The organism is Myxococcus sp. RHSTA-1-4 (assembly GCF_020037125.1).
In the GTDB taxonomy this organism is placed as follows: Bacteria; Myxococcota; Myxococcia; order Myxococcales; family Myxococcaceae; genus Myxococcus.
This window is the reverse complement of sequence record NZ_JAIQDG010000016.1, coordinates 169,476-225,213: the sequence shown is the minus strand read 5'-3', so window position 1 is coordinate 225,213 and position 55,738 is coordinate 169,476. Positions and strand designations below refer to the sequence as shown.

The following is a 55,738-nucleotide window of genomic DNA, read 5'->3' as shown; positions in this document are numbered from 1 at the left end:
GATGACCCACGACGACGCCTCCAGGAAAACCGGCCCTGCTCCAGTAACGGGCCGGGCGGGCTTTCTTACGAAACGCCGCCTGGCCGCTTCCTTGATACGGACGAGCCTACGGGTCCGGTCTGACGTGCCCGGAAGGGCAGGTGCGGGGGGAGGGCGGGCCTCGAAGAGGGCCCCCGCGACGGGGCCGCGGATGTTAAAGGAGACGGGCCATGACTCCGGTTCCCACCCCCGTCCGCTTCAAAGGCACCGATTCCTACCTGACCAACGAGGGCCTCCAGGCCGCGGTCAACTGCGCGCTGACGCTCCAGCGGCCCCTGCTCGTGAAGGGCGAGCCCGGCACGGGCAAGACGCTGCTGGCCGAGGCCATTGCCCAGTCGCTGGGCCACCGGCTGCTCACCTGGCACGTGAAGAGCACCACCCGCGCCCAGGACGGCCTGTACGTCTACGACACCGTGCAGCGCCTGTATGACTCGCGCTTCGGCGACGGGGACGTGCGAGACATCCGCCGCTACATCCGCCAGGGCCCCCTGGGCGAGGCGTTCTCCGCCCCCGAGCGCGTGGTGCTCCTCATCGACGAGGTGGACAAGGCGGACCTGGAGTTCCCCAACGATTTGCTCCACGAGCTGGACCGGATGCGCTTCCGCGTCACCGAGACGGGCGACGAGGTGGTGGCGAAGCACCGCCCGGTGGTGGTGATTACGTCCAACAACGAGAAGGAGCTGCCGGACGCCTTCCTGCGCCGCTGCGTCTTCCACTTCATCGACTTCCCCGACGCGGACCTCATGCGCCGCATCGTCGCCGTCCACCACCCCGGGCTGGACGGCACGCTGGCGGAGCAGGCGCTGAAGGTCTTCTACGAGCTGCGCAACTTCACCCGCCTGCGCAAGCGGCCCTCCACCAGCGAGCTCATCGACTGGATTGCCGTGCTCAAGTCCCAGGGCGTCACCGACGTGAAGCTGGACGAGAGCCTGCCGTTCCTCGGGGCCCTGCTGAAGAAGGAGCAGGACCTGGTGTCCGTGGCCGAGGCCTTCGGACGCGGGCGGCGGCCCCGGGCCTAGCGAGGAGAGGGCGCCATGTTCCTGCCATTCTTCTACGAGCTGCGCCGGCGCGGGGTGAAGGTGGGCGCGCAGGAGGCGCTCGCGCTGGCGGGAGCGCTGCGAGCCGGGCTCCACGACAGCGGCCTGGACGGCTTCTACCACGTGGCGCGCGCGCTCCTGGTCCACTCGGAGACGCAGCTCGACACGTTCGACCAGGCGTTCCTCGCGCACTTCAAGGGCGTGGAGACCGCGGGCCTGGAGCTGACACAGGAGCTCTTGTCCTGGCTGGAGGAGGCCCGCGAGCGGCGCGATTTGTCCCCGGAGGAGCTGGCGCTGCTGGAGCAGCTGGACCCGGAGGAAATCCGCCGGATGCTCGAGGAGCGGCTGCGCGAGCAGAAGGAGCGCCACGACGGCGGCAACCGGTGGGTGGGGACGGGGGGCACGTCGCCCTTCGGCAACGGGGGCTTCGCGCGCGAGGGCATCCGCGTGGGCGGCAAGGGCGGCCGGCAGGGCATGGCGCTGATGCAGGCGGGCGCGCGCAGGTACGCGGGCTACCGCGATGACCTGGTGCTGGACACGCGGCAGATGGCGGTGGCGCTGCGCAAGCTGCGGGCCTTCGCCCGGGACGGGTCACCGGACGAGCTGGACGTGGACGAGTCCATCGCCGCCACCGCGAGGAACGCGGGCGAGCTGGAGGTGGTGACGCGCCCGCCGCGCCGGCCCAACACGCGCGTGGTGCTGGCCATGGACGTGGGCGGCTCCATGGACCCGTACGCGGCGGTGATGAGCCGCCTGTTCAGCGCGGCGAGCCACGCGACGCACTTCAAGGAACTGCGCATCTTCTACTTCCACAACTGCGTGTACGGGAAGCTGTACGCCACCCCGCAGCTCACGGGCGGAATGACGGTTCCGGAGCTGACCGCGCAGGTGGGGCGGCACCACAAGCTGGTCATGGTGGGCGACGCCTCCATGGCCCCGTACGAGCTGTCCATCCGCACCGACGCGGAGGGGCACTACAAGGCGGACGGGCTGGAAGGGCTGACGTGGCTGATGCAGCTCGCGCAGCACTTCGAGCGCAACGTCTGGCTCAACCCCGAGCCGATGGGCACGTGGCGCACGGGCACCATCTCCGTCATCGCCCGCGTCTTCCCCATGTTCCCCCTCACCGTGGAGGGCCTGGGCGAGGCGGTGACGCACCTGACGCGCGGACGCACCGTGAAGGGCGTGGCGGCACGGCGGTGAAGCGCCCGTAGGCCCTTCGCGGTCCATTCCCCTGCCCCGCGGGGCAGGAATTCCCCGCGCCCCGTGGACTGCCCGACGGCCGGGTGGGCGGGGCTCGCGTTTGGTGCGGCACTCGGGCGTCAGTTACGGCATGGTGCGCCGCACGCGAGCGGGAGCGCGAGGACACCATGACGACCGACAAGCAGGACGTGCTGTGCATCAACACCATCCGCACCCTGGCCATGGATGCGGTACAGCAGGCCCACTCGGGCCACCCGGGGGCGCCCATGTCCCTGGCCCCCGTGGCGTATCAGCTCTGGCAGCAGGAGCTGCGCTATGACCCGTCCAACCCCATCTGGCCGGACCGGGACAGGTTCATCCTCTCCAACGGCCATGCCTCCATGCTGCTGTACGCGCTGCTCCACCTCGCCGGGGTGAAGCGCGTCACCCGGGACTACCGCGTCGAGGACGTGCCCACCATCTCCCTCGACGACATCAAGAAGTTCCGCCAGCTCGACTCGTCCACCCCCGGCCACCCGGAGTACCGGTGGACCAGCGGCGTGGAGACCACCACCGGCCCCCTGGGCCAGGGTGTCGCCAACAGCGTGGGCATGGCCATGGCCAGCCGCTGGCTCGCCGGCCACTTCAACCGCCCCGGCTTCGAGCTGTTCAGCTACGACGTCTACGCCATCTGCGGTGACGGCGACCTGATGGAGGGCGTCGCCGCCGAGGCCGCCTCCGTCGCCGGCCACCTCCAGCTGCCCAACCTCTGCTGGATTTACGACAGCAACCACATCTCCATCGACGGCAGCACCGACCTGGCCTTCACCGAGGACGTGGGCCGCCGCTTCGAGGGCTACGGCTGGCGCGTGCTCCGCGTGGCCGACGGCAACGACCTCGCCGCCCTGGGCGAGGCCCTGCGCACCTTCAAGACGCTGCGCGGCAAGCCCACGCTCATCATCGTCACCACGCAGATTGCCTGGGGCGCCCCCAAGCTCCAGGGCTCCTCGAAGGCCCACGGCGAGCCGCTCGGCGAGGAGGAAATCAAGGGCGCCAAGCGCAACTACGGCTGGCCCGAGGACGCGAAGTTCCTCGTCCCCGACGGCGTGCGCGAGCGCTTCCAGGAGCGCATGGGCCACCGCGGCAAGCAACTGCGCGAGGCCTGGGAGCAGCGCTTCGCCGAGTACCGCAAGCAGTTCCCCGAGCTGGCCGACGAGCTGGAGCGCATGCAGCGCAGAGACCCGCCGAAGGGCTGGGACTCGGAGCTGCCGACGTTCCCCGCCGACGCCAAGGGCATGGCCACCCGCGAGTCCAGCGGCAAGGTGCTCAACGCGGTGGCGAAGCACTACCCGTGGATGGTGGGCGGCTCGGCGGACCTCAACCCGTCCACGAAGACGTACATCACCGGCTCGGAGCCCATGAAGCCGGGCGAGCACTCCGGCCGCAACGTGCACTTCGGCGTGCGCGAGCATGCGATGGGCTCCATCGTCAACGGCCTGTGCCTCAGCAAGCTGCGCGGCTATGGCGCCACGTTCCTCATCTTCAGTGACTACGAGCGCCCCGCCATCCGCCTGTCCGCGCTGATGGAGCTGCCGGCGCTGCACATCTTCACGCACGACTCCATCGGCCTGGGCGAGGACGGCCCCACGCACCAGCCGGTGGAGCAGCTCGCCTCGCTGCGCGCCATTCCGGGCATCATCGTGCTGCGCCCGGCGGACGCGAACGAGGTGGTGGAGTCGTGGCGTGTGATTGGCGAGCAGCGCAAGCACCCGGTGGTGCTCGTGCTCACCCGCCAGCCGGTGCCCACGCTGGACCGCAGCAAGTACGGCGCGGCCTCGGGCGTGGCGCGCGGCGGCTACGTGCTGGCGGACGCGGAGGGTGGCAAGCCGGAGCTGGTGCTCATCGGCACCGGTAGCGAGGTGCACCTGTGCCTGGAGGCCTACGAGAAGCTCAAGGCCGAGGGCATCAAGGCCCGCGTGGTGAGCCTGCCCTCGTGGGAGCTGTTCGAGCAGCAGCCCCAGGAGTACCAGGACAGCGTGCTGCCTCCGTCCGTCACCGCCCGCGTGTCCGTGGAGAAGGGCGCCGCCTTCGGCTGGGACCGCTGGGTGGGCTCCGGCGGCAACGCCATCGCCATGCGCAGCTTCGGCGCGTCCGCGCCCATCAAGGCGCTCCAGCAGAAGTTCGGCTTCACCGTGGACAACGTGGTGCAGGTGTCCAGGGACACGCTGGCGAAGGCGAAGAAGTAGGCCGCCGCGGAAGAAGGAAAGCGCCCCGGACCGTCCCCCAACGGTCCGAGGCGCCTCACGCTTGTTCCGCCGGGGAGAAGTGTCCCCGGGCCGTCCCCCGACAGCCCGGGCACCTCTGGCCCCCTGCCCCCCCGGCAGAGGCCCCCGGACAACACCCGGCTCGCTCACGCCGCGGGAGGTGCGGCCCCCCGCATCCCGGCCCCCGCCGGGCTCCCGCGACGTGAGTCCGCCAGGAATTCAGCTCACCCCACCAGGTGCGTGGGGCGGTGCACCGGCTCCCCCACCCGGCTCATCTCGCGCAGCATCCGCTGGAAGTCCGCGTTGTTGATGCCCGTCTGGCCCTGGGACATGGCCCGGGTGGCGTACTTCTCGTAGATGTCGAGCACCTTGCGCGCATCCGGCCCCAGCCGGCTGTAGTTGTCGCGCACCCACTTCTGGAGGTCCGCGAACTCCACGCCCGCCGCCTGGCCGTCGTGGTCCCCCGCACCCGCCTTGATGGCCTCCGTCAGGTCCTTCGCCGAGACGCGGCCGTTCTTCACGTCCAGCTTCTCCAGCGCGGTGCGCATGGAGTCGTCACGGAACGTCTTGAACTGGCCCGCCTCCTTCAGCATCTCGTCGAACTTCGCCTGGGACATGCCCGCCGGGCCCGCGGCCTTGGCGAACTTCTCGTAGGTCGCCAGCACCTTGCGCGCCTCGGGCGTCAGGCGGTCCTTGTTCTCGCGCGCCCACTGCTGGAACTCGCGCAGCTCGGAGGTGGTGGAGTGGCCGTCCGTGTCGGCCACGCCCTCGCGGATGGCCTGCAGCAGGTCCTCGCCGGAGACGGGGCCCTGCTCCTTGTCCAGCTTCTCCAGCGCCTTCTTCGCGCTCACGTCACCGACGCCGCGGAACTCCTTGAGCATCGCCTTCCACTCGGCGCGGGACAGGTCCTTGTCGCCGTCCGCCGTGGCCTTGCCCGCGTGCTTCTCGAAGATGCCCAGCACCTCCCTGGCCTCGGGAGACAGCTTGTCGCCGTTCTTCTTCGCCCAGTCCTTGAAGGCGTCGACCTCGGCCTTCGTCTGGCCGTCCGCGTCGCGGGCGCCGCGCTCGATGGCGCGCGCCATGTCGCGGCCGGAGATGGGAGCCGCCAGCTTGTCCAGCCCGGCCAGCGCCTTCTTCGCGCCCTGGTCACCGACCTTGGCCATCTCCGCCAGCATCTTGTCGTGCTCGGCCTGGGGGATGCCCGTCTGGCCGGCGGCCTGCGACTTCGCCGCGTACTTCGCGTAGATGTCCATCACCTGCTTCGCCTCGGGCGTGAGGCGGTCGGCGTTCTTCTGCGCCCACTCGGCGAAGGCGCGGAACTCACCCGCGGCCGCCTGGCCGTCCAGGTCCGCCGTGCCGTTCTTGATGGCATCCGCGAGCTGCTCGGCGCCGATGGGGCCCTTCGTCTGGTCCAGCTTGCCCAGCTCCACCAGCGCACCCAGGTCCAGCGGCGACCAGCCGCCCGGCTTCGTCGGGGGCGGGAAGCAGCCGCCCGGCGTCGTCGGGAACGGCGGGGTGCCGCAGCGGCCAGGAAGCGGCCGGGGGAAGAAGTCATCCCGGGGGAAGCAGCCGCCCGCGGTGATGCCGTGGCGGGTGTCCGCGAGCGGGTTGCGCGCGGGCTCGGTGGCCGACTGGGCGGTCTGGACTTCCACCTTCGTGGTGGTCGTCGTGACGCGGAAGGACGCGGTGGCGAGGTGGGCGGAAAGGCGGGTGGTCATTTGGAGTCTCCGTGTTGGAGCGTGATGACCCTGCCTATTGCGCGCAGCGTGCCACACATCAGCGCCGGTGGCCGCACTTCCACTTCCAAGTCTTTTCAATGGGTTGGGAGAACGGAGCGGGCTCGGGGGGTGGTGACAACAGTCACCACCGGTGACAACCGTCATCACCGGGCCCGGGGAGGTGGTGACGGGAGTCACCAGCTCCCCGTCCCCCGTCACAGCCCGCCGCGCAGCTCCGTCTCGCTCCACAGCGCGCCCTCGCGCTCGCGCAGGAGGAAGGTGAGCCTCCCCAGGTGGAAGCCGCGCACCGGGGCCTCGGGGTCGGGAAACCCCGGCGGCAGCCTCCAGTCCGGGGGCCGCACCCCGCCGGGTGGAATGGAACGTCCATTCCGCAGCTCGCCCACCTCCGCGTCCGTCAGCGGCCTCGACCGGCACCAGGGCAGCAGCTCGCGCCCATGCACCCCCACGCGCTGTCCCGGGCCCGGGTCCTCCCAGGGGCCAATCGCCGTGCGCCGCAGCGCGGACAGGTGCGCGCCACAGCCCAGCACCCGGCCCACGTCCCTCGCCAGCGAGCGCACGTAGTAGCCGCCCCGGCACGTCAGCAGCAGCCGGCTCGAATGCGGCAGCGCGTGTGACAGCCACCGCGCCGAGTGCAGGTACACGCGCGACGGCGGCAGCTCCACCACCTCGCCCCGGTGCGCCTTGCGGTAGGCGGGCTCACCGCCCACCTTCTTCGCGCTCGTCGCGGGCGGCACCTGCTCCGTCCAGCCCACGAAGCGCGCGAGCGCCGCGTCCAGCACCTCGGGCGTCAGCCCCGCCGCGTCCCCCTGGTGCACCGGCCGGCCGTGCAGGTCTCCCGTGTCCGTCTCCGTGCCCCACACCACCTCCGCCTCGTACGTCTTGGGCACGGCGTGCAGCAGCTCGAACAGGCGCGTGGCTCCGCCCACCAGCACCAGCAGCAGCCCCTCGGCGAATGGGTCCAGCGTGCCGCCATGGCACACCGGCACGCGCTTCCCCGGCCGCGCCCGCGTCTCCTCCAGGAAGGCCTGCACCACCGAGAAGCTCGTGGGGCCCACCGGCTTGTGCACTCGATAGATGCCAGGAGTCATGACCCGCCCGCTCCGCCCTCCGCCACCTCCGTGGCGCCACCGTGCTTCACCAGGTGCACCGGCTCGCAGTGTGAGCGCTCCGCCACCGCGCGCGCCAGCGCTTCCGCGTGCGTCGTCACCCAGACCTGGCTGTGCTTCGCCGCGCGGGTGATGAGCCGGCCCAGGGGCTCCAGCAGGTCCGGGTGCAGGCTCGTCTCCGGCTCGTTCAGCGCGAGGAACGGCGGCGGCCGGGGGCTCAGCAGCGCCGCCAGCAGGCACAGGTAGCGCAACGTCCCGTCCGACAGCTCCGCCGCGGCCATGGGCCTCATCAGCCCCGGCATGTGCAGGTACACGCTGAAGCGCCCCTCCGGCGAGCGCACCTCCAGTTGCGAGCCCGGGAAGGCCTCGTCCAGGCACTGCTCCAGCGCGCGCCGGTCGCCAATCTCGTGGATGGTCAACAGCGCCGCGGCCAAATCCCTCCCGTCATGCGCCAGCACCGGCGTGCGCACACCCACCTGCGGGTGCCGCATGGGCGCGTCCGGGTCCGTGCGGAAGTGGTGGTAGAAGCGCCACGCGCGCAGCGTGCGCTGCACCTCCGCCAGACGCGGGAAGCGGTGCGGCTCGGCGAGCTGGTCCATCACCGACTCCGCGCTCCAGAGCTGCGTGGGGAACGACACCCGCGTTCCCTCCGCGTCCCGCAGGAAGGCCGTGCGGTCCTTGCGCTCCATCAGCACCACCTTGCGCCCTCCCGAGAAGGCCCACAGGTGCTCCTCCTTCACCTCCGGGTCCAGCTTGAAGGGGTCCGGCACCGGCGAATGCGGGTCGTGCGGGACGGCGCCACAGCTCAGCTCGTACGCGAGCTCCCCCAGCTCCACGCCCACCGTCAGCCGCACCGGCTTCTTCCCCTCGCGCGAGCCCGCCCACAGCACGCTGGGCGTACCGCCCTCCTCCGCGAGCGTGCGCGCCAGCCGCCCCTCCGCCGCCGCCACCAGCAGGTAGAGCGCGCGGTACAGGTTCGTCTTGCCGCTGCCGTTCGGCCCGACGATGACATTCACCGGCCCCAGCTCCAGCGAGAGCCTTCGCACCGAGCGGTATCCCGCGATTTCCAGACGAGTGATGGGCATCGCCCCCCCACCCTACCCTTCTCCCCCCTGGCCCGCTGCAATGCCAGGACCAACAGGGCTCGAAGCGCCGCGAATCCGCGGTCGCGGCGCGAGTCGCGTATCACGCCGCAACCATCTCGGGCAGCACGAGCGCAACTGGGCGTCCGAAGACGTTGGGATGAAGCCACCACCCTCGTGGATGGCGCCCTGCCCGCCGAGGTCCACATGAGGTCTCCCCCGCGCTCGCACCGGTTGGTGCTGTCCGCCTGTGTGCTGATGCTGTCGGTGCTCTCCGGCTGTGATGACGACTCCACCCCGAACCCCACGCCCGATGCCGGCGCAGAGGACTCGGGGACACCGGACTCCGGCCCGCTCGAGGAGCCCTGGGACGGCGGCTACACCGTGCTCGAGGAGCGCGGAGACTGGCTGGACCGCGGCCGCTTCGCGCCGTGCACCTTCGACTCCGCCGGGGACCCCACCACCATCAACTGCGAGGACCTCTCCCGGTTCGACCTGTCGCGGTGCTCCCCGGACGCGCTCGCGGGCCTGACGCCGCACGGCATCCACCTGTCAGACCTGCGCGGCGAGACGCTCCTGCCCGACGGTGGGACACGCATCAGCCCGAACTTCGCCAGCTTCATGCTCCACTCGGACGGGGGGACGGACACGCTGGACGGCCAGCCGCTCAACATCCGGAACACGGACGGCGGAACCTTCTTCCTCTCCAGCAGCCGCACGATTCGCACCCGGACCACCCTCACCGCCCTCGCGGGCTGCCAGGTGCCGTCCCCCGGAATCATCACCGGATGCTACGCCCGCTGCGTCAACGGCAGGTTCAGCCAGACCGGCACCTTCGAGGCGCACCGCATGCCGGGACGGCCGGGTGAGCCGGAGTCGTCCGGCGGGCTGCGGCTCATCTCCGAGTCGCCCGTGGCGCTGGGCGACGCCGCGGACGTCTACGTCACGAAGGACCACGCCTACGTCGTATCCATCTATTGGCGCGCCGGCGACAACGGCGGGCTGACCGTCTTCGACGTGAGCGACCGGGCCCACCCCGTCTTCAAGACCTCCATCAGCCTGCCCGGTGACTCGTCCTGGAACGGCGTCTGGGCCAGGGGCGACGCGCTCTACATCGCCGGCAACCGCTCGGGCGTCGTCGTCTACGACATCACCGACCCGGGGGCGCCCGCGTACGTCCGACACCTGTCCGCCGGGGAGGGCGGCGCGCACACCGTGCTCGTGGATGGGGACCGGCTGTACGCCATGTCGCCCTTGGGCGTGACGTACGTCTACGATGTCTCCAGTCCGCTGGCCCCCAGCCTGCTCACCATCATCGCCCTGCCGGAGGAATTCACCTTCGGCAGCACCCATGACGCCTTCGCCTACGAGGGCCGCCTCTACATCAGCAACACGTTCGGTGGGTACTCGGTGGTGGACGTCACCGACATCAACAACGTGCGGCACCTGGGCCAGTACGTGCACGGCGCCTATGCGCACCACAGCGCGGTGGGCACCTTCGCCGGCCGCACCATCGCCTTCGAGGGGACGGAGTTCAACGCCGCCCACCTTCGCGTGCTGGACGTCACCGACCCCGCGCACATCGTCAAGATTGGCGAGTTCCGGCTGAGCCCCGTCACCTCCATCCACAACATGATTCTGCGCGGCAACCGCCTCTACATCGCCTGGTACCACGAGGGCCTGCGCGTGCTGGACGTGTCCAACCCGACGAAGCCGCGGCAGGTGGCGCACTACAACACCTTCCGGGAGAGCGACCCCGGCCGCACGGACAACATCTTCGAGGGCACCTACGGCGTCCGCGTCCCCGGGGACGGGTACGTGTACCTCGCGGACTCCGTGCGCGGCCTGCTCATCCTCAACGAGCTCTGAGGCCCGGCACGGGCGGAGGCGGGCACCTGTCCGCCCGCCTCCACTCCCCGGGTGGCGCCACTTCCCGGCACGGGGGACGGCCTCTAAGCTCCGCCGCCGTGCGCCCCGAGGCCGGAGCGGGCGTCCTTCCCGAAGCCGAAGAGGTCCTTCATGTCCTCCCGTGCCACGCGCCTGCTCCTGGCGCTCACCTGCGCCGCGTCGCTGGCCGGTTGCTCCTCCGAGCAGCAGGGCGGCCCCGCACCGCTGGCGGAGCCCCCCTCCGTCCCCTATGACGGGTTCTGGACGCAGCTCCCGGAGAACGGTGAGTGGACCGACCCCGGCCCCCTGTCCGCGTGCTCCGTGCAGGCTTCCTCCACCGCTTGTGGCGACCCGGCCACCTTCTTCGACCTGTCGGGTTGTGAACGCGGCTCGCTCGCGGGCCTGGAACGGCAGGGCGCCATCTACCGCGCGGAGCTCCGCTACGAGGGAGCGAACGCCACCGGCAGCCCCGGCTCCGCGGGCTTCCAGTTCGACGCCTCCGGACAGCCGCTGCGAGTCCTGGGACAGCCCCCGCTCGATTCCCGCGTGGATGCGGAGACCTTCCTCCTGTCGTCGCAGCAGACGCGCGGCGGCACCACGGACCGGTACGTGTTCGCCGGCTGCCAGGCGTCCGGCCCGCGCACGTTCACCGGCTGCCTCGCCGTGTGCAGGAACGGCCAGTTCCGCGCCCGAGGCACCTTCCGCGCGGAGCGCATGACGTGGCGGGAGAACGAGCCCGAGTCCTCCGGGCTCCAGCGCGTCTCCGAGTCCGTCGTGGAGCGCGGCTACCCGTTGGACGTGTACGTCACCCGGAGCCATGCCTACGTCGTCTCCGGCCCCACCGGGGCGCAGCGGCCCGGCGGCCTCACCGTCTTCGACGTCAGCGACCCGCGCGCCCCCGTGCGGCGGGCGTCCTTCGCCCTGCCCAACGACTCCTACTGGAATGGCGTCTGGGCGAAGGACCACGCGCTCTACGTCGCCAGCGGCGACGCGGGGGTGCTCGTCTTCGACCTGACCGACCCCGCCAGCCCCTCCTTCGTGAGACGAGCCGAGGTGCAGGGCGCCTCCGGTAGCATCAACGTGCACACCGTCTTCGTGGAGGGGGACCGGCTCTACGCCATGTCACCCTCGCTCGGGGCGACGCTCATCTTCGACGTCTCCTCGGACCCGCTCGCGCCCCGGCTCCTCTCCCGCGTCGCGTACGGCGACGGGACGGGCTACCCACATGATGCCTTCGCATCCGAAGGCCGGCTCTACGTGAATCACACCGTGGACGGCTTCCTCGTCGTCGACGTGGGGGGAGAAAACCCGGCGCTGCTGGGCAGGTACACCTACGGGAACGCCTACAGCCATGCCAACGCGGTGGGCACCTTCGCTGGCCGCACCGTCGCCTTCGAGGGCGGGGAGACGCTCGGCGCACACGTGCGCGTGCTGGACGTCACGAACCCCTCCGGCATCGCCAAGGTGGGCGAGTACAAGCTGCGCGGCGTCACCTCCATCCACAACATGGTGCTGGTGGGCACGCGCCTGTACATCGCGCACTACCACGAGGGCGTGCGCGTGCTGGACGTGGCGGACCCCACCCGCCCCACCGAGGTGGCGCACTTCAACACCTTCCGCGAGTCGGACCCGGGCCGCTCGGACAGCATGTACGAGGGCGCCATCGGCATGCGCGTGCCCGGTGACGGGTACATCTACGTGGTGGACACGTCGCGCGGACTGCTCATCTTCGACGACCTCTGAACAGGACTCCTTCCGCGAGCAGGTCCGCCTTCCTACACTGAAAGCCTGGGTGACAGTCCGCGGGCCGGAGCGGGAGCGCCCACGCAGGGAGATGCCTGATGCCGTCTGCTCGCACCGCGTTGACGGTCCTGCTCACCTGCGCCGTGTCCACGCTCGGATGCGACGCCTCCGTGGAGCAGCCCTGGGATGGAAGCTATGTCCCGCTCGAGGAGCGGGGGGATTGGGTGGACACCGGGCCCCTCTCCACCTGCCGCGTGCTGGAGGAGGGCGCCGCGCCCTGCGGCTCGCTGGAGTCCTTCGACTTGACGCGATGCAAGCGGCGCTCGCTGGAGGACCTGGAGCGCCGGGGCACCTTCCGGGCCGAGCTGCGCTCCGAGCCGGGGGACTCCGATACGGAGGTCCGGCGCGGGGTCCGCGGTGGCGGCTTCAAGCTGGGGTCGAGCGGAGCACCGGAGCTCGTCTTCGGAGCCCCACCCGTGGCCGGAGTCTGGGACAGCCGGACGTTCCTCGTCTCCGGCCGCGACGGTGAGGCCGTCTACACCTTCGTGGGCTGCAATGCCGTGGACACGCACGTGCTCACCGGCTGCTTCTCCGTGTGCAGGGACGGACGGCTGGAGGAGTCCGCCACCTTCCGCGCCGAGCGCATGGTGCGCTTCAAGGGCGAGGGCGAAATCTCGGGCGGGCTGAGGCTGCTGTCCGAGTCGCCCGTGGCCCAGGGCCCCGCCGTGGACGTCCACGTCTCCGGGAGCCACGCCTACGTCATCTCCCGGGAACAGGCCGGACGGCCCGGGGGCCTCACCGTCTTCGACGTGAACGACCCGAGCGCCCCGCTGACAGTGGGCGAGCTGAGCCCTCCCGGCGCCGACTGGCGGAACGTGGCGCTCGTGGACGACACGCTCTATGCCGCCAGCGCGAACGAGGGCGTCGCGGTGGTGGACGTCTCCCGGCCCTCGGCGCCGGCCCTGCTGGGACACGTGCCCGGGGGCCCCCTCCAGGTGAGCGGCGTGAGCGTGAGTGGCAACCGGCTCTACGCCACGGTGGCCTCCCCTGAGCCCGGGATGCTGGTGTTCGACATCTCCACGCCGGGCACGCCCCGGTTCCTCGTGCGCGCCATGGTGGAGGCCCGCGAGTCAGACCGGCTCTACGCGGGCCGCGGCGCCACCACCTACGAGGGCCGCCTCTACATCAACCACCAGCACCAGGGCTTCAAGGTCGCGGACCCCAGCGGGATGGTCCTGCTCGGGAGCTACACGTACCCGTATGCCCGCAGCGTCGCGAGCGCGGTGGGCACCTTCGCCGGCCGCACCGTCGCCTTCGAGCTGGGCCAAGGCCCCGGCGCGAGGCTGCGCGTGCTGGACGCCAGCATCCCCTCGCGCATCCAGAAAATCAGCGAGTACGGCCTGCGCCCCGTCATCTCGCCCAGCAACCTGCAGCTCCGGGGCACGCGCCTGTACCTGACGTACCACCACGAGGGACTGCGCGTGCTGGACGTGTCCAACCCCACGCAGCCGCGCGAGGTGGGCTACTACAACACCTTCCGGGAGACGGACCCGGGCCGGGGAGACGGCCCGGACGAGGGCGCCGCCGGACTCCACGTCCCGGGTGACGGATACGTGTACGTGGTGGACACCGCGCGCGGGCTGCTGGTGCTGAGCGAGGCGCGGTAGCCAGGAAGGTGCGCGGTGCGATGGCGGTGCGCCGCGGCGTGGAGTTGTTTCAGTTGGCGCTGGGCTTCTTCGCGGAGCCGGGCCTCCTCTTGGCAGCGCCGGCTCTCTTCCTCGCTGAGCCGAGGTGCTGCAGTTCCCCTATGAGCTTCAGCATCTCGTTGATCTGCTCGGCCGACTCAAGAAGCCGGACGCCGTTCTCGTAGAAGCGCAGCCGGTCTCCTTCCACCTGGAGCTCCAGCCCGAGCCGCTTCGAGGGAAATCGCCCCTTCACAGGTTTGATGGAGACGTACTTCCGGGCCTTGGGTCCCGGCAGCCGGTATCCCCGCAGCTTCAGCTTCGCGCCGTCGTAGATGAAGTACTCGGGGATGCGCAGACGGGCATAGCGCGCCACGTTTCGCTCCGCATCCTTCTTGCGGTCCCCGCCCGCGTGGACCTCGAGCACGAAGTCCAGTCCCTTGCCCTCGGCACTCACCACCCACTTGTCGCGCGCGTGCGGCTCTACATCCGCCACGACCAGCAGATCTGGCGCGAAGCGGGGCTCGTCGGGGTAGTAAGTGGGTAGCGCGCACGACACGTAGACGCGCCGACCCTCGCGCTCAAAGTGGCCCTTGAGCGTGTCGAGCGCACGGGCCTTGGGCAGGAAGTGCCGGTCGCCCTCGGGTGGGGACATCTCCTCATCCGTGACCTCGCCCGGAAGAGCGGCGTACACCCGGGCCTGCTCGTCGGGAGTCATTGCCTCCCACTCGGATTGAGAGGGGGCGCGGGGGTAGTTGCCCCGTCTCTTCCTCGAACTGCCCTTCATTGAGAAAGCGTGCACGCACCAACCTTTCAGGTCAATAGCAATGCCGATTACCCTCCACATCCCATAGCCCTCGCATCTCCAGCGAGCACAGTGCCAGTGGCCGCCCCTGCCACTGCGACTCAGCCAGCCGTGCTCTCCCTCCGTCAATGAACGACCGCCGCAACCGCTTCAGGAGAACAGCCCCATGTCGGGGTGTAGCCACTCGTCGGCGGGAGGGGGGCCGCCGCATGGGGAGACGGGCCAGTCGAGAGGCAGGGTGGGCTCCTCGCGGAATGCCTCCATTCCCGCAACTCCGCGAGCCGCAGCGGGGCGAGCCCCGTAATCGACCCAAGCTCTCGGGAGGAGCCTCCGTCCACTGCCCGGACGGTCATGGGAACTCGAGCGTGCCCTCTCGCCACGCCTTGAGCGCGTACTCCGCGGGAGTCCGGTGACGTCCCTGGCGAGATGCGAACTCCCGCAGAACAGGCTCCCCCTGCGCTGGTGCGAACTCGAGCGCGTGTGCCGCAGCGCATGAGCGGACGGTCTCGTCCTCGCTCTTCAACAGCGGAAGGAGGTGGGCGGCCGCCGCTCGTCTCCGGAGTTCACGATAGGCATCGGCAATCCTGTCGTGGGCGCGATTGGCAGCGCGAGAATTGGCGGCGGCCAGCGCCTGTCCGTAAGCAACCGCTGCCTGCTCGTACTCCTGGACGAGCTCCTCGATGCTCGCCCCTTCGAGGTTGCGCACTTTCATGGAACGACTCCGTGGTCCTGGAGGACCGCCAGACCGAAATCGCGTTGGGCCGCGAAGGACTGGCCACTCAGCCACGGGTGTGCCTCTGGAACTGAGCGTTGAATGAGCTGATGGCAGGGCGTGGGGCAGGGTGCTCGTTCCCAAGCAGAAAGCGAGGCGTCTGGAGGGTTGTCTCAGCGGAGTGCCTCGATGGCCAAGGTGACGGTGGAAGTCCCCGAGGAGCTGGCGAAAGCCATCCGCAAGGCGGCTCAGGAAAATGGAGGCGGGCCTGGCGCACATTCGCTCCGGCAAGCCACTGGACTTCGCGGAGTTGGAGCGGCGGCTGTCCACCGGCGCCCGGGTGGAGGGCACGGTGAGGGACCGCGAGGGCCAGCCCGTGGAGACCCCGGCCCGGCTCGCGCTCCACGCGAATCCACACGGGCCCGCCACGCCCTTCTCTTTTTGCCTACATGAAGCAACTTCCCCAGACATCGGAGGATAATTCACCACAGAAACACACTCCGCCCCCCATCCCAAAAGGAGCTCCCCATGGCGCCCCCCCGAGTCGACTCCCACTCACGCACCCGCATTCCTCCTCGCCCGAAGGAGACTGAGCCCGCGCCCGCACCGAAGAAGAAGACGGAGGCCCCGGCTCCGACTCCGACGGACAGCTTCCAGCCGGCGGCGCCGGCGGCGGGCAAGCCCAAGGCCCCGGCGAAGACCGACGCGGTGAGGCCGGATCCCACGGGACCGCGAGCCCCCACGGCGTACCAGCTCCAGAAGGACCTGAGCGCGACCCGCCAGAAGAAGGGCGAGATCCTGGAGAAGATTGACAAGGTGGAGGACGAGCTGCGGGGCTGGCATTGGCCCTGGACGGACACGAGCAAGCAGGAGAAGCAGCTCAAGGACCTGAAGGCGCAGCTGGACACCACGAACCAGAGCCTGAAGTCGCTCGAGGGCACGGAGGCCAGCTTCCAGCCCCAGTCCGAGGTTCAGAAGGCGCGCTACCAGGTCTTCACCGAGCGGCTCGGAGAGCTCGAGAAGACCCATGGCAAGAAGGAAGCGGCGAGCATCGCCCGGCAGACCTACTACAACGACCTGAAGTTCAACGGCGTCTCCCTGTCGCTCCCCCTGAAGGAGAAGGACAAGCTGAAGGCGGGGCTGCCCACCAACCCGCTGATGATGACGCCGAAGGGCGAGGTCGTGGATGCGGGGCACGTGGCCGCGGCCATGGACTGGACGTTGAACCCCAAGATCAACCGGGTGGTAGACCTCCAGGGCGTCACGCTCGTGGGAGACCTGGCCGCGGGCGCGGAGAAGATGGTCAAGGAGGGGCGCACCCCCGAGAAGGCCCTGGACAACCCGGACTCCGGCGAAGCCCGCCTGGAGGACCTGAAGGGAGACATCGACGGGCTCAACATCGCCAACCGCCTGAGCAAGAACCCCAACGCCAGCCTTACGGACACCTTCAAGAGCTACTACGACAACGTGGACCCCAAGTCGCGCCTGGATGAGCTCGCGACCCACAGCCCCTACTTCAAGAAGGACGAGAAGGGCCAGTACGTGGTGGACCAGGACGCGCTCGCCAAGCACGTGGCCAGCTTCACCCGCAAGCTCATCGCCGTGGGTGGCCAGAATGGAGGCGGTGACAAGAAGGCCCAGGACCAGCTCGTGGAGCAGAAGTCTCGCGAGGTGGCTCGCTACTTCGCGGAGAACCTCGTCCCCAAGCTGACGGCTCCCGTGGAGTAGCCCGCGAGGCAGTGGTCTTTCGCATCACGCCGGTCCGGAGGGGTTCGGGGCAGTTCGACGACGAGCCTCGCGCCCCTTCCGGGCTCGCTCTCCACGCGAGTCCACCCGCCGTGGGCCTCGACAATCTGCTGTGTGAGAAGTGGAAGCTGTCGCTGCTCAACACGCCCGGGGCGGTGTGGACCATCGCCAGTGCGCTACACGCCAGCGGCAAGCGGGACGTCGTCCTGGGTGACGGCGGCCAGCGCACGAGGCGCTCACCTACCTGGAGAACCACGGCGAGCGGATGCACTACGCGGAGGCACGCGCGCGGGGACTGCCCATTGGCAGCGGCAACGTGGAGGCCACCTGCAAGTCGCTGGTCGCCCTGCGCATGAAACGCCCGGGCGCCCGATGGAAGGAGGAGTCCGGCCAGCACATCCTCGACCTGCGCGCCCTGGTGCTCTCGGACCGATGGGACACCACCATGGACCTCACGCTCGCGCCGCAGAGGGCGAAGGTGCGGTGCGCCGCATGAGCAGAATGAGCGCCAGACCCGCCATGGGGCGCATCCAGCGCGAGGACATGAGACGAATTCTCGCCCCAGCGCCAACCGCGACGGGGCCGAAAGCGATGAAGCCCCCTCTCCTCCTCACCACCCCGCCCTCACGTCTCAATCCGGTTCCGCCCGTTCGCCTTGGCCCGGTACAGCCGCGTATCCGCAATCTTCAGCAGCGTCTCCACCGTGTCACCGTCTCCCGGCGACACGGCGATGCCCGCGCTGAACGTGATGTGGAAGGCCTCCCCCGCGTCGCCCTCGAACGTCATCCCCGCCAGCTCCGCCGCGGTACGCGTCAGAATCTCCTTCGCGCTCTCCGCCGTCTCTCCCAGCAGCGCCACCACGAACTCCTCACCGCCCCACCGTCCTCGCACGTCCTCCCTGCGGAACCGTGCCCCCAACAACCGCCCCAGCCGCGTCAGCACGCGGTCCCCGGCCAGGTGCCCGTACTGGTCATTCACCCGCTTGAAGTGGTCCACGTCCAGGAAGCACAGCGCCAGCGGCCGTCCCTGCCGCTGTGACTCCGCCAGCCTCGCCCTCACCCCGTCGATGAACGGCCGCCTCAGCAGCAACCCCGTCAGCGCATCCCGCTCCGCCCGCTCGCGTGACAGCCTCGCCCGCTCCAGCCGCGCCTGCACACGGGCCCGCAGCTCCTCGCGCAGCACCGGCTTCGACAGGTAGTCATCCGCTCCCGCCTGGAACGCCGCCAGCCGGAACTCCAGCCCCAGGTGCGCCGTAATCAGCAGCACCGGCAGCTCCTGCCACTCCGGCGTCGAGCGCAGAATCCGGCACAGGTCGAAACCACTCGGCCCCGGCATCTGCACGTCCAGCAGCAACAAATCCGGCCGGTGCTCCGCCAGCGCCTCCATCAGCCCGTGCGAATCGCTGATGCCCACCACCTCGATGCGGTCGCTCGCCAGCGCGCGCGTCAGCGCGGTAATCGCCTCCGGGTCGTCATCCACCACCAACACCCGCGAGCGCTCCGGACGCCGCGCCGCCACCATCCGCTCGGCCGCCGCCGTGAAGTCCTGCGACGTGAAGGGCCTCGGCAGGAACAGGGACGCGCCCGCGTGCGCCGCCGCCACCCGGTCCTCCAGCGCGCTCCCCACCCCCATGAAGGCCAGCGGCAGCAGCGACAACCCCTCCTCCGCCCGCAGCGCATGTGCCGCCTCGAGGCCACCCAGCTCTCCGCCCAGGTGCATGTGGATGAGCACCCCATCCACCCACTGCCGCCGAGCCACCGCGCGCGCCTCGTCCGCCGTGCGCGCCGTCAGCACCCGCACCACGTGCGCGCGCCCCAGCCGCTCCGCCTCCGCCAGCACCGCCGCGTCCTCGTCCACCACCAGCAGTACACCCTCCGCCGGCAGCACCGGCGCGGGCTTCGCCACCGCCGCCCCCGCCTTCACCGGCACCGACGCCAGCGTCGCCAGCTCGCGGAACGCCTCTTCCGCCGCCGCCCAGTCCACGGCCCCACCGCTCCGCCCCGGCTTGAGCAGCTCCTCCAGCCGGCCCGCCGCGGCGCTCACCTCCGCGAAGCCATAGCTGCCCGCCGTCCCGTGCAACTTGTGGACAACCGTGTACGCCTCCTCCATCGCCCCGGCTTCGCCCGCGCGCACGCGCCCCAGCAGCGCCTCCAGCCCGCCCACCTTCTCCCGCAGCCTCGCGCCGTACTCCGCGTTCAGCGCGGCGAGGCTCGCGGCCAGGTCATCCCCCACCGCCTCCACCTCCTCCAGCGCCTCGCGCGGCGGGGGCGGCGGCACGGCCGGGGCGAAGAGCTGCCCCACCCAGACCAGCAGCTCCTCCGGCCGGTAGGGCTTGTGGATGATGCGCGCCACGCCCAGCTGACGCGTCAGCATCTCGTGGCTCTTCAGGTCCTTCCAGAAGGCGGACGCGAAGAGGACGGGCAGCTCCGGGTGCGTCTTGCGCAGCTCGCGGATGAAGTCCGCGCCCGTCATGCCCGGCAGCAGTCCATCCACAATCGCCGCATCCACCGGCACGTGGGCCAGCAGGGCCAGCGCCTCGGCGGCCGTGCGCGCGGACTCCACGCGGTAGCCCTTCTCCCGCAGGAAGGTGCAGACCAGGGACTGCAGGTCCTTGTCGTCCTCCAGGAAGAGGACCGTCCTGCCGCTGCTCATGACACTGCCTTTCTCTCCGCCGCCGCGGCCTCACGCCGGGTCAGCAGTCCGTTGAGAAGCTCGCGCACGGAGGACACCAGCTCCTCCTCCGACGAGCGCGCCTTCGTCAGGTGTCTCGTGATTCCCAGCGTGAGCTGCCGCTGGTCCGTGCTCGACAGCTCGCGGCCCGTGAACACGATGAGCGGCGTCGCACGGCCCTTCCCCTGGCGGAGGATGTCCACCACCTCGAAGCCGTCCAGCCTCGGCAGCCCCACGTCCAGGACGATGAGGTCCGGCGTCGTCTCTCGCGCCAGCGCCACCGCGCTCTCTCCGTCCGCCGCCTCGAACACCTGCACGCCCAGCCGCTCCAGCCGCGCGCACAGCACGCGCCGCGTCGCCGCGTCGTCGTCCACCACCAGCACCCGCGCCTGCCCGGGCTGCCGCATGGCGTAGCGCAGCGCCTCCAAGAGCCGCGTCTCCTCCAGCGGCTTCGTCATCCAATCCACCCACAGCGGCATGCCCACACCCTCGTCCTCCGCCGAGCGGCCCGACAGCGCCAGCACCGGCAGCTCGCGCGTGCGTGGCTGCTCGCGCAGGCGCCGCACCCAGTCCAGCGCCTGCCCGTCCGGCATCCGAGTGTCCACCACCAGCGCGTCCGGCGGCGACGCCTCCAGCACCTCCGCCGCCTCCGCCAGCGAGGCCGCGCGCACCACGCGGTAGCCCTCGTGCGACAGCAGCCCGCGCAGCAGCGTGGACAGCTCCCCGTCCGCGGTCGCCACCAGCACGTTGTAGCGGGACTCGTCCCGGGGCACCGCCGCCGGCGCCTCCGAGGCCACGGACTTCGCCGCCTCCAGGCTGAAGGTGAAGGTGGAGCCCTTGCCCTCCTCGCTCTCCACCTCGATGCGACCGCCGTGCTGGTCGACAATCGCCTGCGAAATCGCCAGGCCCAGACCCGTGCCCCCCTTGGAGCGCGTGTCCGAGCCATCCAGCTGCTGGAAACGCCCGAAGAGCCGCCCGCGCTGCTCCGCCGGAATCCCCGGGCCCTGGTCCACCACGCTGAAGCGCACCCGGCCGCCCGCCTCCTCCCGCACGCGCACCGTCACCGGCGCGCCCCTTGGGGAGAATTTCACCGCGTTGGACACCAGGTTGGTGAGCACCTGGATGAGCCTGTCCCTGTCCCCCTTCACCCGGGGCGCGCCCTCCACCTCCGAGCGCAGCGGCACACCGGCCGTGTCCGCCATGCCCCGCACGCCCGAGAGCGCGGCCTCCACCCACTCCGCGCACTCCAGCGGGGCCAGCTTCAGCTCCAGCTTGCCCGCGTCCATCTTCTCCAGGTCGAGGATGTCGTTGATGAGGCGGATGAGGCGCTCGGTGTTGGTGCGGGCGATGCGCACCATGTCCAGCGCCTGCGGCGGCAGCTCGCCCACGATGCCGCCCTCCAGCAGGCCCAGCGAGCCGCGGATGGAGGTGAGCGGCGTGCGCAGCTCGTGGCTCACGGTGGAGATGAACTCGTTCTTCATCCGCTCCACCTCCCTGCGCTCGGTGATGTCGCGCACGAAGGCGGTGAAGCGCCTGGGCCCGTCCCCGGGCACGCGGGTGAGGGTCAGCTCCGAGGGGAAGACACTCCCATCCGCGCGCTGGCACGGGGACTCCAGCCGCGTGGGCCGGCCCGAGGGCGCGTCCAGGGCCGCGGCCACCCGCTCGCGCTCTCCAGCGGGCAGCGACGCGGGCAGCGCCAGCGCCAGGAAGTCCCGCCCGTGCGCCTGCGCGGATGACAGGCGGAAGGTGCGCTCCGCCGCGGGGTTCAGCTCCAGCAGGCGGCCGTCCCCATCCAGCAGGAGGATGCCGTCCGGCGCGGCCTCCAGAATCGCCGCCTTGCGGGCCTCGCTGGCGCGCAGCTCCTCGTTGGCCGTGGACAGCGCGGCGGTGCGCTCCTCCACCCGCCGCTCCAGGTCCGTGTTGAGCGTGGCCAGCTCACCGGAGGCGCGCGACAGCCGCACCAGCACCACCAGCACGTACGCGCCCAGCAGCAGCGACACGAGGAAGAAGGCCACGCGCGAGCGCTCGTTGCGCACCTGCGCCCTCGCGTAGAGCTGGACGTAGGTGTTGATGAGGCGCTCGGCCTCCGCGCTCGCGCCGCGCTCCAGCATCGCCTGGAGGAGGACGTTCGACTCGCGCGGCTCGCCACGGGCCTGCGCGTCGCGGGAGCGTGCCAGCAGGGACTCGTTCTCCCCGAGCGCGCGCACGTACGCGTCCAGCGTGGCCGCCAGCGTCTGGCGGTCCTGCTCCGGCAGGAAGGAGGGGAAGTCGCGCAGCGCCTCCGCGCGGGCCCGCAGCGCGGCGAAGTCCGGCGCGGCCGAGCCGTGCACCTCCGGCAGCCCCAGGCGGGCGCGCAGCACGTCCTGCTCCAGCTCGGCGCTGGCCACGCTGAGCTGCCGCAGCGTCGTGCGGTACCGGTCGTTCTCCGACACCGCCCAGGGGCGGCCCGTCATGAACAGGCCGCACAGCAGCAGCAGCGCGCCCGCCGCCAGCACCACCGAGCGTCTGGACAGACGCGAGCCCGTCGTCATCCCGGCACCAGCTTCCGAATCTCCTGGGGCAGCGTCATCGGGTCGAACGGCTTGCCGATGACACCCAGGGCGCCCAGCTCCAGGTAGCGGGCCACCTCCTGCTTCTGGATTTTCGCCGTCATGAAGATGATGGGCGTACGCGCGGTGGCCTCCTGGGCGCGCAGCTTCGCGAACGTCGTGGGCCCGTCCATGCCGGGCATCATCACGTCCAGCAGGATGAGGTCCGGCTTCTCCGCGGCGGCCTTCTCCAGCGCCTCCGCCCCGGACGAGGCCAGCACCGTCTGCCATCCGCCCACCCGGCTCAGGCTGAGGTTGCCGATGGTCCGGATGTCGTCCTCGTCGTCGACGAGCATCACCTTGCGCAGCGTCGTCATGGCTTCACTCCTCGGCCGGAGGCCGGGGCGGGGTACGGATGCGGTGGGATACCGGGTTTTCTAGCACGGGGGCGAAAGCCGGGAGCCCGCCGGAACCAACGCGTTCAAGCATAGGGTGGGGTGCCTGCTCGCCTGACGGGCGGCCTGCGAAGTCGAGCCGGAGCCATGTATGCCATCGAGGCGAAGGTGCGGTGTCACCGCTCTTCTACCGTTGTTGTTGCTGTCCGGCACAGCCCTGGCCGCGCCAGCTCCCGAGAGCGAGTCACCCGCCTCGCACCACGGACGGTGGACCTATCTGCTGCGGCTGGATGCCACGGCGCTGGCGATGCTGCCCCGGCGCGGTGCGAGCCCGGACTCAGGCTTCCTCCAACTGGAGCCCACGCTCGTCCTCGATGGAGGAAAGAGGCTGGGCCTCAATCTCGGCGCACCGGTGCGGCTCCGCGCATGGGGAGGCGGGACGGGAGCGGGCCTGGTGCGCGAGGAGGACTGGGACACGCCCTCCGACTGGGGACAGTGGGTGCGCGTCCTCATGCTGGGGGATGAATCGTCCCCGGTCGCGCTGTGGGCGGGCTCGCTGGACATCTACAGCCTGCTGTCCGGGCACCTGGTGCGGCACTACGACAACCGGAGCAACCCGGACTACCACCCGGCGGGGGCGGTGCTCACCGGCACGCTGGGACCGCTGTATGTCGAGGCCTTCTCGTCGGATGTGCTCGGTGCACGCCTCATGGGCGCGGAAGTCGCGCTGGACGTGCGGCGATACGCGCTGGCGCTGTCGGCGGTGCATGACTGGGCGAAGGCAGGCGGCTCGGCACGGCCGGTGACGCTGGCGCACATGGACGGCTCGGCGGTGCTGATGCTTCGGCGGAGCGGGGACAGTGTCTTCGAGGCGCAAGCGTTCGCCGGGTGGGGCGGCCGGCCCGGCGTGGGCGGCGCCTGGGGCGTGGTGGCGGGCGCCGGCGCGGACGCGGTGTCGCCCACGCTGCACCTGAGGGCGCGGCTGGAGGTCCGCCGGCAGCACGGCGGCTTCCGCCAGGGCTGGTTCGGACCGGACTACGAGCTGGCACGCTTCCAGGCGGCGGGCACCTCCGGGCTGCCGGTGGCGGATGCGTCCATTCCGGACGGACACTCCGCCTACGGCGAGCTCGCCATGGGCTGGGACGCGGTGCGACTGGGCGACGAGGTCCATCGGCACCTGCATCTGGTCCTGGGAGTCGAGGCGTTCACCTGGGGCCGCGTGGACGCGGACGGGCGGCTGGCGGTGCAGCTCTTCGGCCGCGACCTCGAGATCGCCCTGCGCGGCGTGGCGGTGGGCCTGCGCCAGCCGGGCACGCGCTACCTGGGCACGGGCGAGCTGCGCTGGCGCTTCCTCGGAGGAAGGCTGTACCTCCTGGGCCAGTGCGGCGCGCTGCTGTACCCGGCGGAAGGTGCGCTGCGCCCGGGGGCCATCACCTCGCTGGGCCTGGGCATGGACAATGTGCGCTGACTCCCGGCCGCGAGGGTGGGCGCTGCAGGGGGCCTGCCTGGCCCTGCTCGCCACCGGCTGCGTGACCACAGCGCCCCGGGCCAGCCCGGCCCCCGACCTGAGCCTCGCGCGGTTCTCGTGGCAGGCGGAAGGCGGTGGCCTCCAGGACGCAGCGTCCACTGCCTCCGTCGCGCCCGCCGAGCCCGAGCGCCTCAGCCGGCGGCGTACGCCCGCCCAGCCACGAGGCACGAACGTGCCGGAGACACCTCCGGCCGAGGAAGGCCGCTCGCGGGCCACCCCCTGTACGGGCGTCGTGCCCCCCGGCTGGCCCCACCTGGAATCCAGCCAGGAGGTGCTCGCCCCCTTCCTGGCGTGCGCCACGCCCGCCGACTTCGTCGCGCTCCAGCGCACCGCGGACATGCCCCGGCTGGTGCAGTCCCTGGAGGCCTGGGACGCCGTCCGCCTTGGCGCCCTGGGGCCGCTGCTGTCGGCGAACGCCGCCGAAGCCCTTCAGCAACAGCGCGCCGCATTCCTCGTCAGTGCCGTGGAGAAGTACGGCCTCCCCCGCGCCGAGGTGTTCGCGCTCTTCGTCCTCCACTCGGCCTTCGACGACGAGCTGCCGCGCCTGCTCTCGCTGCTTGCCGGGGACAAGCGGCTGGGCGACACCCTGGGCGCTATGGCCTCCGCCCGCGAGGAGCTACAGCGGCGGGGCGTGCACCTCGCGCAGTACCCGGACCGGACCGAGCGCGCCGCCGATGTGCTGCGGGGCCTGGGACACGCGGGCCGGGACGCACTCTCCAGTACTCCGGTGAGCGATGGGGCCCGTTACATGGACCTCACCGCGAAGCGCGCGCAACTGCCGCCGCCCTACCAGCATGCCCTGGACGAGGTGGAGCAGGCGCTGATGCAGCGGCACTACGCGCCGGAGAGCGTGGCGCTGGGAGGCTTCGACCACCTGACGTTCGGAGTGCCACTGGGCTTCTACCACCTGGTAGCCGGAACGCGGCAGGGAGCATCCTCGCTTGCGGAAGGCCATTACGAGCAGGCCACGCGCGAGCTGACTCCCGCGGCCCTCATGGTGGCGCTGTACGCCGGTGGCAGGGGAGTTCGCCACCTCGCCGAAGCTCCGGCCACCGGGTGGCCCCCCGGGGTGCGGGGGTTGCCCGTGGACGGGCTGAAGGCGGTGGTAAACGGGCTGGGGGAGCGGTTGGGGGGCGACGCCCTTCGCGAGCTGGCCCGGTACCTCCAGAGCAGCCGGGAAGCCGGACTCCTCGTGGCCGAGGGAGGCGAGGCCGCCGCCGCGGCCCTCCTGGAGGCACGGGGTAGCGTGCCCAGGGCCCGGCACGCCTGGTTGTCCCAGGCGGATTCCCCGCGTCCGGGGCAGGGCACAGGCGCTGGGAAGGGCGGCGGTGGCGCGGTCGCCGCGGTACAGGAGGCGGCGGGCTTCCACCGTGAGGCCCTCGAAGCCAGGTGGCTGCAGGTCGAGCGGGAGGCCCCGGGCCCGCGCCTGTCCGCCGACGTGGCCGTGCTGGAGAAGCAGCGTCCCCTGCCGGACGCACCTCCTCCGGGAGCCGCCGGCCACGCGCTCTGGGGCGAGTACGTCGCGTACTGGGAGCGCCGCCTCGGGGATCTGCGGCAGCGCAAGCCGGTAGAGGGGCCCCGGACGTGGCAGAGCTACCAGATGCTGCGCGAGCTGTTCGCCCGGGGGCTGGCCTTCGAGCGCGGCATGGTGGCCCTGCTGCAAGCGGACGCGGCGCGGCCCAGGGCGCAGCGCCAGTGGCTGGCGAACTTCAATCAGCCCCGCCTCGAGACACACGTGGGCGTGTGGAAGCCGGAGGCCGGCCTCCGCTACGTGGACGTGCTCGTCATCGAGGAGCAGCCTCCCGCCGGGCAGCAGGCCCGGGTGGAGACCTTCAGCTTCAAGAGCCGCGACCTCTCGTTGCTGAAGGAGAATGACCTGAAGGCGCAGATGAGGGCGGACGCTCGCGAGGCCCTGGACTATTACGGGGAGACGCTGAACATTCGCCGACCGGCCTTGAGGTTGCGCGACGTCCAGGTGCAGGTCCAGCAGGTCCGCCTCATCTACGAAGGCGGAGCGCTCAAGCCAAGGCGGAAGCAACTGTTGGAGACAAGCCTGGACGCAGTCGAGAAGAGCGTCGTGGGAGTGGAGGTGTCCTTCCAATGAAGACCCTGAGTCCTCATGAGTCGAACGCAGAGGACGACCTCCTGCTCGTATTCAAAGGAGCCTTCGACCCGCGAGCAGCACTTGAGGATGCACTGGAGCCATTCCTCCAAGCGCTCGAGGAATATGCGGGCAGCTGGATGCCGGACGTCGTCAAGGGTCAACGGCGCCGCAAGTATGCTCGTGCCTCCGTCTTGCGGGCACTGGAAGAAGAACGCGACGAAGACAGCACCTCCATCGGGCTCTACCGCACGAAGCAGCCCGCGTTGGATATGACGCTCGGGCTTCGCTTCCCACCAGGCACTCCCGAGCTGACTGTCTGGCTCGACGTGCAGCCCCTGTCCCTGTTCGCTGACGTAGAGCGCTGCCGCCAGTTCGTGGACATGGTCCGCGCCTGGGCCTCTCGCTACCCGGTCCCCCATGCATTTGCCCACAGCGTGGCTGACAACGAGCTGGCAGGCGCTCCCTACTTCGGCCGCGATGTGAAAACCTCGCGCAGGGACGGCTTCGACCAGGTCTACGAGGTGTCCTGGCTCAACATCTTCGGTCCCAAGCTGGTCGCCAGGGTCGGCCGTGAGCGCATGCTCTCCACCCCGGCGCACCGGGTGGAGGAGCTCCCCAACGGCGCCGTCCTCCTGGTGACGTGGCCCATCGCCGCCGACTTCGCCAGCGACGAGGCACGCGTGGCCCAGGCCCGCGCCCACGTACACCTCCGCCCGGACCTCGACTTCGACACCGTGCTGCGCACCCTGCGCGAGCGCAGCGCCGCCCTCGTCCCCGTCGAACCCCACTTCCCCCCGGACATCGCGCCGCTCCTGGCCCGCATCTCGGACGATGTCCCCCTGGGGGAGCGACAGCGCAAAATCGCCGAGCTCAACGCCTACCAGCCCCCCGAGCCCGAGGAGTGGCTCCCCGCCAACGCCGCCCTGCCTCCGGACGTGGACGACCCCGACCTCGTCCGCAAGTACTACGCGCACCTCGCCGAGGGCCTCGTGGTGCTCCTGCACACGCCGGCTCCCTCGGTCTTCGACGCCACGCCCGAGTCGCTCACCGACGTCGACTTCCACCTCTGGCGGCAGAACCTCCCGGAGCGCTTCGCGCGGCACGACATCGACGCGCACGCGGTGCCCGCGGTGGGCGCATACCTCGGCGAGGTGCTCGTGCGCCGCCTGGGCGGACAGTGGATTCCCCGCCAGAAGCTGGAGGAGGCGCAGGTCCGAGTAGGCAGCCGCGTCTGGCTTCCCTTCGTCCGCGCCCACCGCTACCTGCGCTCGAGCCAGGCCCTGCTGGACTTCTCCCTCACCCAGCTCTACCGCGCCGCGGAGCGGCACGTCCCCTGACCGTACTCCGGCGCCCCTACCCCGCGGCGCGGCGCTTCCGGGCCGGGCGCGAGGCCACCGCCGCCCCGGGCCGGGGCATCACGGTGACGACGGCATTCACCACCCGGGACACCGCGCGAAGCTGGGCGGGCTCCAAGTCCCTCAGCTTGCGCGTCATGCGGCGCAGCTCCACCGGGTCCTCGCGCGCGGGCTTCCTGGGCGTCACCGGCGCCGGGGCACCGGACCGGCCCACCCCCAGGAGCGTGTCCGCGGAGACCTGCAGGACGTCACACAGCCGCCGGAGCGTCTGCGCGCGGGGCAGCATCTTCCCGCGCTCCATGCGGCTGTAGACCTCCATGGCCATGCCCATGCGCTCGGCCACGTCGCTCTGGGTGAGGCCCAGGCGCTGGCGGGCCTCACGAGCGGCGCTTCCGAGAAGGACCGCGAGCTTGTGGTCGACGGGCTCACGCATGACGCCCGAGGCTCGCACGCCCCCCCGGCCACGCAAGTTTCCCGCCGCGCTCCGTCCCGCTCTCGTGTCCCGCCCGCCCTTCATCTGCGCATCAACCCGAGCGCGCCGTGGACCACCTGCGCCACGGCCTTGAGCTGCGCCGGGTCCAGCGCCCGCAGCGCCCGCACCAGCCGGCGCAGGCGGGGTGGGTCCTCCCCCGGCGCGGTGGTGGCGCCCTCCTCCAGCGGCGCGTCCAGCGCCTCCACCTCCAATCCCAGGAGCGCGTCCGAGCGGATGTGCAGCACCTGGCACAGCCTCCGCAGCGTGGTGACGCTGGGCAGCACCTTGCCGCGCTCCATGCGGCTGTAGACCTCCATGGCGATTCCCACGCGTTCGGCCACGTCCGCCTGGGTCAGCCCGAGCCGGACCCGCGCGGCCCTCGCGGCTGCTCCCACGGTGATGGCCAGTTCCTCGTTCATCGTCCTCGCGCCTCTCCCAGATGCGAACCGTCACGTCCCATGTCTGGAACCCTACCGTCCAAGGCAGGAGACTACCCGAAGAGGCGGCTCGCGTGCTATGGACTCCACAGGTTGAATCCACACGCCACGCACGATGACCCCCCAACCCACTCCCAGAGGCAGATTGGACCCTCGACATCCTCCCCCACCCTCCCCGCTCGCGGGGAAAGGAGCCCCTCCGCGCGCCCTCCCGGGGAGGTGCGCGCCATGACGTCCACCCAGGACGTGCACCCGCTGCTGCTGCGGCGCTCGGAGGAGGTGGGCGCCTTCCGCATCGTCCGGAGGCTGGCCACCGGGGGCTACGGCGCCATCTTCCTCGCCGAGTCGGAGACACGCGGGCCCGTGGCGCTGAAGTTCGCGCTCCAGGGCCCTTCACGGGAGAACGAGGCCCACGTGGACGAACGCACCTGGAAGGAGGCGGCCGTCCTCATGCGGCTGGAGCATCCCAACGTGGTGGAGATGCTGGGCTACCGCCGCTGGCCGGACGCGCGCGACGGCTACATGGTCCTCATCCTGGGCTACGTGGAGGGCCCCACGCTGTCCGAGTGGGCCCTGCGCTCCCACCCCACGCCCCGGCGCGTGGCGCAGGTGTTCGCCCAGGTGGCGCTCACGCTGGACGCCATCCACCGCGAGGGCGTGCTCCACCGCGACATCAAGGGCAGCAACATCATCATCCGCGCCTCGGACGGGCAGCCGGTGCTGGTGGACTTCGGCTCGGGAGACCACGCGTGCACGCCGGTGCTGACCGAGGACAGCCTGCCCCCGGGCACGCCCAGCTACCGCAGCCCGGAGGCGCTGCGCTTCTGGACGGGGCCCCGTGTGTCCGGCTCACGCTACGCCTTCCAGCCCACGGATGACCTGTACTCACTGGGGCTGGTGCTCTACGAGGTGCTCACCGGCGCCTTCCCCTACCCCGCCCAGCTTCCGCCGTCCGCGCTGCTGGCCAGCATCGAGTCCTCCCAGCTCCGGCCTCCGTCCGGCCTCAACCCGCGCGTCCCCGCGGTGCTGGACCCCATCTGCCTGCGCCTGCTGCACAAGCACGCGGAGGGGCGCTACCCCTCGGGCGCGGAGCTCTACGGGGCGCTGAGCGCGGCCATGGAGACGGCGGACGTGTCCTGGGACGAGCCCCTCTTCCCACCGCGCGCGCCGCCGGACGCCGTCACCGAGGAGGCCGAGGAGCTCTTCGATGGCGACGAGGACGCCCGGGAGCTGCGCCGGTGGATGCGTGCCCCGGAGCGGCCCGGGAGCCCGTGGGACACCGACTCCGGCGTGCCCGGCCGGCTCCTCACGCCCCCCACCGAGCCCGGGCCGCGGTTCCCCATGGAACCGGGGGCCGCGCGGCCTTCCCTGTGGGAGGTGTGGCTTCGGCGGCGGCTGCGCTCCCTGAGGAGGGGACTGGCCGCGCTTCGCTCCCGGCGCGGGCGGTGAGGCGGCGGCGCCCCCTTCGGAGCCCTCCACCCAACCTCCCAGGTCAACCACCTCTCACTCTACTTGGGAGATTCCCTGCGGGCCTGGATTCGTGTTACCTCAGGAGTCGAGCACTTCCCGCTCGACTTCACAGGTCCAGAGGCAGGAGATGAGGACGCCCGACACGACGACGGAAGAGATTCCTGGAGGCCCGCGCCGGCCGCGGGTGCTGTTCACCGTGGGCGGCACGGCATTCGAGTTCGTGCGCAAGCTCGAGGTCCGCTCCACCGGCGAGCTGCTGATGCTGGTGCGGCGGCGCTACCGGGGCGGCCTGGGCGGCCCGGTGGTGGTGAAGCGCCTGAGCAACCCGGCGACCTTCGTGGAGCGCCGGCGACTGGTCGAGGAGGTGGAGCTGACATTCCGGCTCAACCACCCGGGCATCGCCAAGGTGCACCACCTGAAGCTGTACCGGGGCGCGCCGCACGTGGTGATGGAGTACGTCGAGGGCCGCTCGCTGGACACGGTGCTGAACCTGGCGGCCATGCGGCGCCAGCCGATGTCGCCGGCGTTCGCCACGTACGTGGCGTCGGAGGTCGCGGAGGCGCTGCACCACGCGCACGTCCTGACGGATGAGATGAACCGGCCGCTGCACATCGTCCACCGCGACGTGAGCCCGAGGAACATCCGGGTGGGCGTGCACGGCGAGGTGAAGCTGACGAACTTCACCGCGGCGATGTCCTCCCTCGCGGGGCGCGAGGTGACGAGCCGTCCGCTGGTGAAGGGGGACGTCGCCTATGCTTCTCCGGAGGCCCTGCGCCGGAAGGCGGTGGACGCGCGCTCGGACGTGTTCTCACTGGGGCTGGTGCTGCTGGAGCTGCTGTCGGGCCGGCACCCGCTGATGGTGGCGGACACGGAGCCGGTGCCCCCGCTGCGAGAGGAGGACGGCACGGAGGCGGCGCCGCTGGAGGCCCAGGGGCCCACCTGGATGCCGGTGAACGAGGTGGCGGCGAGGATGGTGCGGCTGGAGCCCGAGCACGTGGAGCGGCTGGCCGCGGGCGCCCCCGCGGAGCTGGTCTCGCTGGTGGTGCGGGCGCTGCGGCAGGATGCGGCGGACCGGTTCCCGTCAGCCGCGGAGATGGCGAGCGCGCTGCGCGCATGGCTGCGCGCGCACGCACCGGGCTACGGGCGGCACGAAGCCGCGGAGGAGCTGGCCCGGGCGGCGGCGGCGGCCACGGGCCGGCGCAACCAGGCGGAGCTGCTCGAAGGAGGCCTGCACCCGGAGGAGCTGACGGCGGAGGAGGCGGCCGTGGCGCTGGAGCCGGAGTCCCCGGCGCGGACGCCTCGCGACGAAGTGAGCGAACCTGGGGACCCGGACAAGGCCCGCCCCGCAGGGTCCGCGGACTCAGGGCCCGAGGACGGCGAGCCTTGAGCGCTCCCGGGTGAGCCCCCAAGGGCCGTGCCACTCACGAGCCCGCGCCCTCCGCTCACGCCCCCAACACCCCCGTGGCCAGGAGCGCCACGAGCACGAGGAGGAGCACCCCTGCCACCACCGCCGCCACGCGCCACTTGGAGATGGGGGCCTCGCCGAGGACGACGCTGGCGTCCTGCCCGTGCACCAGCACGCGGTACGGCTTGTCCCGGTAGCGGTACGCGAGCACGTACACGGGCAGTGCGAACCGCGTGGTGTACAGGCTGGAGAGGGCCACGGCGACATGGACGTTCCGGAAGCGGCGACCGGGAATGACGCCCTGCTGGAGCCGCTCGCGGGACAGCCGCTCCACGGCCTCCAGCACGGTGCGCCGTGCCCCCGAGCGCGTGGCGTCGAAGCGCTCGACGTGCGCGCCCTCCGGCCCTCGTGGCGCACCCTCCGCCGTGCCCCGCTGGTAGTGGGGCGCGAGCGCCTCGCACTCCTTCACCTTCAGCCCACGCGAGGCCGGCACGAGGATGTCGTCGAAGTCGAAGCGCGTGCGCCCCGCATGCGGCGCCCAGTCCGAGCGCCGCGAGCCCGCGTCCGAGTCCGCCGTCCAGCTCACCTCCACGCCCGCGCGGAAGCTCCACGCCGGCCACCACATCGGGCACGGCGGCTCCAGCGCGGCCTCCCGCGCCAGCCCCGACGGACGGAAGAAGCTCCTCTTCCCCAGGAAGCCCCTCAGCGCGGCGCGCGCCGCCTCCAGGTCCACGGTGAAGGGCAGGAACACCTGCGCCTGCTCCACCGGGTCCACCGTCGTCTCCACCCGCGTCACCGAGCCGCACCAGGCGCACCTCGGCGCCTTCACCTCCACCGAGTACTCCACGGCCGCGCCGCAATTCTCACAGCGCACCACCTTCGCCTGCTCGCGCTCCACGGCGACGCGCGCCCGAGGGGGCGTCATCAGCCCGCAGATGGGGCAGCGCAGGTCCTCCGCCTCCAGCGCGCTGGCGCACCGCCGGCACGGCGGCACCTCCGGCGTGGCCGTGCTCATCGCGCACCTCCCGAGGCCAGGAGGTACCCCACCGCCGCCAGCGCGAGCACCCCGAGGATGGCGAGCGTCACCTTCCACGCGGAGAGGGGCGCCTTGCCCACCACCTCGCCCGTCTGCCCATTGACCAGCACCCGCAGCGGCGGGGCGCCTTCCGCGTAGCGCACCGCCAGCACCCAGACGGGGAGGAGACACACGTCCAGCGCCTCCCACTCCAGGCGCGGCTCATGGTGCAGGCCGCTGTGCGAGTCACCGGGCATGAACTGCTCCAGCCTCCCGCCCACGCGCTCCACGGCCTCCTTGCGGGCCTGCCCCATGCACTGCTCACGGGTGAGGGAGGGCTCCTCGGCCACCCAGCCGGAGATGAGCGCCGGCGTGTACCGGGCCAGCCCGCGCAAGTCGAAGGGCTCCAGCGCCTCCAGCTCCTCGTTGCGCAGGCCGGTGGAGGCGGTGACGAGCACGTCCGCCACGTACCCGGTCAGCTCGCCGGCCAGGGGACGCCACTCGGTGCGAGTCACCGTGCGGGTGCGCGTCACCGTCTTCCCGTTCTCCGTGGCCGTGTACGTCTCCGTCTCCTGGTAGTTCTCCCCAATGGACGCGCTGAAGCGGGTGTGGGCCAGGACGCTGTAGAGGTACGCGGGCACGTAGACACCGCGCACCTCCCCGGGCTCGGCGGAGCGGATGCCGGAGCGGGTGAAGCGGCTGCGCGTCCGGAGCCAGTGCGCCACGTGCTCCCGGGCGGCGGTGTGGGTGACGGTGAAGCCCAGCGCGAAGGTGGGCTCGGGCACACCCGGCACGGGTGGGCGCTCCACCACGGAGGGCGCGGCGCAGTACGGGCACCGCATGGTACGCAGCGAGGGCTCCACCACCAGCCGCGCGCCGCACGAGGGGCACCCCAGGTGGAGCAGCGGCCCCGCCACCGCGGACGTCTTCTCCTCGGATTGCTCGCTCATGTCGGCACGCTCCCCGTGCGGACATAGCCCGGATGGAGTCTCCGCCGACCACCTCGACTTCCACGAACGCGCGGCAGTGAACGCGCTGCGGCCACCCCGGTGTGAGGTGTCAGCGTCCAGAACGACGGCCCCCTCTCCAACGTGGGTGACCTGCCCCTCACGCTTCCCGTTCCATAGCCCCCGCGCATCGGCGCGTGGCGCGGAGGCGGTCCAGCCTACTGGGCCAGGTCGTCGAACACCGAGGAGAGGGTGGTGGCGTTCAGGGACTTGTCGAACCAGCGGTCCAGCGTGGCCATGTCCGTGCAAGTGAGGATGCGCTGCCGGGCCTCCTCATGCACGGGCACGCCCCGCGCGGTGAGGATTCGCAGGATGTACTCGGCGCGCCCTCGGGTTACTCCCTCCTCCCGGCCCTCCTCCCGGCCCCGAACCAGCCCCTCTTCCAGGCCCTGTTGGCGTCCCCGCTCGATGAGTTCCTCGCCATAGCTCCGCATCAACTCCTCCGCGCGCTGCTCGCCCAGCACCGAGTTTAACACCCGCCCGGCCGCTTCATGCGTCCCCTCGTCCCCCACCATCAGCAGGTAACGGATGAGCATCTTCAACGGCTCCGCGCCTTCGGGACCCGCCTGCACCTGGGCGAAGAGCGCCACCCACTCCGGCAGCTTCCGGACCAACTCCCCGCTCCGTCCATACCGCAGCAACAGCCACGCCAGCCGGGCCAGCGGAGGGCCCGGCCGCGCCCGGAGCGCCTCCTCCCGCTCGGCCGTCAGGTCATCGAGCAGGTACTCGAAGCGCGGCACCAGCGCCCGCCACCGTTCTTCCGGCAACTCGAAGAGCGCCTCCATCCGGCGCGGCGCCGTCCAGGCCCCTTCCGCGCCGTGGTACATGACGAGCGGGATGATGAGGGGGAGCGTGGTGCTGTCCGGGTGCTCATGGCGCCAGCGCTCCAGCAGGCGCACCACGTAGCGCAGCATGCGCAGGGCCATCCACCGGTCCACCGACGACTGGTGTTCGAGCAGCACGTACAGCAACAGCGGGTGGCCGGTGCGCAGGCGCGCGGTGAAGAGCAGGTCACTCTCCGTCTTCCGCAGCTCCGGGTCCACGACGCTGCCAGACTCTTCTCGCAGAGACGCCCAGTCCACTTCCGAGACGACATGGGCGGGCAGCACGGCGCGCAGCTCGGCGGCGGCGCGCTCGGGGTGGCCGAAGGTGTAGCGGACGAGGAGGTCGTGCGGTCCCGACATGGTGAGCCGGGCCCCAAGCACACGGCGGGCCATGCAGGGCGGCGTCGCTCGCGGCCTGTTTCAGCCCTCCATCATCCACCGCGAGGACAGCCACCCTGGGCGGCTCGCCATACGGCCTCGAGCCGCCAGCCGTCACGGCGGAAGCAACACCTGGACGCGGCTGCCCCTCCCCCAGCCGCGAGACTCGAAGCGGGCGCCTCGCGCTCGCAAGCCCTTGCACCGCCCGCCTGCCCGCCCTCCTGACGTCACGGCGCGTCAACAGGGCCCATTGCGGCCTGCATTCCCCGGCATGACCGTAGAAAGACGGAGGTGACCACCATGGCCGAGCGCGAGAAGAAGCAGCCAGGCATCCAGCCATCCGAGGACTACTACGGGCGCGAGACGGGGCCCCGGCACGAGGCCGAGGAGGAGAGCGAGGAGCGCAAGGGGACTCGCGCCGCCGCGCCAGCCGGGGACCGGCGCCAGGAGTTCCACCCGCACGCCATCGACCCGACCGAGCGCACACCGGGCGCCATCCTCGACGAGATTCCGGACGGTGACGGCCCGCGCAGCGACGCCGGCACCAACCCGCTGCCCGACGTCTACTGGTCCGCCTATCCGGACCGCAAACCCGGCGAGGGCTGAGTCCCCTCGCGGCGGGCGCTCCAGGTGCGGCAGGTTCCTGGAGCGCCAGCCCCACGCCTCACGGCAACCCCGTCCCGCAATCCCTCTCCGAGAAGCCACCCGCCCCGGGGCGATGCTCCACACCTGGACCTCCGGGGTCCTCCCCTGCCATCCACCGCCGGCACCCGCGCTCCCGCTCGGAGCGCCCGACCCGGGAGCACGCCGCGCCTCACGCGCGGCCCGCGGACCCGAATCCGTCCCATGCGACACGAGCGCCCGGCCGCCCCGCGAAGTCACGTCTCCCGACCGCGACCGACGTGGCCCGTCACACCCGTGATTTCAAGCACTCACGCTGTCTCATGACTGTCAGACCCCCTCTGTACTGTGTGCTCATTCGCCAGCACCCAGGGGGAGCACTTCCATGGCGGAAATCCGTGAACTGCCGCGAGTCTCAGTGAACAAGCTGGGTGAGTACCTCACCGCGACACCCGCTCGACGCAAGCGCATCATCTACGACCAGAAGCACCCGCCGGAGCAGCAGTACCTGCGCTATCCGGAGGCGTCGGTCGCGATTACCGACTTCCTCTGTCGCGGCCTGGACCTGTCCATCCTGCGCGAGCACCAGCGCCGCTTCGCGTGCAGCGTGCCGCAGACGGAGTTCGAGGCGCAGCGCCTGCAGCTCTGCTCGGAGGCGCTCGAGCGCTTCGCGGACCTGGTGCCGTGGCTGGACTTGGAGGAGACCATCATCAGCGCGGTGGGCGCCGAGCCGCCCGTGCTGGAGATGGCGGGTGTCACCATCAGCGTGAGGCCGGAGGTGGTGCTCCAGCGCATGGACAAACATGGCAACGCGCGGGTGGGGCTGATGAAGCTCTACTTCGCCAAGCACCACCCGCTCGACGAGCGCTCGGGCCAGTACATCGGCACCATGCTCCAGCGCTTCGCGGAGCAGCACCTGTGCCAGCTCGGCCCGTGTGACCACCGGCTCATCCAGGTGGTGGACGTCTTCGCCGGCACCATCTTCACCGCGCCCCGGGCCCACATCCGCCGGCTGAGCGACGTGGTGCTCGCCTGCGAGGAAATCGCCGAGCGCTGGTCCGTCCACTGACGGCGCCGGAGTGTGCCGGACAGCGAAGGGCGGGCGCTCCAACCCACCGCCCTACCTGTCCGCGAGGCTCAACGCCCGCAGGTCGCGCTGGAGCGCCTCCAGCCCCGCGTCCTCCGCCGCCTTGTAGTACCCACGAATGCGTCCATCCGCATCCACGAGGACGAAGTGTTCACCGTGGAAGATGCTGAAGAAGTCGTCCTCACCCGCGTCCGCGTCGCGCCCCATCATGACGCGGAAGCCGTCCAGCACCGTCGTCTCCACCGCCTCCAGCGGTCCGGTGAGCAGCGACCAGTTGGCGGTGTCCACGCCGTGCTCGCTCGCGTACCGGGACAGCCGCTCGGGCGTGTCGTAGCCGGGGTCGACGCTGAAGGACACGAACCGCGGCGACAGCCCCTCCTCGCGGGCCTCACGCTGGAGGCGGAGCATCCGCGACGTCAGCAGCGGGCACACCGTGGGGCACCGCGTGAAGATGAAGTCGGCGACGACGACGTGGCCGCGCAGGTCCGCGTCGGAGAAGGGACGCCCCTCCTGGTCGGTCAGCCGGAAGGACGGCATCGCGCCGAAGACAGGCATGTTCTCCGCCAGTCTCCGGGCCTGGGCCGCCTCCAGGAGCGGCAGCGCGCGCCACGCGGCCAGTGACAGCAGCACGCATGCGAGCGCGGACACCGCGAGCCAGCGATGGCCCCGGGGCGGAGCGCTTTCCGTGGATGGAGTCAGCATGTCAGCGGCCTCTCGGGTCCTGGCAGCCCGCTCCGCTCACTCGCGTCTCCCCCGGGGGGAGCCCCGCGACGGCGGGCACCGGACCGCACTCGTTCACACAGCGCACGTCCTCCACCAGCGCGTCAAACCTTCGGGGCTCGTGCTCCAGGTCATAGACGCCGCGCAGCCCTCCCGCCTGGTCCACCAGCAGCGCGGGCGTCACCCGCGTCCCTCCGGCCTGGCCGGGGGCCTCCGTCTCCCGCAGCAACGCCCCCACCTCGGCCTCCAGCGCCGCGCCCCCCTCCAGCACGTGCCATGGCCCCGGCAGCATCCCCGCCACGTCGCCCGGGTGCGCCGCTCCGGGCGGCGCGCGGTCCACCACGACGAAGCGGACGGGCAGGCGCTCCGCCTCCAGCCGGCGCCACACCACGGACAGCCGCTCCAGCGTGGCGCGTGCCTCGTCCCGCGAGTCGCTCGACAGGAACTGGAGGACGTAGACGCCGCCGCGAAGCCGCCGCGTCCCGAAGAGCGAGCCCTCCGCGTCCTTCAGCTCGAACGGAGAGAGCTGCCCGAAAAAGGGGAGCGGGCTCATCACCCACGGCGTGGGAGTCCCTCCGCCCGCATCCGGCAGCGCCAGCCGAATCGCGGAGCCGAGCGCGGTACACAGCAGCAGCACGGTGACGAGGCCCAGGACTCCCAGGCCGCCTCGCACCCACTCGAACAGGTGCGGGGCTTCGAGGAACGGCTGCGACAGGCGGAGTTTCATGGTGCGCCAAGCCTCGCTCGAACGCGGCCCGCATGAGGTGCGGCGTCTTGTCGCGGCGTGCGCGCGCGAGCGCTCCGGTACAACGCTCTCGTGAGTGCAGGCCCCTGGAGGACGGATGAAACTCGCGATGCTGTGTCTGTTATTGCTGGGTAATGCTCCCGCTAATCCGACCCCGGCTCCACGTGACGCGGGGAGCGCGGTGGCGGAGACCTCGGTGGCCTCGGTGACGAGCGCCTCGGGGCGCCTGCGGGTGGAGGTGCTGTCGTCCGCCACGCCCCTGCGCCGGGGCGTGCAGCGGTTCCACATCCGTGTCACGGAGGCCGCGACGGGCAGAGCCGTCCCGGGCGTGGAATTGGCCGTGCTCCCCTGGATGCCCTCCATGGGGCACGGCATCGACGGCAACCCGCGCATCACCGTGCTCGGCCCCGGCGACTTCGAGGTGTCCGACCTGGACCTCTTCATGCCGGGCGCCTGGGAGCTGCGGCTCACCCTGACGGGCAAGGTGGACGACAAGGCCGTGGTGCCCCTCAAGCTGGCACGCTGAGCCGCGCCCACGGCGGGCCGGCGTCACCGTCCGGGCCGCGTGAGGGGGATTGCGGTCCCCGAGGCCGTCATGTCCCGTCCGATGGCGGACACGCCGGCCATCCAGACATCCGAGCGGCCGCGCGCCAGCGAACGGCGCACGGGAGCGGCGGTTGTCGTGCAAGGCCACCTTCCTCACTGTGAGAGGGCGGCGCCCTCCCGGCGCGGCGACAGGACGGTGACCGGTGCTCGAAGCACTGTGGGAAAAGCGCGCCCTGCTCGTGTCGGGCAAGGGGGGCGTGGGGAAGTCGACGCTGGCGGCCACGCTGGCCGTCGCCGCCGCGCGCTCCGGCCGGCAAGTGCTGCTGGTGGAGATGTCCCCGGACGACGACGGCCCGTCCCCCCTGGCCGCGCTGGTGGGCGCACGTGACGAGGGCCCGCGGGTGACGGAGGTACGGCCCCACCTGAGCTTCGTGCGGCTGGCCGCGTCGGAGGGGCACCGGCACTTCCTCCAGGACACCCTGCCCGTGCGCTGGCTGGCCGACGCCGCGCTGCGCTCGCGCGCCCTGCGCCGCTTCCTGGAGGCGGGCCCCGCGCTGCGGGAGATGGGCCTGCTCTACCAGATGCTCACCCTGGTGCGGCGCACCCTGCCGGATGGCCGGTTCACCCATCCACTGTCCATCATCGACCTGCCGGCCACCGGCCACGCGCTGGCCATCGCCGCGCTGCCGCGCACGGTGCTGTCGCTCATGCCCGGCGGGCCCATCGGCCGCACCGTGCGAGAGGGGCTCGACTTCCTCCAGGACCCGGCGCGCACCGCCGTCCTCCTCACCAGCCTCCCGGAGCCGCTGCCCGTCAGCGAGGCGCTCACCCTGGCCTCGGAGCTGGAGCGGCTGGGACTGCCCCTGGCCGCCGCCGTCCTCAACCGCATGCCCGAGGACCCCTTCACCCCCGAGTCCCACGCCGCGCTCCAGCGGCTGCTCGCCACGCACGGCCCCCACCGAGGCACCCGCGCCCTGGCCCGCCTGGAGCGCGCCCGGGCCGCCCACGCGCGGCTGGCCGCGGGCCTCCATGTCCCGCTGCTCACGCTGCCGGAGTTGCCCCTCACCGGCCCCGAGCTGGTGGAGCGCCTCGCGGATGTCTTCACGCCTCGGGAAGCCGCGGAGCCGACGCGCGAGGCCGCACCGTGAGCGCGCGCAACCTCCAGCGTCTGCTCCGCGAGAAGCGCGTCCTCGTGCTCTGCGGCGCGGGGGGCGTGGGCAAGACGACGACGGCCGCCGCGCTGGGAGTCGCCGCCGCTCGCGCGGGCCGCCGCGTGCTGGTGCTCACCATCGACCCGGCGCGCCGGCTCGCCGAGGTCATGGGCCTGCCCGAGAGCGGCCCCGAGCCCACCTCCATCCCACCCGAGCGCCTCTTCGCGGACGGCCCGCGCGGCCCGGGGCAGTTGGACGTGTGGATGCTGGACGCGCGCCTCGTCTTCGACCGCATGGTGCACCGGCTCGCGCCTTCACCCGAGGCGGCGCGCGCCATCGTCGAGCACCGCGTCTACCGCTTCCTCTCCGAGCTGGTCGCGGGCGTGCAGGAGTACGCCGCCACCGAGGCGCTGGACGGCTTCCTCGCGGATGCGCGCTACGAGCTCATCGTCCTCGACACGCCGCCCAGCCGGCACGCGCTGGACTTCCTCGACGCGCCCGGGCGGCTGTCCCGCTTCCTCGACGAGCGCATCGTGTCCCTCTTCGGCCCGGAGGACGCGTCGCGCGGTGGCCGGCTGTGGCACGGCGCGCAGGTGCTGGTGGGCCGTGTGCTGGATGGCGTGTTCGGCGCGGGCTTCGCGCGCGAGATGCGCGGCTTCGTCGGTGCCTTCAGCGGCCTCTTCGGCGGCATCCGCCTGCACACCGAGCGGCTGCGAGCGCGGCTGGCCTCACCGGACGCCGCCTTCCTGCTGGTGACGTCCCCCGAGTCCGCCGCGCTCCGCGAGTCCGCCTTCTTCCGCGACACGCTCGTGAAGCGAGGCCTCCCCTTCGCCGGCTATGTGCTCAACCGGAGCTGGGCACGCGAGGACGCGCTCGCGAACCCGGAGGCGCTGCTCGAGCACGTGGGCGACGACCCGCACGCGGAGCACGGCGTGGCGGCACTGTCGCGCCTGGCCGCCGCGGAGCACGCCCGCGCCGAGTCCCACCGCGCCCTGCTCGCGCGGCTCACCGAGCAGCTCCCCACGGGCGCCATCGCCGTGGCCGCGCCGGATGCGGGCGCGGAGCTGGAAGAGTTCAGGGGTCTCGTTCGACTCGGTGACGCGCTCGCGGCGGGGTGAGTCCATCACGCTCCATGATGTTTCACGGCTCATACGCCGTGTCTCCCCCGCCCACGCTCGTGGCGCGAGAACGACCAGAAAAATCGGCTCGAAACGTAGCTGTTTCATCCAGCCGCTGGACGCCACCCCGCGCCCCGCGCCACCACCCACGAGGGGGAGAGCCACATGAAGACGAACAAGGTGAAGACCATCAAGGAGCTGTTCGTGAAGGACATGGCCCGCATCCAGGGCGGCCAGGGTACGAACAACACCTGCGAGAACCCGGAGAAGCCCATGCCTCCGAACACCACCCTCGCCTGCTGCGAGGAGGCGGACGACGGCTGCTGCTCCGTCGAGTGAGCCCCACCCCGGCCGACGAGATGGACGGGAGCGTCTTCGCTTTCCGGGGAGAGCGCTGACACCATGGACATCGGGGGATGCTCATCACCCCGTCCGTCCCGTCACCGGGGATGCAGAGCGAAGCGCGTGCTTCCCAGCAGGGGGCACGCGCTTCGTTTTTTCGCGCCCGGCCCCGTCCGAGTCCCTCACTGTCGGCCACGTGGCAGCCCCGGTGTCCGTCCGCCAGCGCACCGCCTGCCTGCTCGCCTGAGAGAGGACAGTCCCCCGGCGGGTCCGGAGCCGGGAAGCTTGGAGCCCCATCCGGTCATCCACACCCTTCCTGCCCCAACCCGATTTCGCTGGAGGAGCAGGAATGGCACAGAGAAGCCTGGACAACGGTAGGGACGACACCCGCACCGCCCAGCGGTCCCCCCCGCTGGAGCCCGAGGTGCATCGGAGCGCCGAGGTGTCCCCGCCCGGCTCGCGCGAGCGCGGTGAGTCGGACATCTCCGGGTGGAACCCCGCCCGCGACGAGGAGCCCTCCACCCGCCAGGGCCGCTTCCACCGCGCCGCCTCGCTGCGCATGGCCCAGCCGCGTACGAACGTGGATGACCGGGGCACGGCGGGCGACCTGGGCAACCGGCGCACGGGCCTGATGAACAGGGATGACCGCGACGCCGGCTGGGAGGGCGCCGAATACAGCACCGGCCCCTACGGCCGCGACGACCGTGACAGCCGCTCCGCCACCGGCCAGGGCCCCCGACATGACACGGGCACGTGGGAGAACGAGCTGCCCCCGCAGCGCGCCGACTACCGCCCGTGGGACCGCTCCGGCTACGGCGGCGAGGAGCCGCGGGAGACACGCGGCCCTCGCATGGACCCGTACCGTGACGAGCGCTCGCGCTACCACGAGGGCATGCAGCGCGGCGGAGACCGCTACGCCGAGGAGCGCCAGCGCGCCGGAGACCGCCCGCGCGGCGAGGACCGCGACCAGTACTACACCGCGGGCCTCCGCGGCCGCACCGGCGCGGGAATGGGCACGGGCATTCAGGCGGGCACCGGGCGCAGCCGCTGGCAGCGCGAGCCGCTCACCGCGCGCGAGGTGATGACGCGCAACGTGCGCACCGCCCGGCTCGACAGCCCCGTGCGCGACGTCGCTCAAATCATGAAGGACGAGGACTGCGGCGTCGTCCCCATCGTCAACGCGCAGGGCAGCCTGGTGGGCATCGTCACCGACCGCGACCTGGTCATCCGCGGCTTCACCGGCGGCAAGACGCCCGACCAGCTCCGCGTCTCGGACGTGATGACGGATGACGTGGAGGCCGTCACCCCCGACGAGAACATCCACGACGTCATCGCCCTCATGGGCCGGAAGCAGATTCGCCGCATCCCCGTGGTGGAGCGCGACGACCGCATCGTCGGCATCATCTCCATGGGCGACATCGCCCACCGCGCCGACTACGACGAGGAGCTGCAGGAGGCGCTGGACCGCGTCTCCTCCAAGCGCTCCTTCTGGAGCCGGCTCGGCTAGCGGGCCACCGCGAGGCGGGGCGGGCACCTGCCCCACCCCGCCTCCGCGCGAGCCTCAACTCACGCCGCTGACGACGACGGCGTCAGCCGTCTCCGTGACGGTGAACTTCTTGAGCGGCAGCGTGGCCGGCGCCTTCGTCACCTCACCCGTCCGGGTGAAGGTGGAGGCGTGGCAGGGGCAGAAGAGGTCCGTCTCCTGCTGGCGGTACTCCACCTCGCACTGCTGATGCGTGCAGATGGCGTCCACCGCCGACAGCGTCCCGTCCTCCAGCCGGAAGACGAAGATGCGCTTGCCATAACCCGAGGGGATGCCCGTCACCGAGCTTCCGTTGTTGCGCAGCTCGGGGAAGTCGAGGAGCGGGAGCACCACCTGCCCGTTCACCGCCGCCGGGAAGCCGGCCTGGCCCGCGCGCAGGTCGATGCGCAGCACCTTCGTGCCGGGGTTGTACTCGGCGACGTACGTCTTCAGGGGCACCGTGGCCGGCTTCTCCAGGACGGCTCCGGTCGTGGGGCTGAAGCGCGACAGGTGGCACGGACACACCACGTCCTTGCCGTCGTAGCCCAGCGGGCAGCCCACGTGCGTGCAGATGGAGGACACCACGGAGAAGTCATCCCGTGCGCCCCCGCCCTTGGTGTGCGCCACCAGGAGGGGCGTCGGCTCGCCCGGCACGCGCAGGGTGATGGCGCCGCCCACGGGCTCCAGGTCCGGGTAGCGCGTCACCAGCAGGTCCACCGTGCCGGCCTCGCTGGCCGTCACGTCCGTCACCGGCGCCGGGTCGATGTCCGGCGCGCAACCCGGCAGGGCCGTGGCCGCCGCACCCGCTGCGCCCGTGCCCAGGATTCCCTTCAGAAAGCCTCTTCGCGACGTGCTCACTTCCCCTCCACCTCGAACACCAGCTTCGACTCCAGCACCAGCTTGTCATCCACCTTCACCATCAGCAGCGAGGGCCGCTCCACCTTGTAGGCCTCCAGGCTGATGTCGAAGGTGCCCTCGGCGACGGCCTCCTTGTCGGTGCTGAACAGCACCGTCATCGGCACCTCGATGGTCTGCTTCACGCCGTGGAAGGTGAGGTCGCCCTTGAGCTTGACGGGCACCTTCGCCGGGAAGCTCTCCGGCAGCGTCACGCCCGTGGCGCTGCCCTTGAAGTCGATGAGGGGGAACTTCGCCGCCTCCGTCACCTCCTGCATGTGCGCGTCGCGGTTGGAGTTGCCCGAGTCGAAGTCCTTCACGTTGGCGCGCACCTGCACCTGGAGCGTGCCGTCCTTCTTCAGCATGGCCTTGCCGATGCTGGGCGGGGCCTTGCCCACCACCTCGTGCAGCTTGTGCTTCAGCTTGTAGGTGAGCGAGCTGCCATCCTTCTTCACGGAGTAGATGCGCGCCTGCGGAGCCGGCGGGGCCTGAGGGGCCTGTGCGGCTGCGGGCAACGCGAGCAGCAGGGTGGCAAGCAGGGCAAGTCGTCGAGCAATCACGTCAACCTCCAGGAGACCCACTTCAAGGGCCGTGCGAAGCCAAACGCCGGCGGCACGGGAAAATTCAGAAGAACAGCGAGAGCACACCGGCCGTCACCGCACCCATGGTCGTGTAGCCGACCACCTGGTGCGCGGTGGCCAGGTCTCTCTCCGAGAGCCGGCCATACCGGTTGGTGGACATGATGCCGAGGATGACCTGCGCCACCATGCCCACGGTGGCGATGGACATGAAGATTTTGTGGAAGGTGATGGTGTCCCACTGGAACTCCTTCTCGAAGGGCTCGGGCGCCAGCACGCCCAGCATGCCCACGGAGGCGAACAGCGCCGCGGTGCCGATGGCGAGCCCCCGGTGCAGGCCCAGCAGGTTGCGGTCATCCCCGCCGCCGCGGAAGGAGTCGTTGAACTGGAGCTGTCCCACCACCGTGGTGGTGACCAGGCCCGCCGTCATCGCGAAGCCCAGGCCCTGGTGCAGCTTGAGCATGGTGCGGCGCCGGCCGATCTTCTTCTCCAGCTCCGGGTCCACCTGCGCGGCCTCGGCCGTCTCCAGGGGCTCCAGCAGGTCGAAGTCCAGCGACTCGGAATCCCCGGCCGACGGCGGCTTGGACGGCGTCTCCGACCTGGGCGCATCCTCCGCGGGCTTCGCGGGCGCGGCGTCACCCGACGAGTACGAGGCGGGCACGGCCTGAGGGGCCGGCAGCGGCTCCGGAGCCGCGAGGGGCTGCGGAGCGGGCTCGGCGGACACGGCGGGCGCGGCAGGCGCGGCGGGCGCGGCGGGCTTCACGAGCCGCTGGGACTTCTTCGAGGTCTTCTTCGCGGTCTGCTTCTTCTTCTTCGCGGACAGGGTCTTCTTCGCGGGCTCGCGGCGCTGCTCGGCCCAGGCGGAAGAGGTGCACAGCAGGGACAGGACGGCGAAGAGGGCGACAGGGCGGGTCATCGTTTGTTTCCGTTTGAGCGCAAGGCAGGCAGCCGGGTCAGGTCGATTCGTGCGTGGCGGTTCAGGCTCCCAGGTGCACACGTCCTCCTCCTCGAGGCTACCGCGCCCCGAGGGACATGGGCGTGTCGGAAACGCAACGCAGTAGGCGATTGCGTGGGACGCGTGGCTTCGGGTGACCTGCTCATTACTTACCTGCCAGTAAGTGCCCCGGCGCGTCTGCTCCGGGACCGCGACGACCGACGGTAATCCTCCGCCACGCCGGACGGAAGTGAATGAGAGTCACTGGCGTCCGTCTGCCGGAAGGCGCAACCCCCATGCCCCGTGGGGAAGTGCTCGCGCCGGGGTCTGTTCACTGGCCACGGCGGACTGATGGGCGGAGGACAGTCGTCGCGGCCGAGGCCGGAAATTCGGCTCCGGCTGCGTTTTGGTTGTCCCTGTCCGCCGCGCCCCATGCGCGGTGGACAACGCCTATGGAGAAGCGGCGGAACACAGCCTCGCGTCTGAGTCTTTTCTCAGACGAGCGCCATGCCCGGGCCGAGCTCGCCAGCACGCGCATGCAGAGCCTCCAGGCCCTCACGCTCGCCCTTTCGGGAGCCCTCACCTCCCAGGACGTGGCGCGCGCGGTGGTGGAGGAGGCGGTGCGCGCGCTGCCGGCGGACGCGGGCGCCCTCTTCCTGCTGGACGCGGACGGCGGCACGCTGGAGCTGGTGCACACCGTGCGCTACCTGCCCGCGATGGAGGCCGCCTTCGCCCGCGTCGCCCTGACGGCGCGCGTGCCGGTGGCGGACGCGGTGCGCACCGGCACTCCCGTCTGGCTGGAGAGCACCGCCGCCTTCGCGCGGTGGTACCCCGAGACGGAGGCCACCACCCGCACCGCGTACACGGGGGCCCTGTCCTGCGTGTGCCTCCCGCTGATGGCGCGCAGGTGCGTGGTGGGTGTGCTCGCGCTCACCTGGTGGAACGAGCGGAGCTTCGACGACGAGGAGCGCGCCTTTCTCGGCATGCTGGCGCAGCAGGCGGCCATGGCCGTGGAGCGGGCCCGGCTGCTCGCCGCCGAGCGCCGCCAGGCCGAGCGCGCCGAGCTGCTCCAGTCCGCCACCGCCACGCTCGCCACCTCGCTGGACGTGGGCCAGTCGCTGCGCGCGGTGGCCCTGACGCTGGTGCCCTCGCTGGGCGACTTCTGCGTCATCGACGTGCGGGGGCCGGACCTGGAGGTGCGCCGCACCTTTCACGCCCTCTCCCCCGCGTCCGCCGCCCTGCTGGCCGCCAGCCACTGGCACCCGCCCGAGGCCCCGGGCACTCCCGTCTGGGGGCTCGACACCGGGCAGCCCGCCTTCCATCCGCGCGTGGACGCCGCGTGGGTGGAAAGCACCGCCGGCGGCCCCTCGGGACGCGAGCTGCTGCGTGCGCTGGCCCCCTGCTCGTGGCTCTCCGTGCCGCTGACCACGCCGGAGGGCGTGCTCGGCTCGCTGACGCTGGGCTACTCGCTGTCCGGCCGCCACCACTCGGAGGAGGACCTGGCGCTGGCCACCGAGCTGGCCCGCCGCGCCACCGCGGCCGTGCAGAACGCGCACCTCTTCCACCAGACGCAGCAGGCCCTGCAGCTCCGGGACGACTTCCTCGCCATCGCCAGCCACGAGCTGAACACGCCGCTGACGTCGCTCAAGCTGCAGCTCGCGCGGCTGCAACGGGGCGCGGCGGACGAGGACGTACGCACGCGCGCGTCCGCCGCCGTGCACCAGGTGGACCGCCTGGGCCGGCTGGTGCGCGAGCTGTTGGAGGTGTCCCGCCTGTCCGAGGGCCGGCTGCACCTGGACCCGGAGCCGGTGGACCTGGTGGAGCTGTGCCGCGAGGTGCTGGGCCGCTTCAGCGACGAGATGACTCGCGCGGGCACCGCCGTCCACCTGACGGCACCCGGCGCCCTGGCGGGGAGGTGGGACCGCGCGCGCGTGGACGGCGTGGTGACACACCTGGTGTCCAACGCCCTGAAGTACGGCCAGGGCCAGCCGGTGGAGCTGGAGGTGACGGGCACGCCGGAGGACTTCGCGCGGCTGGTGGTGAGGGACAGGGGCATCGGCATCCCCGCCGAGCAGCAGGCCCACCTCTTCCAGCGCTTCGGGCGCGCGGTGCCCCTGCGCCACTACGGCGGCTTCGGGCTGGGGCTGTGGTTCTCCCGGCAGGTGGTGGAGGCCCATGGCGGGCACATCCACCTGGAGAGCGCGCCCGGCGTGGGCACCACCGTCACCGTGGAGCTGCCCCGGACGCCCGCGGCGACATGAGGCCCCGGGTGCCGCCCGGTCCGGGCGGAGGCGCGCGCGAGGCTCACGCGGGCGTGGTGGCGGGGACCCGTGAGCGTGGCGCGGTGCCGTGCGCCAGCTCCTGGCCGAGCACATGCGGGTCGAAGTACGCGTAGAACCGGCGGACGAGGTCCCCGTCCCATTCGATGATGGACACGCCCTCGTACGCGATGGCCGCGCCGTTGCGGGCGGTGCCCTGCGTCTCCCACTCCAGGGCCACCCGGTCGCCGGCCTCAATCATGTTGCGGAAGGTGGACTTCACCTGCCCCAGCATGCCCTTGTACTCCGTCCAGAACAGGCGGGCCCCGTCCTTCCCCGACAGGACGCGCGGCGAGGCGACGTTGCTCACCTGCGCGTCGTCGCTGAAGAGGGAGACGATGCCCTCCACGTCGCCGCTCTCCTCCAGCCTCGACAGTGCGTCCACGAAACGCTGCGCTCGCTCCATCGCCATGCGTGTCCTCGCTCGTCTGTGAAAGGGGGTTGCACACGGGTACGGTGCGCATGCGGGGTATGCATTGCTCCTCCTGGAGCCTGCTCCCCTGCCCTCCAGGCGGCCGCGACGAGCCCCCGCCGCATGGCCCGGCGCTAGGATGCGCATCGCCCCACCATGGCCCAGACCCGTCAGCGCCCCACGCCCCCCGCCTCCGATGACGCCGCCGAGCAGGCCTCGCTGGCGGAGTGGCCCCGGTCGACGTCCCTGCCCGAGCTGCGGGAGGCCTTGAGCTCGCCAGGGCTCATCCAGGCGGAGGTGGATGCGCTCTTCGCGGCGATTGCCCGCCCGCCCGCCGGGGACGAGACACTCCGGGCCCGGGCGGACTTCCTGCTGTCGTTGATGGAGCTGCCCGAGGAGGCGCGAGACAGAAAGGGCAGCGACGGGCGGACGGTGCGCGCCGCGGCCGTGGAGGCCCTGATGGAGCTGGGCTACCCGTACGCGCTGGAGGTCCCCCCGGACGTGCTGGAGGCGGTGCGGCTCGAGACCCACGGCGGCAAGGCCGCCGGGCGCTCCCGCCTCTCGGTGCCGGGCATCGTCGTGAGCCTGCTGGCCCTGCTCACCCAGGTCCTCATGCTGCTGCTGAACGCCACCACGCACGGGCACTCCCACGGGCTGGAGCTGCTCCAGCAGGTGGCGCTCGGCCTCATCGTCGTCCCGCCGCTGGCGGCCATCTTCGGCCAGGTGGCGGACCTGCGGCGCACGCAGTCCCTGGGCTCCATCGGCATGACGCTGCAGGGGCTGGTGTGGCTGTTCCTCGCCTTGATGATAGGGGGTGCGGGGCTCGCCATCGTGCTGATTCCCTGGTACCTGCCGCTGACCGCCGCGTACCTGATGCGCTCGAAGACGGAGGACGAGAAGCCCGAATGAGCCGCGCCCGCCTCACCTCCCGTCCCGCGACCCGCGAGGACTGCGCGGCCATCGCCGCCATCTACAACGCCGGCATCGCCGAGCGCTCCGCCACCTTCGAGACGCGCCCCCGCACGCCCGAGGACATCGCCGGCTGGCTGGGAGGACGTCACCCCGTCATGGTCGTGGAGGAAGAGGGCCGCGTCGTCGCCTTCGCGTCCAGCAGCGCCTACAGCCCTCGCGAGTGCTACGCGGGCGTGGCCGACTTCAGCATCTACGTCGCCCCGGAGGCACGAGGGCGTGGGGCCGGGCGGCTCGCCCTCCAGTCGCTCCTGGAGGCCGTGGAGGCCGCCGGCTTCCACAAGCTCACCTCGCGCGTCTTCGCCACCAACACCCGCAGCCGCGCCATGCTGGCGGGCCTCGGCTTCCGCGAGGTGGGCCTCCACGAGAAGCACGCCCCGCTGAACGGCGTGTGGCAGGACGTCGTCGTGGTGGAGAAGCTGCTGCCCGCCACCCTCCGCTGAGCGCGTCCTACTTCACCTTGGGCTCCGGCCCGGACGGGGCGTCGAAGATGCCACGGTGGTTCTTGTCGAACGACTCCTTCACCCGCTCGGACGTCAGGCCCTTCATGTTGACGCCGACCTCGCCTCCGAACTTGAAACCTCCGGCCTCGAGCTCGGCGGAGACGCCGCCCCCGAACTCCGCCTTCGGCAGGTTGAGCTCCACGTAGGCCCCAGCCAGCTTGCCCACCTTGATTTCCAGCTTGCGGGTGCCGTCGCTGCTCTCGCTGAGCTCGGCGAATCCCGCGTCCAGCTTCGTCTCCAGCTTCATCTTCCCCGCCGAGTCGAGCATCACCTCGACACCCACGGGGCCGCCCTTCACCGAGAGCCCCGCCTCATCCTTCAGGTCCACCCTGCCGCGGGTGTCGAGCTGCAGCTCCCTGCTCACCTTGAAGCCCATGCGCGTGATGTCCCCCTTGGCATGGGCCTGGATGCCCGTGGGCCGCTCGCCCGCGAGCTCCAGTTCCCTGGCACGTACGGCCTGATAGGCCCGGTTGCGCGACACCGGATGGCCGATGCCCTCCTTCCACGCTGATTCGTAGCCCTTCCTCGCCGGATCCTTGCGGTCGATACCGAGGAGCTTCGCGTCGAGATACGCCTCTCTCGGCTCACCCAGCGCCTTCAGCTCCTCGAGGTTCTTCGCCGCGCCGGCGGCCTCGATGTACCGGTCGAGGTACGCCGAGTGGGCCCTGTAGAAGTCAGCGCCCACCTGGATGGCGTGCTGGTTCACCGCGTCCCGCATCGACTCCGGCAGCCTCGCGTCGTTGCGGAAGAAGTCGGGGACGGCCGGGTAGCCCAGCGGCCCCGCCGGAGCGTCACCCTTGCGCCGGTGGAGCATGCCCTTCGCCTCGGCCTGCTCCAGGAACGCCAGCCGCGCCTCCGGGCCCTGCTCCTTGACGTACGTGCCCAGCAGGCCGTCGCGCTCCATCCGCTCCAGCGCCCCACGGTAGGCCCCAGGTTGCAGCGTCCCGAGCGCCGTGTGGACCGCCTTCACGTCGCAGTCGGACACGGCCCAGTCCTGGAGGTTCCGCGTCAGGTGCGAGCGGACAGCCTCGTACACGTTGCCGGGCACTTCCGACGAGGACACCTGCCGCGGCCTTCCACCCAGCACCGCCAGCTCGCCCGCGGACATCGCCGGGCCCGAGGTGGCGGGTGCCGTTCCGGAAGCCGGAGCCTGGAGTGGGCGTCTCGGAGGCCCGTCCCAGGCGCGCACCTCATTGCGTGCGGCGGAGGCCGGGGCCTGGGCGTCCTTCGTTCGTGACGGGGCCGGCGCGGGGCCGGCCTCCGGGGTGGTGTCGATGGGAACAGGGGTGCTGCTGGATGAGTCGATACGGGGCATGGGCGCGCTCCGGTTGGGAACGCCCTGCCCGGTGCAGCGGCCGGACCAGCGCCAGGTCCTTGAGATAACAGCCCTGGCGAGACATCCGGGCGTCGCATGGCCCGGACGCGGGTCTCACGCACGGGACCCAGGAGCCCGCCCGCCGCTCCTGTCCGGTTTCCCCTGAAACACAGCGAGGACCGCGGCCTCACCGGCGCACGGTCCTCGCGTCACCTCGGCACCGCGGCGGAACTCAGAAGGTGTCCAGCGCGCGGCGGTAGTAGGCCTCGCGGCTCGCCATGCCGTTGTAGCCGCCGTTGATGCGGCGGGTGACCTCGCGGAAGTTGCCCGCGTCCGCGTAGGTGTTGAGGTTGCGCGACGACCAGTACCAGCCCGCGATGCGGAACGCGACGTCCGGGTCCTTGGCGCGCGTGGGGTTGCCCTCCAGGTCGATGCCCAGCGCATTGCCCGCGGCCCGGTAGTTGGCGCGGCCGGTGAGCTGGATGGGACCACGGCCCTTGTAGCGCACGCCGTCTCCCGGCTGGGTGTTGCCCAGGTCCCTGCGTCCCTCGTACGCGGCGCCCGAGGCAATCTCCTCCATGTAACGGAGCTCGCCGCTCTCGTGCGCGAGCTGCGCCAGGAAGGCCGCCTTGCGCTGCGGCGTGGTGATGTTCGCCTCCGCCATCGCCTGGTTCAGGTAGGGCAGGTACTGCTCCGCCTTCGCCTGCGAAAGGTTCGGCATCACCCGGCGAAGCTGCGCCACCGTCACGCCGGCCGAGCCGCTCGGCGGCTTCGCCCCGCCCACCCCGCCCACCGGCGGCGGGTTCGAGGGCGGCTTGCTCGGCGTGCCACCGCCGGGAATCGTGAGCCGCTGCCCGACCTGGATGAGGTTCGGGTTGGAGATGCCGTTCGCCTGCTGGAGCGCGCTCACGGTGGTGCCGAACCGGCTGGCGATGCCGCTCAGCGTGTCACCCGACTTCACCGTGTACGTCTGGCCACCGGAAGAGGGCGGCGGGCTGCTCGGCGCCTGGGTGCCGCCCGCGCCCGGAATGGTGAGCTTCTGCCCGACCTGGATGAGGTTCGGGTTGGAGATGCCGTTGGCCTTCTGCAGCGCGCTCACCGTGGTGCCATACCGGCTGGCGATGCCACCCAGCGTGTCACCCGACTTCACCGTGTAGCTGGAGCCACCGGAGCTGGCGCGCGAGGTGGAGGAGGTCTTCGGAGCATCGAACCCGTCGACGATGAGCTTCTGGCCGACGTAGATCTTGTCCGGGTTGGAGATGCCGTTCGCCTTCTGCAGCGCGCTCACCGTCGTGCCGTAACGGGCGGCCAGCCCGGAGAGGGTGTCGCGGGAGGAAACGGTGTGAATCTTCGACACAGGGGGCTCCTGGGGGGAGGAGATGAAACGTGCCTGGATTTTCGCCCTGGCTGAGAAAGTGTTGCGTCGAGACAGCGCTTTTTGATTTCCGTGTCAGTCCACTCTCACTCAGCGTCCTGGGTGGAGGCCCGGAGGCGCGCCTCGAGCGCTCGAGCTTCATCCGTGTCCCTCAGCCGCACCAGCGACTGCACGTAGTACGCGAGCGCCCAGAGGTTCTCCTCGGGAATGGCGCCCTTCCAGGTCGGCATGGCCGCACCACCCACGCCGGCGGCGATGACCCGGTAGAGGTCCTCGCGCTGCCGCTCGGCCGTGTACGGAGCGCCCTCCACGTCCTCGCCCTCCGGCCACACCGTGCGCAGCGGGTGGAAGAGGAAGTCCGGCGGCAGCACCTTGGCCATGAGCGTGGGCTCGCCCTTCGCGTCGACCTCCACCGCGTGGTCCGAGTCCCTCTGCCGCGCGGTGTACGGGTCCGCCTTGGACAGGTCCACCTCGCGGCCCAGTGCCTTGCGCATCAGCGCGGCCAGCTCGGCGCGGGGCAGATACGAAACGTGGCAGCTCGCGCAGCCGGCGTTCCCCGCGCCCGCCACGTGGTAGACGACCTTGCCGCGCTCCACGGCCTCGGACTCGCGGCCCTTCCATGGGTCGGGTGACAGCGCCAGGGGCTGCCCGGGGGGTTCTTCCTTCCAGCGCGGGCTGAAGGTCTTCAGGTACTGCACCACCGCGTCCACGTCCGACTCGGGCACGTCCCACGCGAACATGGGCGTGCCGTGCAGCCCGCGCCGCAGCGTGCGCTTCAGCGCATCGTCCGTGGGCAGCTCGCCCGCGGCGACTCCGCCGAACTTGAAGAGGCCCTGGCGGAAGCTCCGAGGCACCGGCCGCATCCCCCGCCCCGCCGGGCCCTGCCCGTCTCCGCGCTCACCGTGACAGGACGCGCAGTAGTGCGTGTACACCGCGTGCCCGCGAGACAGCGTCGCCGCGGGAACCACGCGTCCGTCGGCGAGCTTCAGGGGCTCGAACGTGGGCGCGGGCTTCGAGCGGCAGGCGGCCACCGTGAGGACCACGGCCGTGAGCAGCAGGGCGCGAGGGCTCATGGGAGGTACACCGCCACGAAGAGGAGCAGCCACGTCACCGTCACGAAGTGCCAGCCGAGCGCATGCCGCCGCAAGGACTCCCGCGCGTCGCCGCCCCGCCACAGGCGCACGGCAGAGAAGAAGATGCCCGCGAGCACGGCGAGCATGTGCAGCACGTGCAGCGCCGTCAGCCCATAGAACGCGGAGGCAGACACGCCGTCCTCGGGGATACGCAGGTGGTGGTTCCACCAGGAGACGTGCGTCAGCCCGGCCTGCCCCGCGGCGAAGCTCCCGCCCAGCACCAGCGCCCCTCCGAGGACGAAGAGGAGCCGCCGCTGGCCCTCGGCTCCGAGGTACGAGGCTCGCGATGCCCGGTGGAGCCAGACGCTCCCCGCGATGAGCGCGAGCCCAGGCAGCGCGAGCAGCAACGGAGAGAGGGGCAGTGGCGGCCACGGCTCGCGCATCCGGTACCAGCCGACCGCGAAGGTCAGCGAGATGAAGAACATCGACCACGCGGCGAGGCCCAGGGCCGTGCCGAGCCAGGCTGTGGTCCCCTCTCGGGAATGATGATCGACGGAGGATGGCTCGGAATGGCTGGTCATCGTGATGTGGGGGAACGCGCCGACGTACGCGCCATGATGTACCAGCGGCAGACCGTCCCGACAAAGCGGACGGGGCCGACTGCTCTCCCGAGGAGTGAGTTCGAATGAGTTCCAGGGGCATGACACTCCAGCGCGCCATACCACCCGGGTGGTAACTGGGTTGCGTTGGCCGACCTCGCCCCCGAGCTTATTGATGTGTCAGCGAGCAACCGCTTCGCGATTGCTGCGCGAGCACCGACACCCCATCGGGGAAGGAGAAGCAACGTCATGGCGAAGGTAGGAGACCGGTTCGAGACTGGCGGCACGTGCGATACCAGCGGCATCTACGCCTTCGATGGCTACACGAATGGAACGATGACGCCCAGCCCGACTCCGGGTGAGCTGCGCATCACGGTCAGCAAAGGGGAGCGATTCCCTCCTGTCAGGTCATCGGGGAAGGCCGCCTACTGGAAGCTTGAGCGCCTCGGTTAGGCCCACGCTCGCCGCACGGCATGCAGCAGGTCTTCCGTGCCGTGCGGCACCAAGCCGCAGCTTCACGTGATGCCACCCACGGTGGGCATACGACCGATGTCCGCGCACTTCGCATCCACCGTGGCCGGCTCCGCCACCGCGGCGTCCGGCAGCGGCTCCGCCTGTCCAATCCAGTCCCGGCCCAGCCGCGCGAGCACCTCCGGCTGGGACAGCGCGTGGGGCCCGTGCAGCACCACCGGCACGGAAGCGAAGTTCCCATCGGGTGGCGGGCTCGGCGCGCACGTCCATTCGAGCGTCCCCACCTGCCACGGGTTCGGCTCCGCCACCCGGCCGCGCCACAGCGTCCAGACCAGGTTCACCACGAACAGCACCTGCGCCGCCCCGAGCAGGAACGCGAACGCCGTCGTCCACTGGTTCAGCGGCAGCAGGTGCTTCAGGTACGTGTACTGGTACGGGTCATACAGCCGCCGCAGCTGTCCCGCGTACCCCGCCGCGAGCTGCCCGCCGAACACGCCGAGGAACAGCACCGCGCTCGACAGCACGTGCGCCTTCGCGAGCCCCTCGTGCATCGCCCGGCCGAACATCTTGGGGAACCAGAAGTAGAGCCCGGCGAAGACGCCGAGGAAGCTCGCCGCGCCCATCGTCAGGTGGAAGTGCCCCACCACCCACAGCGTCCCGTGCAATGGCACGTCCGTGGCCACGGACCCCAGCGCCAGCCCGGTGATTCCTCCCAGGCCGAACACCACCATCGCCCCCAGCGCCGCCAGCATCGGCGCCGTCAGCCGCACGCTGCCTCGCCACAGCGTCATCAACCAGTTGAGGAACATCACCTCCGCGGGAAGGGAGATGAGCAGCGTCAGCACCATGAACGCGCGCCCGAGCACCGGTGACATTCCACTCGTGAAGAGGTGGTGCGCGTAGACGAGCCCACTCAGCGCCGTCACCGTCCCCATGGCCCCCGCCGTCAGCCGGTAGCCGTGCGCGGGCTTGCGGCTGAAGAAGGCCACGAAGTCACCCACCATTCCCCAGGCGGGGAGAATCAGGATGTAGACCTCCGGGTGGCCGAACAGCCAGAAGAGGTGCTGGTACACCACGGGGTCGCCGCCACCGCCCACCGCCGCCGCGCCCGCCATGAAGAACTGCGTGCCCAGCAACCGGTCCATCAGCAGCAGCGCCGTGGCCGCCGCCAGCACCGGCACGAACAGCACGTTCAACACCGAGGCGAAGAACAGCCCCCACACCGTCAGCGGCAGCCGGCCCCACGTCATCCCCGGCGCCCGGCACCGCACCACGGTGACGACGAAGTTCAGCCCGTAGAGGAACGCCGACGCCGCCGCGCACAGCACGGCCACCGTCACCAGCGTCTGCCCCAGGCCCGGAGTGAAGGCGGGTGTGGACAGCGGCGGGTACGCCGTCCAGCCCGCGCTCGCCGGGCCCAGCCGCACGGCGAACGAGGCCAGCACCAGCACTCCGCCCACCGCGTAGACCTGGTAGCCCAGCGTGGACAGTCGAGGGAACGCGAGGCCTCGCGCGCCGATGGCCAGCGGCAGGACGAAGTGCCCCAGTGCGCCGAAGAGCAGCGGCGTCACCGCGAAGAAAATCATGATGAGGCCGTGCATCGTGAACACGGCCGTGTACGCGGGCGGTGTCAGCGCGCCGCGCGACTCGGGCAGCGCCCACGCCAGCCCCGGCACCGGCTGCCCCGGCCATGCCCACTGCCAGCGGATGAGCAGCGCCAGCAGCCCGCCGAAGAGCAGGAAGCCGAGCCCGCTCCAGAGGTATCGCCGCGCGACGTCCTTGTGGTCCGAGGAGAAGAGGCTCACGGCGCCTTCCACTCCCAGCCCCACCGGG

General features: G+C 71.3%; 49 protein-coding genes and 1 pseudogene (2 of these 50 only partly in view). 24 read left to right on the top strand and 26 right to left on the bottom strand.

The features are described 5' to 3' along the window. Positions 1 to 10, bottom strand: partial view of a hypothetical protein gene (locus tag K8638_RS22610; protein WP_223756656.1) — the beginning only. The gene continues 158 nt to the left of window position 1, outside the view; 10 of the gene's 168 nt are visible here — the first part of the coding sequence; its start codon is at positions 8 to 10; its stop codon lies beyond the left edge, outside the window. A 199-nt stretch (positions 11 to 209) separates the two neighbouring features. Between K8638_RS22610 and K8638_RS22605 the strand changes: the two genes are divergently transcribed. From K8638_RS22605 to tkt, 3 genes are all read left to right on the top strand, one after another. Continuing rightward, positions 210 to 1,058 carry a MoxR family ATPase gene (locus K8638_RS22605; RefSeq protein ID WP_223756655.1) on the top strand — a complete coding sequence of 283 codons (849 nt, stop codon included), beginning with the start codon at positions 210 to 212 and terminating at the stop codon, positions 1,056 to 1,058. A 15-nt stretch (positions 1,059 to 1,073) separates the two neighbouring features. Next, positions 1,074 to 2,279 carry a VWA domain-containing protein gene (locus tag K8638_RS22600; protein ID WP_223756654.1) on the top strand — a complete coding sequence of 402 codons (1,206 nt, stop codon included), beginning with the start codon at positions 1,074 to 1,076 and terminating at the stop codon, positions 2,277 to 2,279. Between the two features lie 167 nt (positions 2,280 to 2,446). After that, complete coding sequence (tkt, locus tag K8638_RS22595) at positions 2,447 to 4,504, top strand: transketolase (protein WP_223756653.1); 2,058 nt, start codon at positions 2,447 to 2,449, stop codon at positions 4,502 to 4,504. Positions 4,505 to 4,746: 242 nt separating this feature from the next. On the opposite strand, the gene K8638_RS22590 is transcribed toward tkt, so the two are convergent. The 3 genes from K8638_RS22590 to K8638_RS22580 form a co-directional block, all read right to left on the bottom strand. Beyond that, positions 4,747 to 6,240, bottom strand: a complete 1,494-nt coding sequence (locus tag K8638_RS22590) for a hypothetical protein (RefSeq protein ID WP_223756652.1) — start codon at positions 6,238 to 6,240, stop codon at positions 4,747 to 4,749. 215 nt (positions 6,241 to 6,455) lie between these two features. Beyond that, positions 6,456 to 7,349, bottom strand: a complete 894-nt coding sequence (truB, locus tag K8638_RS22585) for a tRNA pseudouridine(55) synthase TruB (protein WP_223756651.1) — start codon at positions 7,347 to 7,349, stop codon at positions 6,456 to 6,458. Next, positions 7,346 to 8,452: an AAA family ATPase gene (locus K8638_RS22580; protein WP_223756650.1), complete on the bottom strand. Its 1,107-nt coding sequence runs from the start codon at positions 8,450 to 8,452 to the stop codon at positions 7,346 to 7,348. The genes truB and K8638_RS22580 overlap by 4 nt, the downstream gene beginning before the upstream one ends. Before the next feature lie 204 nt (positions 8,453 to 8,656). Between K8638_RS22580 and K8638_RS22575 the strand changes: the two genes are divergently transcribed. The 3 genes from K8638_RS22575 (at position 8,657) to K8638_RS22565 (ending at position 13,746) form a co-directional block, all read left to right on the top strand. Next, positions 8,657 to 10,318, top strand: a complete 1,662-nt coding sequence (locus K8638_RS22575; RefSeq protein ID WP_223756649.1) for an LVIVD repeat-containing protein — start codon at positions 8,657 to 8,659, stop codon at positions 10,316 to 10,318. 150 nt (positions 10,319 to 10,468) lie between these two features. Beyond that, positions 10,469 to 12,079 carry an LVIVD repeat-containing protein gene (locus K8638_RS22570; protein ID WP_223756648.1) on the top strand — a complete coding sequence of 537 codons (1,611 nt, stop codon included), beginning with the start codon at positions 10,469 to 10,471 and terminating at the stop codon, positions 12,077 to 12,079. A gap of 98 nt (positions 12,080 to 12,177) precedes the next feature. Next, positions 12,178 to 13,746: an LVIVD repeat-containing protein gene (locus tag K8638_RS22565; RefSeq protein ID WP_223756647.1), complete on the top strand. Its 1,569-nt coding sequence runs from the start codon at positions 12,178 to 12,180 to the stop codon at positions 13,744 to 13,746. Between the two features lie 49 nt (positions 13,747 to 13,795). On the opposite strand, the gene K8638_RS22560 is transcribed toward K8638_RS22565, so the two are convergent. Together K8638_RS22560 and K8638_RS22555 are read right to left on the bottom strand one after the other, a co-directional pair. Then, entirely contained in the window at positions 13,796 to 14,479 is a 684-nt protein-coding gene (locus tag K8638_RS22560; protein WP_223756646.1) for a Uma2 family endonuclease, read from the bottom strand. A 436-nt stretch (positions 14,480 to 14,915) separates the two neighbouring features. Continuing rightward, positions 14,916 to 15,278, bottom strand: a complete 363-nt coding sequence (locus tag K8638_RS22555; protein ID WP_223756645.1) for a DUF2019 domain-containing protein — start codon at positions 15,276 to 15,278, stop codon at positions 14,916 to 14,918. 528 nt (positions 15,279 to 15,806) lie between these two features. On the opposite strand from K8638_RS22555, the gene K8638_RS22550 reads away from it, so the two are divergent. Together K8638_RS22550 and K8638_RS22545 are read left to right on the top strand one after the other, a co-directional pair. Beyond that, positions 15,807 to 17,006: a hypothetical protein gene (locus K8638_RS22550; RefSeq protein ID WP_223756644.1), complete on the top strand. Its 1,200-nt coding sequence runs from the start codon at positions 15,807 to 15,809 to the stop codon at positions 17,004 to 17,006. Between the two features lie 128 nt (positions 17,007 to 17,134). Beyond that, positions 17,135 to 17,520, top strand: a pseudogene (locus K8638_RS22545) (ISKra4 family transposase); the annotation flags it as partial. Between the two features lie 128 nt (positions 17,521 to 17,648). On the opposite strand, the gene K8638_RS22540 reads toward K8638_RS22545, so the two are convergent. Genes K8638_RS22540 through K8638_RS22525 form a run of 3 tightly spaced genes read right to left on the bottom strand, consistent with a single transcriptional unit; the run spans position 17,649 to position 22,599 of the window. Beyond that, positions 17,649 to 19,676 (bottom strand): response regulator, encoded by a 2,028-nt coding sequence (locus K8638_RS22540; protein ID WP_305071182.1) that lies wholly within the window; start codon positions 19,674 to 19,676, stop codon positions 17,649 to 17,651. Then, a complete protein-coding gene (locus K8638_RS22530; RefSeq protein ID WP_223756643.1) occupies positions 19,673 to 22,225 on the bottom strand; it encodes an ATP-binding protein in 2,553 nt (850 codons plus the stop codon). The genes K8638_RS22540 and K8638_RS22530 overlap by 4 nt, the downstream gene beginning before the upstream one ends. Continuing rightward, positions 22,222 to 22,599: a response regulator gene (locus tag K8638_RS22525; RefSeq protein ID WP_223756642.1), complete on the bottom strand. Its 378-nt coding sequence runs from the start codon at positions 22,597 to 22,599 to the stop codon at positions 22,222 to 22,224. The genes K8638_RS22530 and K8638_RS22525 overlap by 4 nt, the downstream gene beginning before the upstream one ends. Before the next feature lie 169 nt (positions 22,600 to 22,768). Here K8638_RS22525 and K8638_RS22520 point away from each other — a divergent pair, with 169 nt between their 5' ends. The 3 genes from K8638_RS22520 (at position 22,769) to K8638_RS22510 (ending at position 27,586) form a co-directional block, all read left to right on the top strand. Then, positions 22,769 to 24,085: a hypothetical protein gene (locus K8638_RS22520; protein WP_370644080.1), complete on the top strand. Its 1,317-nt coding sequence runs from the start codon at positions 22,769 to 22,771 to the stop codon at positions 24,083 to 24,085. Between the two features lie 232 nt (positions 24,086 to 24,317). Next, on the top strand, positions 24,318 to 26,249 hold the full coding sequence (locus K8638_RS22515; RefSeq protein WP_223756641.1) for a hypothetical protein: 1,932 nt from the start codon (positions 24,318 to 24,320) through the stop codon (positions 26,247 to 26,249). Then, entirely contained in the window at positions 26,246 to 27,586 is a 1,341-nt protein-coding gene (locus K8638_RS22510) for a hypothetical protein (RefSeq protein WP_223756640.1), read from the top strand. The genes K8638_RS22515 and K8638_RS22510 overlap by 4 nt, the downstream gene beginning before the upstream one ends. Positions 27,587 to 27,602: 16 nt before the next feature. Here the strand turns inward: K8638_RS22510 and K8638_RS22505 are convergent, their stop codons facing one another. Both K8638_RS22505 and K8638_RS22500 read right to left on the bottom strand, forming a co-directional pair. After that, a complete protein-coding gene (locus tag K8638_RS22505; protein ID WP_223756639.1) occupies positions 27,603 to 28,037 on the bottom strand; it encodes a helix-turn-helix domain-containing protein in 435 nt (144 codons plus the stop codon). A gap of 80 nt (positions 28,038 to 28,117) precedes the next feature. After that, entirely contained in the window at positions 28,118 to 28,495 is a 378-nt protein-coding gene (locus tag K8638_RS22500; protein ID WP_223756638.1) for a helix-turn-helix transcriptional regulator, read from the bottom strand. Positions 28,496 to 28,741: 246 nt separating this feature from the next. Here K8638_RS22500 and K8638_RS22495 point away from each other — a divergent pair, with 246 nt between their 5' ends. Then, on the top strand, positions 28,742 to 29,962 hold the full coding sequence (locus K8638_RS22495; RefSeq protein WP_223756637.1) for a serine/threonine-protein kinase: 1,221 nt from the start codon (positions 28,742 to 28,744) through the stop codon (positions 29,960 to 29,962). A gap of 148 nt (positions 29,963 to 30,110) precedes the next feature. Then, positions 30,111 to 31,370 carry a protein kinase gene (locus K8638_RS22490; RefSeq protein ID WP_223756636.1) on the top strand — a complete coding sequence of 420 codons (1,260 nt, stop codon included), beginning with the start codon at positions 30,111 to 30,113 and terminating at the stop codon, positions 31,368 to 31,370. Between the two features lie 55 nt (positions 31,371 to 31,425). Here the strand turns inward: K8638_RS22490 and K8638_RS22485 are convergent, their stop codons facing one another. The 3 genes from K8638_RS22485 to K8638_RS22475 form a co-directional block, all read right to left on the bottom strand. Continuing rightward, positions 31,426 to 32,403: a zinc ribbon domain-containing protein gene (locus K8638_RS22485; RefSeq protein WP_223756635.1), complete on the bottom strand. Its 978-nt coding sequence runs from the start codon at positions 32,401 to 32,403 to the stop codon at positions 31,426 to 31,428. Continuing rightward, the gene (locus tag K8638_RS22480; RefSeq protein WP_223756634.1) at positions 32,400 to 33,353 is read right to left on the bottom strand and encodes a hypothetical protein; all 954 of its coding nucleotides are present in this window, start codon (positions 33,351 to 33,353) and stop codon (positions 32,400 to 32,402) included. The genes K8638_RS22485 and K8638_RS22480 overlap by 4 nt, the downstream gene beginning before the upstream one ends. 215 nt (positions 33,354 to 33,568) lie before the next feature. Then, entirely contained in the window at positions 33,569 to 34,594 is a 1,026-nt protein-coding gene (locus tag K8638_RS22475; protein ID WP_223756633.1) for an Rpn family recombination-promoting nuclease/putative transposase, read from the bottom strand. Between the two features lie 318 nt (positions 34,595 to 34,912). Here K8638_RS22475 and K8638_RS22470 point away from each other — a divergent pair, with 318 nt between their 5' ends. Together K8638_RS22470 and K8638_RS22465 are read left to right on the top strand one after the other, a co-directional pair. Beyond that, entirely contained in the window at positions 34,913 to 35,218 is a 306-nt protein-coding gene (locus K8638_RS22470; protein ID WP_223756632.1) for a hypothetical protein, read from the top strand. Positions 35,219 to 35,618: 400 nt separating this feature from the next. Beyond that, positions 35,619 to 36,302 (top strand): hypothetical protein, encoded by a 684-nt coding sequence (locus K8638_RS22465; RefSeq protein WP_223756631.1) that lies wholly within the window; start codon positions 35,619 to 35,621, stop codon positions 36,300 to 36,302. Between the two features lie 51 nt (positions 36,303 to 36,353). Here K8638_RS22465 and K8638_RS22460 read toward each other — a convergent pair whose 3' ends face one another. Beyond that, positions 36,354 to 37,022 (bottom strand): SCO family protein, encoded by a 669-nt coding sequence (locus K8638_RS22460; protein ID WP_223756630.1) that lies wholly within the window; start codon positions 37,020 to 37,022, stop codon positions 36,354 to 36,356. Position 37,023: 1 nt separating this feature from the next. Further along, positions 37,024 to 37,767, bottom strand: coding sequence for a hypothetical protein (locus K8638_RS22455; RefSeq protein ID WP_223756629.1), 744 nt, complete (start codon positions 37,765 to 37,767; stop codon positions 37,024 to 37,026). Positions 37,768 to 37,882: 115 nt separating this feature from the next. Here K8638_RS22455 and K8638_RS22450 point away from each other — a divergent pair, with 115 nt between their 5' ends. From K8638_RS22450 to K8638_RS22430, 5 genes are all read left to right on the top strand, one after another. Next, positions 37,883 to 38,311, top strand: a complete 429-nt coding sequence (locus K8638_RS22450) for a FixH family protein (RefSeq protein WP_223756628.1) — start codon at positions 37,883 to 37,885, stop codon at positions 38,309 to 38,311. 223 nt (positions 38,312 to 38,534) lie between these two features. Then, positions 38,535 to 39,479 (top strand): ArsA-related P-loop ATPase, encoded by a 945-nt coding sequence (locus K8638_RS22445; protein ID WP_223756627.1) that lies wholly within the window; start codon positions 38,535 to 38,537, stop codon positions 39,477 to 39,479. Further along, a complete protein-coding gene (locus K8638_RS22440) occupies positions 39,476 to 40,600 on the top strand; it encodes an ArsA-related P-loop ATPase (RefSeq protein WP_223756626.1) in 1,125 nt (374 codons plus the stop codon). Before K8638_RS22445 ends, K8638_RS22440 begins: the two co-directional genes overlap by 4 nt. A 165-nt stretch (positions 40,601 to 40,765) precedes the next feature. Continuing rightward, positions 40,766 to 40,939, top strand: coding sequence for a hypothetical protein (locus K8638_RS22435; RefSeq protein ID WP_223756625.1), 174 nt, complete (start codon positions 40,766 to 40,768; stop codon positions 40,937 to 40,939). A gap of 352 nt (positions 40,940 to 41,291) precedes the next feature. Then, positions 41,292 to 42,449 carry a CBS domain-containing protein gene (locus tag K8638_RS22430; protein WP_223756624.1) on the top strand — a complete coding sequence of 386 codons (1,158 nt, stop codon included), beginning with the start codon at positions 41,292 to 41,294 and terminating at the stop codon, positions 42,447 to 42,449. A gap of 54 nt (positions 42,450 to 42,503) precedes the next feature. Here K8638_RS22430 and K8638_RS45265 read toward each other — a convergent pair whose 3' ends face one another. From K8638_RS45265 to K8638_RS22415, 3 genes are all read right to left on the bottom strand, one after another. Beyond that, entirely contained in the window at positions 42,504 to 43,322 is an 819-nt protein-coding gene (locus K8638_RS45265; RefSeq protein WP_223756623.1) for a Rieske (2Fe-2S) protein, read from the bottom strand. Next, positions 43,319 to 43,918: a YceI family protein gene (locus K8638_RS22420; protein WP_223756622.1), complete on the bottom strand. Its 600-nt coding sequence runs from the start codon at positions 43,916 to 43,918 to the stop codon at positions 43,319 to 43,321. Before K8638_RS22420 ends, K8638_RS45265 begins: the two co-directional genes overlap by 4 nt. Positions 43,919 to 43,982: 64 nt before the next feature. Further along, entirely contained in the window at positions 43,983 to 44,852 is an 870-nt protein-coding gene (locus K8638_RS22415; RefSeq protein WP_223756679.1) for a hypothetical protein, read from the bottom strand. A gap of 554 nt (positions 44,853 to 45,406) precedes the next feature. Here K8638_RS22415 and K8638_RS22410 point away from each other — a divergent pair. Continuing rightward, positions 45,407 to 47,131 carry a GAF domain-containing protein gene (locus K8638_RS22410; RefSeq protein ID WP_223756621.1) on the top strand — a complete coding sequence of 575 codons (1,725 nt, stop codon included), beginning with the start codon at positions 45,407 to 45,409 and terminating at the stop codon, positions 47,129 to 47,131. A 43-nt stretch (positions 47,132 to 47,174) separates the two neighbouring features. Here the strand turns inward: K8638_RS22410 and K8638_RS22405 are convergent, their stop codons facing one another. Then, positions 47,175 to 47,600: a nuclear transport factor 2 family protein gene (locus K8638_RS22405; protein WP_223756620.1), complete on the bottom strand. Its 426-nt coding sequence runs from the start codon at positions 47,598 to 47,600 to the stop codon at positions 47,175 to 47,177. 156 nt (positions 47,601 to 47,756) lie between these two features. On the opposite strand from K8638_RS22405, the gene K8638_RS22400 reads away from it, so the two are divergent. Both K8638_RS22400 and K8638_RS22395 read left to right on the top strand, forming a co-directional pair. Beyond that, positions 47,757 to 48,509, top strand: coding sequence for a hypothetical protein (locus tag K8638_RS22400; RefSeq protein ID WP_223756619.1), 753 nt, complete (start codon positions 47,757 to 47,759; stop codon positions 48,507 to 48,509). Further along, positions 48,506 to 49,012, top strand: coding sequence for an arsinothricin resistance N-acetyltransferase ArsN1 family A (locus K8638_RS22395; protein WP_223756618.1), 507 nt, complete (start codon positions 48,506 to 48,508; stop codon positions 49,010 to 49,012). Before K8638_RS22400 ends, K8638_RS22395 begins: the two co-directional genes overlap by 4 nt. Positions 49,013 to 49,019: 7 nt before the next feature. On the opposite strand, the gene K8638_RS22390 is transcribed toward K8638_RS22395, so the two are convergent. The 4 genes from K8638_RS22390 to K8638_RS22375 all read right to left on the bottom strand — a co-directional run bounded on the left by K8638_RS22390 (position 49,020) and on the right by K8638_RS22375 (position 53,320). Further along, entirely contained in the window at positions 49,020 to 50,387 is a 1,368-nt protein-coding gene (locus K8638_RS22390) for a hypothetical protein (protein ID WP_223756617.1), read from the bottom strand. Positions 50,388 to 50,619: 232 nt separating this feature from the next. After that, positions 50,620 to 51,744 (bottom strand): LysM peptidoglycan-binding domain-containing protein, encoded by a 1,125-nt coding sequence (locus tag K8638_RS22385; protein WP_223756616.1) that lies wholly within the window; start codon positions 51,742 to 51,744, stop codon positions 50,620 to 50,622. A 104-nt stretch (positions 51,745 to 51,848) separates the two neighbouring features. Then, a complete protein-coding gene (locus K8638_RS22380) occupies positions 51,849 to 52,835 on the bottom strand; it encodes a cytochrome c (protein WP_223756615.1) in 987 nt (328 codons plus the stop codon). Next, positions 52,832 to 53,320 carry a cytochrome c oxidase subunit 3 gene (locus tag K8638_RS22375; RefSeq protein WP_223756614.1) on the bottom strand — a complete coding sequence of 163 codons (489 nt, stop codon included), beginning with the start codon at positions 53,318 to 53,320 and terminating at the stop codon, positions 52,832 to 52,834. The genes K8638_RS22380 and K8638_RS22375 overlap by 4 nt, the downstream gene beginning before the upstream one ends. Positions 53,321 to 53,683: 363 nt before the next feature. Between K8638_RS22375 and K8638_RS22370 the strand changes: the two genes are divergently transcribed. Beyond that, on the top strand, positions 53,684 to 53,887 hold the full coding sequence (locus tag K8638_RS22370; protein WP_223756613.1) for a YjzC family protein: 204 nt from the start codon (positions 53,684 to 53,686) through the stop codon (positions 53,885 to 53,887). A 62-nt stretch (positions 53,888 to 53,949) separates the two neighbouring features. Here K8638_RS22370 and K8638_RS22365 read toward each other — a convergent pair whose 3' ends face one another. Together K8638_RS22365 and K8638_RS22360 are read right to left on the bottom strand one after the other, a co-directional pair. Then, entirely contained in the window at positions 53,950 to 55,710 is a 1,761-nt protein-coding gene (locus K8638_RS22365) for a cbb3-type cytochrome c oxidase subunit I (protein WP_223756612.1), read from the bottom strand. Then, positions 55,707 to 55,738: the 3' portion of a cytochrome C oxidase subunit II gene (locus K8638_RS22360; RefSeq protein WP_223756611.1), read on the bottom strand. It continues 760 nt past the right edge of the window; only the last 32 of its 792 coding nucleotides appear in the window; its start codon lies beyond the right edge, outside the window; it ends in the stop codon at positions 55,707 to 55,709. Before K8638_RS22360 ends, K8638_RS22365 begins: the two co-directional genes overlap by 4 nt.

What these genes read in the sequence shown, in the direction of transcription:
- K8638_RS22475 (WP_223756633.1), bottom strand. Translation starts at nt 34,594, where the DNA reads ATGTCGGGACCGCACGACCTCCTCGTCCGCTACACCTTCGGCCACCCC.
- K8638_RS22380 (WP_223756615.1), bottom strand. Translation starts at nt 52,835, where the DNA reads ATGAGCCCTCGCGCCCTGCTGCTCACGGCCGTGGTCCTCACGGTGGCC.
- K8638_RS22395 (WP_223756618.1), top strand. Translation starts at nt 48,506, where the DNA reads ATGAGCCGCGCCCGCCTCACCTCCCGTCCCGCGACCCGCGAGGACTGC.
- K8638_RS22460 (WP_223756630.1), bottom strand. Translation starts at nt 37,022, where the DNA reads ATGCTGACTCCATCCACGGAAAGCGCTCCGCCCCGGGGCCATCGCTGG.
- K8638_RS22390 (WP_223756617.1), bottom strand. Translation starts at nt 50,387, where the DNA reads ATGCCCCGTATCGACTCATCCAGCAGCACCCCTGTTCCCATCGACACC.
- K8638_RS22570 (WP_223756648.1), top strand. Translation starts at nt 10,469, where the DNA reads ATGTCCTCCCGTGCCACGCGCCTGCTCCTGGCGCTCACCTGCGCCGCG.
- K8638_RS22510 (WP_223756640.1), top strand. Translation starts at nt 26,246, where the DNA reads ATGAAGACCCTGAGTCCTCATGAGTCGAACGCAGAGGACGACCTCCTG.
- K8638_RS22455 (WP_223756629.1), bottom strand. Translation starts at nt 37,767, where the DNA reads ATGAAACTCCGCCTGTCGCAGCCGTTCCTCGAAGCCCCGCACCTGTTC.
- tkt (WP_223756653.1), top strand. Translation starts at nt 2,447, where the DNA reads ATGACGACCGACAAGCAGGACGTGCTGTGCATCAACACCATCCGCACC.
- K8638_RS22490 (WP_223756636.1), top strand. Translation starts at nt 30,111, where the DNA reads ATGAGGACGCCCGACACGACGACGGAAGAGATTCCTGGAGGCCCGCGC.
- K8638_RS22520 (WP_370644080.1), top strand. Translation starts at nt 22,769, where the DNA reads ATGCCATCGAGGCGAAGGTGCGGTGTCACCGCTCTTCTACCGTTGTTG.
- K8638_RS22580 (WP_223756650.1), bottom strand. Translation starts at nt 8,452, where the DNA reads ATGCCCATCACTCGTCTGGAAATCGCGGGATACCGCTCGGTGCGAAGG.
- K8638_RS22500 (WP_223756638.1), bottom strand. Translation starts at nt 28,495, where the DNA reads ATGAACGAGGAACTGGCCATCACCGTGGGAGCAGCCGCGAGGGCCGCG.
- K8638_RS22400 (WP_223756619.1), top strand. Translation starts at nt 47,757, where the DNA reads ATGGCCCAGACCCGTCAGCGCCCCACGCCCCCCGCCTCCGATGACGCC.
- K8638_RS22405 (WP_223756620.1), bottom strand. Translation starts at nt 47,600, where the DNA reads ATGGCGATGGAGCGAGCGCAGCGTTTCGTGGACGCACTGTCGAGGCTG.
- K8638_RS22470 (WP_223756632.1), top strand. Translation starts at nt 34,913, where the DNA reads ATGGCCGAGCGCGAGAAGAAGCAGCCAGGCATCCAGCCATCCGAGGAC.
- K8638_RS22480 (WP_223756634.1), bottom strand. Translation starts at nt 33,353, where the DNA reads ATGAGCGAGCAATCCGAGGAGAAGACGTCCGCGGTGGCGGGGCCGCTG.
- K8638_RS22435 (WP_223756625.1), top strand. Translation starts at nt 40,766, where the DNA reads ATGAAGACGAACAAGGTGAAGACCATCAAGGAGCTGTTCGTGAAGGAC.
- K8638_RS22530 (WP_223756643.1), bottom strand. Translation starts at nt 22,225, where the DNA reads ATGACGACGGGCTCGCGTCTGTCCAGACGCTCGGTGGTGCTGGCGGCG.
- truB (WP_223756651.1), bottom strand. Translation starts at nt 7,349, where the DNA reads ATGACTCCTGGCATCTATCGAGTGCACAAGCCGGTGGGCCCCACGAGC.
- K8638_RS22505 (WP_223756639.1), bottom strand. Translation starts at nt 28,037, where the DNA reads ATGCGTGAGCCCGTCGACCACAAGCTCGCGGTCCTTCTCGGAAGCGCC.
- K8638_RS22575 (WP_223756649.1), top strand. Translation starts at nt 8,657, where the DNA reads ATGAGGTCTCCCCCGCGCTCGCACCGGTTGGTGCTGTCCGCCTGTGTG.
- K8638_RS22525 (WP_223756642.1), bottom strand. Translation starts at nt 22,599, where the DNA reads ATGACGACGCTGCGCAAGGTGATGCTCGTCGACGACGAGGACGACATC.
- K8638_RS22485 (WP_223756635.1), bottom strand. Translation starts at nt 32,403, where the DNA reads ATGAGCACGGCCACGCCGGAGGTGCCGCCGTGCCGGCGGTGCGCCAGC.
- K8638_RS22430 (WP_223756624.1), top strand. Translation starts at nt 41,292, where the DNA reads ATGGCACAGAGAAGCCTGGACAACGGTAGGGACGACACCCGCACCGCC.
- K8638_RS22540 (WP_305071182.1), bottom strand. Translation starts at nt 19,676, where the DNA reads ATGAGCAGCGGCAGGACGGTCCTCTTCCTGGAGGACGACAAGGACCTG.
- K8638_RS22590 (WP_223756652.1), bottom strand. Translation starts at nt 6,240, where the DNA reads ATGACCACCCGCCTTTCCGCCCACCTCGCCACCGCGTCCTTCCGCGTC.
- K8638_RS22415 (WP_223756679.1), bottom strand. Translation starts at nt 44,852, where the DNA reads ATGACCCGCCCTGTCGCCCTCTTCGCCGTCCTGTCCCTGCTGTGCACC.
- K8638_RS22605 (WP_223756655.1), top strand. Translation starts at nt 210, where the DNA reads ATGACTCCGGTTCCCACCCCCGTCCGCTTCAAAGGCACCGATTCCTAC.
- K8638_RS22565 (WP_223756647.1), top strand. Translation starts at nt 12,178, where the DNA reads ATGCCGTCTGCTCGCACCGCGTTGACGGTCCTGCTCACCTGCGCCGTG.
- K8638_RS22560 (WP_223756646.1), bottom strand. Translation starts at nt 14,479, where the DNA reads ATGACTCCCGACGAGCAGGCCCGGGTGTACGCCGCTCTTCCGGGCGAG.
- K8638_RS22450 (WP_223756628.1), top strand. Translation starts at nt 37,883, where the DNA reads ATGAAACTCGCGATGCTGTGTCTGTTATTGCTGGGTAATGCTCCCGCT.
- K8638_RS22600 (WP_223756654.1), top strand. Translation starts at nt 1,074, where the DNA reads ATGTTCCTGCCATTCTTCTACGAGCTGCGCCGGCGCGGGGTGAAGGTG.
- K8638_RS22465 (WP_223756631.1), top strand. Translation starts at nt 35,619, where the DNA reads ATGGCGGAAATCCGTGAACTGCCGCGAGTCTCAGTGAACAAGCTGGGT.
- K8638_RS22370 (WP_223756613.1), top strand. Translation starts at nt 53,684, where the DNA reads ATGGCGAAGGTAGGAGACCGGTTCGAGACTGGCGGCACGTGCGATACC.
- K8638_RS22550 (WP_223756644.1), top strand. Translation starts at nt 15,807, where the DNA reads ATGGCGCCCCCCCGAGTCGACTCCCACTCACGCACCCGCATTCCTCCT.
- K8638_RS22375 (WP_223756614.1), bottom strand. Translation starts at nt 53,320, where the DNA reads ATGTTCTTCATCTCGCTGACCTTCGCGGTCGGCTGGTACCGGATGCGC.
- K8638_RS22495 (WP_223756637.1), top strand. Translation starts at nt 28,742, where the DNA reads ATGACGTCCACCCAGGACGTGCACCCGCTGCTGCTGCGGCGCTCGGAG.
- K8638_RS22410 (WP_223756621.1), top strand. Translation starts at nt 45,407, where the DNA reads ATGCAGAGCCTCCAGGCCCTCACGCTCGCCCTTTCGGGAGCCCTCACC.
- K8638_RS22555 (WP_223756645.1), bottom strand. Translation starts at nt 15,278, where the DNA reads ATGAAAGTGCGCAACCTCGAAGGGGCGAGCATCGAGGAGCTCGTCCAG.